41 protein-coding genes, 5 tRNA genes and 2 pseudogenes (1 of these 48 only partly in view) are annotated in these 45,451 nt (G+C 72.7%); 26 read left to right on the top strand and 22 right to left on the bottom strand.

What is annotated here, in order from left to right; genetic code table 11:
- Positions 1–297 precede the first annotated feature (297 nt).
- The 11 genes from ACIQOW_RS35990 to ACIQOW_RS35940 all read left to right on the top strand — a co-directional run bounded on the left by ACIQOW_RS35990 (position 298) and on the right by ACIQOW_RS35940 (position 7,173).
- The gene (locus ACIQOW_RS35990; protein ID WP_401092061.1) at positions 298–1,098 is read left to right on the top strand and encodes a fumarylacetoacetate hydrolase family protein; all 801 of its coding nucleotides are present in this window, start codon (positions 298–300) and stop codon (positions 1,096–1,098) included.
- Complete coding sequence (gene gltX, locus ACIQOW_RS35985; protein ID WP_401092060.1) at positions 1,091–2,590, top strand: glutamate--tRNA ligase; 1,500 nt, start codon at positions 1,091–1,093, stop codon at positions 2,588–2,590. Before ACIQOW_RS35990 ends, gltX begins: the two co-directional genes overlap by 8 nt.
- Positions 2,591–2,828: 238 nt before the next feature.
- Positions 2,829–2,900, top strand: a tRNA-Gln gene (locus ACIQOW_RS35980).
- A 34-nt stretch (positions 2,901–2,934) separates the two neighbouring features.
- A tRNA-Glu gene (locus ACIQOW_RS35975) sits at positions 2,935–3,007 on the top strand.
- 27 nt (positions 3,008–3,034) lie between these two features.
- Positions 3,035–3,107 (top strand) — tRNA-Glu (locus ACIQOW_RS35970).
- Between the two features lie 26 nt (positions 3,108–3,133).
- A tRNA-Glu gene (locus ACIQOW_RS35965) sits at positions 3,134–3,206 on the top strand.
- Between the two features lie 49 nt (positions 3,207–3,255).
- Positions 3,256–3,330, top strand: a tRNA-Gln gene (locus tag ACIQOW_RS35960).
- A 372-nt stretch (positions 3,331–3,702) separates the two neighbouring features.
- On the top strand, positions 3,703–5,127 hold the full coding sequence (gene leuC, locus ACIQOW_RS35955; protein WP_401092059.1) for a 3-isopropylmalate dehydratase large subunit: 1,425 nt from the start codon (positions 3,703–3,705) through the stop codon (positions 5,125–5,127).
- Positions 5,128–5,130: 3 nt separating this feature from the next.
- Positions 5,131–5,727, top strand: a complete 597-nt coding sequence (leuD, locus tag ACIQOW_RS35950; RefSeq protein WP_188298536.1) for a 3-isopropylmalate dehydratase small subunit — start codon at positions 5,131–5,133, stop codon at positions 5,725–5,727.
- A 182-nt stretch (positions 5,728–5,909) separates the two neighbouring features.
- Positions 5,910–6,257, top strand: coding sequence for a hypothetical protein (locus tag ACIQOW_RS35945; protein WP_401092058.1), 348 nt, complete (start codon positions 5,910–5,912; stop codon positions 6,255–6,257).
- Between the two features lie 133 nt (positions 6,258–6,390).
- Positions 6,391–7,173 carry an HU family DNA-binding protein gene (locus ACIQOW_RS35940; protein WP_401092057.1) on the top strand — a complete coding sequence of 261 codons (783 nt, stop codon included), beginning with the start codon at positions 6,391–6,393 and terminating at the stop codon, positions 7,171–7,173.
- A gap of 204 nt (positions 7,174–7,377) precedes the next feature.
- Here ACIQOW_RS35940 and ACIQOW_RS35935 read toward each other — a convergent pair whose 3' ends face one another.
- On the bottom strand, positions 7,378–7,599 hold the full coding sequence (locus tag ACIQOW_RS35935; RefSeq protein ID WP_401092056.1) for a hypothetical protein: 222 nt from the start codon (positions 7,597–7,599) through the stop codon (positions 7,378–7,380).
- Positions 7,600–7,688: 89 nt separating this feature from the next.
- On the bottom strand, positions 7,689–8,372 hold the full coding sequence (gene cofC / locus ACIQOW_RS35930; protein WP_401092055.1) for a 2-phospho-L-lactate guanylyltransferase: 684 nt from the start codon (positions 8,370–8,372) through the stop codon (positions 7,689–7,691).
- Between the two features lie 228 nt (positions 8,373–8,600).
- Here cofC and ACIQOW_RS35925 point away from each other — a divergent pair, with 228 nt between their 5' ends.
- From ACIQOW_RS35925 to ACIQOW_RS35915, 3 genes are all read left to right on the top strand, one after another.
- Positions 8,601–9,431 (top strand): lysophospholipid acyltransferase family protein, encoded by an 831-nt coding sequence (locus ACIQOW_RS35925; RefSeq protein ID WP_401092054.1) that lies wholly within the window; start codon positions 8,601–8,603, stop codon positions 9,429–9,431.
- Positions 9,428–10,429 (top strand): NAD(P)H-dependent glycerol-3-phosphate dehydrogenase, encoded by a 1,002-nt coding sequence (locus ACIQOW_RS35920; protein ID WP_401092053.1) that lies wholly within the window; start codon positions 9,428–9,430, stop codon positions 10,427–10,429. Before ACIQOW_RS35925 ends, ACIQOW_RS35920 begins: the two co-directional genes overlap by 4 nt.
- Before the next feature lie 95 nt (positions 10,430–10,524).
- Positions 10,525–11,670, top strand: a complete 1,146-nt coding sequence (locus ACIQOW_RS35915) for a D-alanine--D-alanine ligase family protein (protein WP_401092052.1) — start codon at positions 10,525–10,527, stop codon at positions 11,668–11,670.
- A 134-nt stretch (positions 11,671–11,804) separates the two neighbouring features.
- Here the strand turns inward: ACIQOW_RS35915 and ACIQOW_RS35910 are convergent, their stop codons facing one another.
- Both ACIQOW_RS35910 and ACIQOW_RS35905 read right to left on the bottom strand, forming a co-directional pair.
- Positions 11,805–12,323 (bottom strand): DUF3515 family protein, encoded by a 519-nt coding sequence (locus tag ACIQOW_RS35910; protein WP_401092051.1) that lies wholly within the window; start codon positions 12,321–12,323, stop codon positions 11,805–11,807.
- A 20-nt stretch (positions 12,324–12,343) separates the two neighbouring features.
- The gene (locus ACIQOW_RS35905) at positions 12,344–12,577 is read right to left on the bottom strand and encodes an Lrp/AsnC family transcriptional regulator (RefSeq protein ID WP_188298010.1); all 234 of its coding nucleotides are present in this window, start codon (positions 12,575–12,577) and stop codon (positions 12,344–12,346) included.
- 225 nt (positions 12,578–12,802) lie between these two features.
- Between ACIQOW_RS35905 and ACIQOW_RS35900 the strand changes: the two genes are divergently transcribed.
- The 3 genes from ACIQOW_RS35900 to thiD all read left to right on the top strand — a co-directional run bounded on the left by ACIQOW_RS35900 (position 12,803) and on the right by thiD (position 15,803).
- A complete protein-coding gene (locus ACIQOW_RS35900) occupies positions 12,803–13,768 on the top strand; it encodes a thiamine-phosphate kinase (RefSeq protein WP_188298009.1) in 966 nt (321 codons plus the stop codon).
- 157 nt (positions 13,769–13,925) lie between these two features.
- Positions 13,926–14,951: an ATP-dependent 6-phosphofructokinase gene (locus ACIQOW_RS35895; RefSeq protein WP_401092050.1), complete on the top strand. Its 1,026-nt coding sequence runs from the start codon at positions 13,926–13,928 to the stop codon at positions 14,949–14,951.
- Between the two features lie 24 nt (positions 14,952–14,975).
- Positions 14,976–15,803, top strand: coding sequence for a bifunctional hydroxymethylpyrimidine kinase/phosphomethylpyrimidine kinase (thiD, locus tag ACIQOW_RS35890; protein ID WP_401092049.1), 828 nt, complete (start codon positions 14,976–14,978; stop codon positions 15,801–15,803).
- A gap of 88 nt (positions 15,804–15,891) precedes the next feature.
- Here the strand turns inward: thiD and ACIQOW_RS35885 are convergent, their stop codons facing one another.
- Together ACIQOW_RS35885 and ACIQOW_RS35880 are read right to left on the bottom strand one after the other, a co-directional pair.
- Complete coding sequence (locus ACIQOW_RS35885; RefSeq protein ID WP_401092048.1) at positions 15,892–17,472, bottom strand: PKD domain-containing protein; 1,581 nt, start codon at positions 17,470–17,472, stop codon at positions 15,892–15,894.
- Positions 17,473–17,713: 241 nt separating this feature from the next.
- Positions 17,714–17,944: a hypothetical protein gene (locus tag ACIQOW_RS35880; RefSeq protein ID WP_401092047.1), complete on the bottom strand. Its 231-nt coding sequence runs from the start codon at positions 17,942–17,944 to the stop codon at positions 17,714–17,716.
- A gap of 308 nt (positions 17,945–18,252) precedes the next feature.
- On the opposite strand from ACIQOW_RS35880, the pseudogene ACIQOW_RS35875 reads away from it, so the two are divergent.
- Positions 18,253–18,684 (top strand): annotated as a pseudogene (locus ACIQOW_RS35875) (cytochrome P450); the annotation flags it as partial.
- Between the two features lie 208 nt (positions 18,685–18,892).
- Here the strand turns inward: ACIQOW_RS35875 and ACIQOW_RS35870 are convergent.
- Together ACIQOW_RS35870 and ACIQOW_RS35865 are read right to left on the bottom strand one after the other, a co-directional pair.
- On the bottom strand, positions 18,893–19,513 hold the full coding sequence (locus ACIQOW_RS35870) for an L-threonylcarbamoyladenylate synthase (protein WP_401092046.1): 621 nt from the start codon (positions 19,511–19,513) through the stop codon (positions 18,893–18,895).
- Positions 19,514–19,601: 88 nt separating this feature from the next.
- Positions 19,602–20,015, bottom strand: a complete 414-nt coding sequence (locus ACIQOW_RS35865) for a Fur family transcriptional regulator (RefSeq protein ID WP_401092045.1) — start codon at positions 20,013–20,015, stop codon at positions 19,602–19,604.
- A 288-nt stretch (positions 20,016–20,303) separates the two neighbouring features.
- Here ACIQOW_RS35865 and katG point away from each other — a divergent pair, with 288 nt between their 5' ends.
- Positions 20,304–22,520 carry a catalase/peroxidase HPI gene (gene katG / locus ACIQOW_RS35860; RefSeq protein ID WP_401092044.1) on the top strand — a complete coding sequence of 739 codons (2,217 nt, stop codon included), beginning with the start codon at positions 20,304–20,306 and terminating at the stop codon, positions 22,518–22,520.
- Positions 22,521–22,631: 111 nt separating this feature from the next.
- On the opposite strand, the gene ACIQOW_RS35855 is transcribed toward katG, so the two are convergent.
- Both ACIQOW_RS35855 and ACIQOW_RS35850 read right to left on the bottom strand, forming a co-directional pair.
- Complete coding sequence (locus ACIQOW_RS35855) at positions 22,632–23,180, bottom strand: histidine kinase (protein ID WP_401092043.1); 549 nt, start codon at positions 23,178–23,180, stop codon at positions 22,632–22,634.
- A gap of 82 nt (positions 23,181–23,262) precedes the next feature.
- Positions 23,263–23,727, bottom strand: a complete 465-nt coding sequence (locus tag ACIQOW_RS35850; RefSeq protein ID WP_401092042.1) for a DUF6193 family natural product biosynthesis protein — start codon at positions 23,725–23,727, stop codon at positions 23,263–23,265.
- Between ACIQOW_RS35850 and ACIQOW_RS35845 the strand changes: the two genes are divergently transcribed.
- Positions 23,726–23,965, top strand: a complete 240-nt coding sequence (locus ACIQOW_RS35845) for a hypothetical protein (RefSeq protein ID WP_401092041.1) — start codon at positions 23,726–23,728, stop codon at positions 23,963–23,965. The two genes, ACIQOW_RS35850 and ACIQOW_RS35845, sit on opposite strands and share 2 nt — an antisense overlap.
- 4 nt (positions 23,966–23,969) lie before the next feature.
- On the opposite strand, the gene ACIQOW_RS35840 is transcribed toward ACIQOW_RS35845, so the two are convergent.
- From ACIQOW_RS35840 to tsaD, 5 genes are all read right to left on the bottom strand, one after another.
- Complete coding sequence (locus tag ACIQOW_RS35840; RefSeq protein WP_401092040.1) at positions 23,970–24,968, bottom strand: JmjC domain-containing protein; 999 nt, start codon at positions 24,966–24,968, stop codon at positions 23,970–23,972.
- A 65-nt stretch (positions 24,969–25,033) separates the two neighbouring features.
- Positions 25,034–26,080, bottom strand: a complete 1,047-nt coding sequence (locus tag ACIQOW_RS35835) for a cytochrome P450 (protein WP_401092039.1) — start codon at positions 26,078–26,080, stop codon at positions 25,034–25,036.
- Between the two features lie 159 nt (positions 26,081–26,239).
- Positions 26,240–26,431, bottom strand: a complete 192-nt coding sequence (locus ACIQOW_RS35830) for a hypothetical protein (protein WP_401092038.1) — start codon at positions 26,429–26,431, stop codon at positions 26,240–26,242.
- Between the two features lie 228 nt (positions 26,432–26,659).
- Positions 26,660–28,933, bottom strand: coding sequence for a M9 family metallopeptidase (locus ACIQOW_RS35825; protein WP_401092037.1), 2,274 nt, complete (start codon positions 28,931–28,933; stop codon positions 26,660–26,662).
- A gap of 149 nt (positions 28,934–29,082) precedes the next feature.
- Entirely contained in the window at positions 29,083–30,120 is a 1,038-nt protein-coding gene (tsaD, locus tag ACIQOW_RS35820; protein WP_401092066.1) for a tRNA (adenosine(37)-N6)-threonylcarbamoyltransferase complex transferase subunit TsaD, read from the bottom strand.
- 178 nt (positions 30,121–30,298) lie between these two features.
- On the opposite strand from tsaD, the gene ACIQOW_RS35815 reads away from it, so the two are divergent.
- Both ACIQOW_RS35815 and ACIQOW_RS35810 read left to right on the top strand, forming a co-directional pair.
- The gene (locus tag ACIQOW_RS35815) at positions 30,299–30,901 is read left to right on the top strand and encodes a superoxide dismutase (protein WP_401092036.1); all 603 of its coding nucleotides are present in this window, start codon (positions 30,299–30,301) and stop codon (positions 30,899–30,901) included.
- A 247-nt stretch (positions 30,902–31,148) separates the two neighbouring features.
- Complete coding sequence (locus tag ACIQOW_RS35810) at positions 31,149–32,177, top strand: glycosyltransferase family 2 protein (RefSeq protein WP_401092035.1); 1,029 nt, start codon at positions 31,149–31,151, stop codon at positions 32,175–32,177.
- 43 nt (positions 32,178–32,220) lie between these two features.
- Here ACIQOW_RS35810 and ACIQOW_RS35805 read toward each other — a convergent pair whose 3' ends face one another.
- Both ACIQOW_RS35805 and ACIQOW_RS35800 read right to left on the bottom strand, forming a co-directional pair.
- Positions 32,221–32,901 carry an aminotransferase class I/II-fold pyridoxal phosphate-dependent enzyme gene (locus ACIQOW_RS35805; protein WP_401092034.1) on the bottom strand — a complete coding sequence of 227 codons (681 nt, stop codon included), beginning with the start codon at positions 32,899–32,901 and terminating at the stop codon, positions 32,221–32,223.
- Between the two features lie 151 nt (positions 32,902–33,052).
- A pseudogene (locus ACIQOW_RS35800) lies at positions 33,053–33,655 on the bottom strand (GntR family transcriptional regulator); the annotation flags it as partial.
- A 214-nt stretch (positions 33,656–33,869) separates the two neighbouring features.
- Here ACIQOW_RS35800 and ACIQOW_RS35795 point away from each other — a divergent pair.
- Positions 33,870–35,123, top strand: coding sequence for a Tm-1-like ATP-binding domain-containing protein (locus ACIQOW_RS35795; protein ID WP_401092033.1), 1,254 nt, complete (start codon positions 33,870–33,872; stop codon positions 35,121–35,123).
- Positions 35,124–35,168: 45 nt separating this feature from the next.
- A complete protein-coding gene (locus ACIQOW_RS35790) occupies positions 35,169–35,993 on the top strand; it encodes a phosphoenolpyruvate hydrolase family protein (protein ID WP_401092032.1) in 825 nt (274 codons plus the stop codon).
- Between the two features lie 88 nt (positions 35,994–36,081).
- On the opposite strand, the gene ACIQOW_RS35785 is transcribed toward ACIQOW_RS35790, so the two are convergent.
- The 4 genes from ACIQOW_RS35785 to ACIQOW_RS35770 form a co-directional block, all read right to left on the bottom strand.
- Positions 36,082–37,422 carry a hypothetical protein gene (locus ACIQOW_RS35785; RefSeq protein ID WP_401092031.1) on the bottom strand — a complete coding sequence of 447 codons (1,341 nt, stop codon included), beginning with the start codon at positions 37,420–37,422 and terminating at the stop codon, positions 36,082–36,084.
- 177 nt (positions 37,423–37,599) lie between these two features.
- Positions 37,600–38,586 carry a methylmalonyl Co-A mutase-associated GTPase MeaB gene (gene meaB, locus ACIQOW_RS35780; protein ID WP_401092030.1) on the bottom strand — a complete coding sequence of 329 codons (987 nt, stop codon included), beginning with the start codon at positions 38,584–38,586 and terminating at the stop codon, positions 37,600–37,602.
- A gap of 12 nt (positions 38,587–38,598) precedes the next feature.
- A complete protein-coding gene (gene scpA, locus ACIQOW_RS35775) occupies positions 38,599–40,803 on the bottom strand; it encodes a methylmalonyl-CoA mutase (protein WP_401092029.1) in 2,205 nt (734 codons plus the stop codon).
- Complete coding sequence (locus ACIQOW_RS35770) at positions 40,800–42,668, bottom strand: methylmalonyl-CoA mutase family protein (RefSeq protein WP_401092028.1); 1,869 nt, start codon at positions 42,666–42,668, stop codon at positions 40,800–40,802. The genes scpA and ACIQOW_RS35770 overlap by 4 nt, the downstream gene beginning before the upstream one ends.
- A 548-nt stretch (positions 42,669–43,216) precedes the next feature.
- Between ACIQOW_RS35770 and ACIQOW_RS35765 the strand changes: the two genes are divergently transcribed.
- A complete protein-coding gene (locus tag ACIQOW_RS35765; protein ID WP_401092027.1) occupies positions 43,217–44,302 on the top strand; it encodes an NlpC/P60 family protein in 1,086 nt (361 codons plus the stop codon).
- An 85-nt stretch (positions 44,303–44,387) separates the two neighbouring features.
- On the opposite strand, the gene ACIQOW_RS35760 is transcribed toward ACIQOW_RS35765, so the two are convergent.
- Positions 44,388–44,936, bottom strand: coding sequence for a MarR family winged helix-turn-helix transcriptional regulator (locus ACIQOW_RS35760; protein ID WP_401092026.1), 549 nt, complete (start codon positions 44,934–44,936; stop codon positions 44,388–44,390).
- A gap of 56 nt (positions 44,937–44,992) precedes the next feature.
- On the opposite strand from ACIQOW_RS35760, the gene ACIQOW_RS35755 reads away from it, so the two are divergent.
- Positions 44,993–45,451, top strand: partial view of an ABC transporter substrate-binding protein gene (locus ACIQOW_RS35755; protein ID WP_401092025.1) — the beginning only. The gene runs 618 nt beyond the window's last position; 459 of the gene's 1,077 nt are visible here — the first part of the coding sequence; its start codon is at positions 44,993–44,995; the stop codon falls past the right edge of the window.

Here is a 45,451-nt window from a genome sequence, read left to right as displayed (position 1 = left end):
ACGCCGCGGGGGGGGGGGGGGGGGGGGGGGGGCGGGGGGGGGGGGGGGGGGCCCCCCCCCCCCCCCGGCGGGGGGGGGCCCCCCCCCCCCCCCCGGGGCGGCCCCCCCCCCCCGGCCGTTGCCGCCCCGAACCGCGCGTTGTCGCCCGGACCGCGCTGAACAGGGGCAAAGCGGTCGGCCAGGGCCCCACGCGATAGCCTGGAGGCCGATTGACGGGGCCCCGCCCACTGCGGGCGGGGGGCCCACCAGCGCCCGGGCGCGCCCCGGGCGGCCGACGAAGCGAGGGGTAGCCCAGCCGTGCGCATTGCCAGGTTTTCCGTCCGGGAGGGGAGCCCTGCCGCCGGCAGCGTCTCCTTCGGCGTGGTGGAGGGCGACCCTTCCCGGCCCGACTCGCTGGTCGTCCACGAGCTGGCCGGTCACCCGTTCGGCCAGCCCCAGCCCACCGGCGAGAGTTATCGCTTCCAGGACGTCCGGCTGCTCAGCCCGATGCTCCCGAACAAGATCGTGGCGGTCGGCCGCAACTACGCGGCGCACGCGACCGAGCTCGGCAACGACGTCCCCGACGTCCCGCTCACCTTCTTCAAGCCGTCCACCTCGGTGATCGGCCCGACCGAGAACATCGCCTACCCGCCGTTCTCGTCGGACGTCCACCACGAGGCCGAACTCGCCGTGGTGATCGGCCGGATGTGCCGCGAGGTGCCGCTGGACCGGGTGCCCGAGGTGATCCTCGGCTACACCTGCGCCAACGACGTCACCGCGCGGGACATCCAACAGCGCGAGGGCCAGTGGGCCCGGGCCAAGGGCTTCGACACGGCCTGCCCGCTGGGCCCGTGGATCGAGACCGACCTCGACCCGAGCGACCTCGCGATCACCTGCACGGTCAACGGCGAGCCCCGCCAGAACGGCCGCACCTCCCTGATGATCCGCTCGGTCGCCGAGCTGATCGTCCACATCTCCGAGGCCATGACGCTGCTGCCCGGCGACGTCATCCTCACCGGCACGCCCGCAGGGGTGGGCCCCCTCAACGTCGGCGACGAGGTCGCCGTCTCCATCGAAGGCATCGGCACTCTCACCAACAAGGTGATCAAGCGTGGCTAACACTGACCCGGCCGTCCGGGTTCGCTTCTGTCCGTCCCCGACCGGCAACCCCCACGTGGGGATGGTCCGCACGGCCCTCTTCAACTGGGCCTACGCCCGCCACAACGGCGGCACGCTGGTCTTCCGGATCGAGGACACCGACTCCGCCCGCGACTCCGAGGAGTCGTACGACCAGCTGCTCGACGCCATGCGCTGGCTCGGCCTGGACTGGGACGAGGGCCCCGAGGTCGGCGGCCCGGACGCGCCGTACCGCCAGTCGCAGCGGATGGACATCTACGCGGACGTCGCCCGCCGCCTGCACGAGGCCGGCCACGCCTACCACTGCTACTGCTCCACCGAGGAGCTGGACGCCCGCCGCGAGGCCGCCCGCGCGGCCGGCAAGGCCTCCGGCTACGACGGCCACTGCCGCGACCTGACCGACGAGCAGGTCGCCGTCTACAAGCTGGAGAAGCGCGAGCCCATCCTGCGCTTCCGGATGCCGGACCGGACGATCTCCTTCGACGACCTGGTGCGCGGCACGCTCACCTTCGAGCCGGAGAACGTGCCGGACTACGGCATCGTCCGGGCCAACGGCGCTCCGCTGTACACCCTGGTCAACCCGGTGGACGACGCCCTGATGGGCATCACCCACGTGCTGCGCGGCGAGGACCTGCTGTCCTCCACCCCGCGGCAGATCGCGCTGTACGCCGCGCTCGCCGAGATCGGCGTCGGCAACGGCACCACCCCGCGCTTCGGCCACCTGCCGTACGTGATGGGCGAGGGCAACAAGAAGCTCTCCAAGCGGGACCCGCAGTCCTCGCTCAACCTGTACCGCGAGCGCGGCTTCATCCGCGAGGGCCTGCTCAACTACCTGTCCCTGCTGGGCTGGTCGCTGTCCGAGGACCGCGACCTGTTCGACATGGACGAGATGGTCGCCGCCTTCGACGTCGCCAGGGTGAACGCCAACCCGGCCCGCTTCGACCTGAAGAAGTGCGAGGCGATCAACGCCGAGCACGTCCGCCGGCTGGCTCCCGAGGACTTCGTCCGCCGCCTGGTGCCCTTCCTCCAGGGCGCCGACCTGCTGCCGGCCGAGCCGACCGCCGAGCAGCTGGACCTGCTCGCCAAGGTGGCGCCGCTCACCCAGGAGCGGATGGTCGTGCTGAGCGAGATCGTGAACATGGCCGGCTTCCTGTTCGTGGCGCCGGAGAAGTTCGCCCTCGACCCGGACGACGCGGCCAAGGTGCTGACCGCGGACGCCCGCCCGGTGCTGGAGACCAGCATCAAGGCGCTGGAGGAGCTCGCGGACTTCACCCCCGAGCCGATCCAGGCCGCGCTGCGCGAGGCGCTGGTGAACGGGCTGGGCATCAAGCCCAAGTTCGCCTTCACGCCGCTGCGGGTGGCCGTCACCGGCCGCCGGGTCTCCCCGCCGCTGTTCGAGTCCATGGAGCTGCTGGGACGCCCCGAGACGCTGCGCCGGCTGCGCGGCGCCCTGGACGCCCTGCCGGCCGCCTGAGCGGGCCGCTGAGCAGGCCGCGGGCCCGGCTTCGTGCCGGGCCCGCGGCGTACCCGGAGGTCATCCGCAGGCCTCCCGTTCGCTGCCCGGGGTTATCGATTTTGGAGCCGGGGCCGACGTCGGGTAATGTTCTTTCTGCGCCGCCCGGGAGGGAACGGACGAGGAAGCGAAAGCCCCTCGGAAGGGACCGACCGAGAGGCGCAACGCCTGAGAAGGGCCCGCAGGGGTTCAACTCTGGTGGGGTATGGTGTAATTGGCAGCACGAGTGATTCTGGTTCATTTAGTCTAGGTTCGAGTCCTGGTACCCCAGCGCAGTACGTCAGTACAGCACAAAAGAAGATCAAGCCCCCGTTGTGTAGCGGCCTAGCACGCTGCCCTCTCACGGCAGTAGCGCCGGTTCGAATCCGGTCGGGGGTACTGATCCCGCAAGGGATCACCTGGAAAGCCCCCGTTGTGTAGCGGCCTAGCACGCTGCCCTCTCACGGCAGTAGCGCCGGTTCGAATCCGGTCGGGGGTACTGATCCCGCAAGGGATCGCCAGGAAGCCCCCGTTGTGTAGCGGCCTAGCACGCTGCCCTCTCACGGCAGTAGCGCCGGTTCGAATCCGGTCGGGGGTACTTCAGAGCAGGAAGCCGGTGGGCTCGCCCATCGGCCCTTGCTTTGTGTTGGGGTATGGTGTAATTGGCAGCACGAGTGATTCTGGTTCATTTAGTCTAGGTTCGAGTCCTGGTACCCCAGCCAGAAATTGGAAAGACCCCGGTTCCGGGGTCTTTTTGCTTTCCCCGGAAATATCCCGAAGGGCCCCGCTCCGTTCCGAGCGGGGCCCTTCGGGCTTTCCGCGGGGGCTCCCGGCGGCCCGGGACGGGTGGGGGCGAGGCGCCGTCCCGAGGCCCCCCGGGGCGGCGCTCGACAGTCACCCGCGCGCCACCCCGGCGCGGCCCGAGCGCTGTCCATGCGCTAAGACTGCGGTCTCACTCTGCGAGACGCCAGTTCAATCTCCGGCGAAAAGCGCCACTCTGGACGGAAGCGGCCCGGGAGTCTCAGGGCGGCGCACACGCTTTGACCTCGAAGAACACGAGAAGGCCGGCAACGCGGCCGGCTGGAGGGAATCCGATGGGACGGACACTCGCAGAGAAGGTCTGGGACGACCACGTCGTGCGGCGCGCGGAGGGCGAGCCCGACCTCCTGTTCATCGACCTGCACCTGCTCCACGAGGTCACCAGCCCGCAGGCCTTCGACGGGCTGCGGCTGGCCGGTCGCAAGGTCCGCCGCACGGATCTGACGATCGCCACCGAGGACCACAACACCCCGACCCTGGACATCGACAAGCCGATCGCCGACCCGGTCTCCAGGGTGCAGCTGGAGACCCTGCGGAGGAACGCCGCCGAGTTCGGCGTCCGGATCCACTCGCTCGGCGACATCGAGCAGGGCGTCGTGCACGTCGTCGGCCCGCAGCTCGGCCTCACCCAGCCCGGCACGACCGTGGTCTGCGGCGACTCCCACACCTCCACCCACGGCGCCTTCGGCGCACTGGCGTTCGGCATCGGCACCAGCCAGGTCGAGCACGTGCTGGCCACCCAGACCCTGCCGCTGGCGCCGTTCAGGACCATGGCGATCACCGTCGAGGGCGAGCTGCCCGAGGGCGTCACCGCCAAGGACCTGATCCTGGCCGTCATCACGAAGATCGGCACCGGCGGCGGCCAGGGCTACGTCCTGGAGTACCGCGGTTCGGCGATCCGGAGCCTCTCCATGGAGGCCCGGATGACCGTCTGCAACATGTCGATCGAGGCGGGCGCCCGGGCCGGCATGATCGCCCCGGACGAGACCACCTTCGCGTACCTGAAGGGCCGGCCGCACGCCCCGCAGGGCGAGGACTGGGACGCCGCCGTCGCGTACTGGAAGACCCTGGTCACCGACGAGGACGCGGTCTTCGACCACGAGATCCTCATCGACGCGAGCGAGCTGACCCCGTTCGTCACCTGGGGCACCAACCCGGGCCAGGGCGCCCCGCTGGGCTCCAACGTGCCGGACCCGGCCTCCTTCGCCGACCCGCAGGAGCGCCTGGCCGCCGAGAACGCCCTGGCGTACATGGGCCTGGAGGCCGGCACCCCGCTGCGCGAGGTGGAGGTGGGCGCCGTCTTCGTCGGCTCCTGCACCAACGGCCGGATCGAGGACCTGCGGGCCGCCGCGGCCGTCGTGGAGGGCCGCCGGATCGCCGACGGGGTGCGGATGCTGGTGGTGCCCGGGTCCGTCCGGGTCGCCCTCCAGGCCGTCGAGGAGGGCCTGGACAAGGTGTTCACCGCCGCCGGTGCCGAGTGGCGCCACGCGGGCTGCTCGATGTGCCTGGGCATGAACCCCGACCAGCTCGCCCCGGGGGAGCGCTGCGCCTCCACCTCGAACCGCAACTTCGAGGGACGGCAGGGCAAGGGCGGCCGCACCCACCTGGTCTCCCCGCAGGTCGCCGCCGCGACCGCCGTGCTGGGCCGCCTCGCGTCCCCCTCCGACCTGACCGCCGACGTCGCTGCCGTGGAGGCCTGAGCCATGGAGAAGTTCACCACCCACACCGGCCGGGCCGTCCCGCTGCGCCGCAGCAACGTGGACACCGACCAGATCATCCCCGCCCACTGGCTCAAGAAGGTCACCCGATCCGGTTTCGAGGACGGGCTGTTCGAGGCCTGGCGCAAGGACGAGTCGTTCATCCTCAACCGGCCCGAGCGGCAGGGCGCCACGGTCCTGGTGGCCGGCCCCGAGTTCGGCACCGGCTCCTCCCGCGAGCACGCCGTCTGGGCGCTCCAGAACCACGGCTTCCACGCGGTGATCTCGTCCCGCTTCGCCGACATCTTCCGCGGCAACTCCCTGAAGAACGGCCTGCTGACGGTCGTCCTCCCGCAGGAGACCGTGGAACAGCTCTGGGCGATCACCGAGAGTGACCCTTCGGCCGAGATCACGGTCGACCTGGAGGCGCGCGAAGTGCGGGCCGAAGGCGTCACGGCGGCCTTCGAACTGGACGACAACGTCCGGTGGCGGCTGCTCAACGGGCTGGACGACATCAGCATCACGCTGCAGAACGAGGCCGACATCGCGGCCTTCGAGACGACCCGCCCGGCGTTCAAGCCCCGTACTCTGCCGGTCGTCTGAGTTCCCCTCAGAACAAGCATTCTGACGATCCGCCGGATGGCCCGTGCCCCCCTCGGGGGGGCCGGGCCATCCGTCGTTCCGGAGCACGAGTTAGCGTCGCGGCCCGCCCCGGATTGCCCATTTGGCTTTGCGGAAGAGGGCCCCGCGCAAGTACAACTGCGGGTAGATGGCACAATCAGTACATGCACCGGCACCATGAACCTCCGTACGCGGGCGGCGAACCCGCAGCGGAGGACTCCGGGGGCCGGCCATCCGAACGCCGAATTGACGACCGGCCGGACGTCGCCTCCGCACCAGCTGAGGGGCCGGACGACCAGGAAGTCGCAGCGCTCTACGCGCTCGTGGCCGAGCGGTTGAAGCAAGCTCACGCCCGCGTGCATGCGCTGAACGTGTCTGCCGATGCAAAGACCGCTCTCACCCGTCAACTCCTCATCGTCACCGAGGCCGCCAAGCGCGATCTTCCGGAGGCGGCAAGGCGGTTGAGTCGCTTTGTACATGACCTGGACGAGGGGCCCCCGCCGCTCGGCTGAGGTCGCCGACGCGCAAATCCATTGCGACACTAGGGTGATTCGCGCGTTTGGTAATTGAAAGTCCGCAGATACATACCTAACGTGCGAAAAGAACGGATGGAATCATCCGGCGCCCGTTTCCGAAGGGGAAGACGTGAACAAGGCTCAGCTTGTCGAAGCGGTGGCCGAGCAGCTGGGCGGTCGCAAGGCTGCCGCAGAGGCCGTCGACGCAGTGCTCGACACCATGGTCCGTGCCGTTGTGGCGGGTGACCGGGTTTCGGTCACCGGGTTCGGCACCTTCGAGAAGGTGGAGCGCTCCGCGCGCTTCGCCCGCAACCCGCAGACCGGCGAGCGGGTCAAGGTCAAGAAGACCTCGGTGCCCCGCTTCCGTCCTGGCCAGGGCTTCAAGGACCTGGTCAGCGGCAGCAAGAAGCTGCCGAAGGAAGGCCCCTCGGTGAAGAAGGCCCCCAAGGGCTCCCTCACCCCGGGCAAGAGTGGCGTGGCCGCCACCCCGGCTGCCAAGCGTGCCGCCACCAAGCGCGCCGCCGCTGCCGCTGCCGCCGCCCCGGCCACCAAGAAGGCCGCCGCCAAGAAGACGGCGACCACGGCCGCCGCCAAGAAGGCCGCGACCACGGCTGCCGCCAAGAAGACCACGGCGACCGCCAAGAAGAGCGCCGCGAAGACCACGGCCGCCAAGACCACGGCGGCGAAGACCACCGCCGCCAAGACCACGGCCGCGAAGACCACCGCCGCCAAGAAGACCACGGCGGCGGCCGCGACCAAGAAGACGGCCGCGGCGAAGAAGGCCACCACCACGGCTGCCGCCAAGAAGACCACGGCGACCGCCAAGAAGGCGACCGCCACGGCCAAGAAGACGGCGCCGGCGAAGAAGACCGCCACCCGCAAGACCACCGCGCGCAAGACCTCTGCCAAGTAAGTCCCGCGCGGCCGTCCCCGGACGGCTTTCGGCCAGGAGCCGCGGCACCCCCTTCCGTGAATTCACGGAGACCGGTCGCCGCGGCTCTTTCGATTTCCGGGCGCTTAGTCAGGAATCGACGGCATGCGGCGGCCCGGAGCTGCCAGGGGTGTGGCGGGGCCGGTCCGCGCTCGGTCAGGGGCCCGGTGGCGCCGGGCCCTGCCGTCAGCCCCCGGCGGGGTCGGGGAAGGTCTGGAGCGTCACGAAGACCACCCGGCGGGCCTCGCCGGCACCCTCGGTGCGGATCCGCACCCGCTGTCCCGGCCGCAGCAGCCGCAGGCCGCCGGCGTCGAAGGCGGCCGCGTCGAACGGCACCGGGGTCCCGTCGTCGAGCAGCACGGAGCCGGCCCGGGTGGCGGGGTCGAAGGTGAACGCGGTGGCCTGCATGCGAGCAGCATAGCGAGCGGGCCGGCCGGGGCCCCGGACCAGGTCAGGACCCGGGCCGGGCAGCTGCCGGGACGGGTTCGGGCCAGGGCTCAGGACAGGCTCAGACGGGCGAACAGCGCGCTGGTGTGCGGGCCGAGGCCGAGCACCGCGGCCTCGCCGAGGTCCGTCCCGGTGTCCACGTCCCGGCGCACCGACTCCACGTCCGCGAGGCGCAGTTCGAGCGCCCCGCCGGCCGCGTGCCGGGCCCGTGAGCCGTCCCCGAAGGCGGGGGAGAGCGCGTGGCCCGGGGCGCAGGCGAGCAGCGTGGTGCCGAGCCCGGGGGAGTCCGGCAGGAAGGCCCGGCCGTCCGGCGGCACCGCGCCCAGCACCCGGGCCAGTTCGGCCGGGCGCAGCGCGGGCAGGTCGGCGGAGAGCGCCGCCAGCGGGGCGAGCGGGGCCAGTGCCAGGGCGGTCGAGGCGCCGTGCGCCAGCGCCCGGTTGAGGCCGCCGCCGGGCTCGTCGGCGACCACCAGCGCGCCGAGCGCGGCCAGCCGGGCGCCGGCCGCGGTGTCGGGGGTGACCACCAGGACCCGGTCGACGCCCGGGGTGTCCAGTGCGGCGGAGACGGTGTCCAGCGCGAAGGACAGTGCCAGGTCCGCCCGGTGCGGACCGGCGTACGGGGCCAGTCTGCTCTTCGCCAGGGCGAGCGGCTTGAGCGGCAGCACCAGCGACCAGCCGGCGGTGGGTGCGGCGGGCGGGACGGGCCTGCTGGGGCGTACGGTGTCCTGGGTCATCGGCGTCATTGTGGCGCCGGTCCAGGAGCCCTCGCCAGGCCGTCCGAGCTGTGCGGACGTGCGTTTGATCACGCCTGCCGGGCGGGTTGGCGCGGTTGCTCGACAGCCGGTGATCGGGCGGGCGACACTGTTCCGCACCCATGGCCCGGGCACCGGAGGAAACGGTGCGCGGCACCGGGACGCCATGACCGCGGCACCGTGTGCCGCATCGGATGAGAAGGAGCTGGGGTGGCCCGCCGCTCGTACGCCAAGTTCGGCAACGCCGACTACGGCATCTGGTACCGCTTCGCGGCCGTGCTGGTGAAACCGGTGACGACCGCCCTGGTGAAGCCCGACTGGCGGGGCTGGGAGCACATTCCGAGGAACGGCGGCTTCATCGCCGCGGTGAACCACAACTCGATCATCGACCCGGTGATCTACGCGCACTGGCAGTACAACAGCGGGCGGCCGCCGCGCATTCTCGGCAAGTCCTCGCTGTTCTCGATCCCCTTCATCGGATTCATGCTGCGCAAGACCGGCCAGATTCCGGTGTTCCGCGAGTCCACCGACGCCGCGCAGGCGTTCCGGGCCGCGATCGACGCGGTCAACGGCGGTCAGTGCGTGCAGTTCTACCCGGAGGGAACGCTCACCCGGGATCCGGACCTGTGGCCGATGACCGGCAAGAGCGGGGTCGCCAGGGTCGCGCTGATGACCGGCGCGCCGGTCATCCCGGTCGCCCACTGGGGCGCCCACGAGATCATCCCGCCGTACGGCCGGGCCGGCGTCGGGAAGGGCAGGTTCAACCTGTTCCCGCGGCACCGGGTCACCGTCACGGCCGGGCCCCCGGTGGACCTGAGCAGGTACCAGGGCCAGGAGCTCACCGCCCAGGTGCTCGCCGACGCGACCGAGGACATCATGACGGCGATCACCGAGGTGCTGGCCGAGGTGCGGGGCGAGGAGCCGCCGGCCGAGCGCTACGACATGCGCAGGGCGGCCAGGGAACGGGCCGCGGCCGCCCTGGCCGAGCGCCGGCGCGCCAAGGGCGAGCGGGGCACCGACGCGGGGGAGGCCGGAAAGTGACTCGTTGCGCCGTGATGGGAACCGGCTCCTGGGGCACCGCGTTCGCGCTGGTGCTCGCCGACGCGGGCTGCGAGGTCGTGCTCTGGGCCCGCCGCCAGGAGCTGGTGGAGGCCGTCAACTCCACCCACGAGAACCCGGACTACCTGCCGGGCGTCCGGCTGCCCGACACCGTGCGGGCCACCACCGACGCCGCCGAGGCGCTGGCCGGCGCCGACTTCGCGGTGCTGGTGGTGCCCTCGCAGACGCTGCGCGACAACCTGGCCGCGTGGACGCCGCTGATCGAGCCGCAGACCGTGCTGGTGAGCCTGATGAAGGGCATCGAACTCGGCACCGCCAAGCGGATGAGCGAGGTGATCGACGAGGTCACCGGCGTCGGCGCCGAGCGCGTCGCGGTGGTCAGCGGCCCGAACCTGGCCAAGGAGATCGCCAACCGGCAGCCCGCGGCCAGCGTGGTCGCCTGCACCGACGAGGCGGTCGCCAAGCGGCTCCAGGCGGCCTGCCACACGCCGTACTTCCGGCCGTACACCAACACCGACGTGGTGGGCTGCGAACTCGGCGGCGCGGTCAAGAACGTGATCGGCCTGGCGGTCGGCATGGCGGCCGGCATGGGGCTCGGCGACAACACCAAGGCGACCCTGATCACCCGTGGGCTGGCCGAGACCACCAGGCTCGGCGAGGTGCTGGGCGCCGACCCGCACACGTTCGCGGGACTCGCCGGGATGGGCGACCTGGTGGCCACCTGCTCCTCCCCGCTGTCGCGCAACAACACCTTCGGCATGAACCTGGGCCGGGGCATGTCGCTCGCGGAGACCATCGCGGCCACCCGGCAGACCGCCGAGGGCGTCAAGTCCTGCGAGTCGGTGCTGGACCTGGCCCGGCGCAACGGGGTCGACATGCCGATCGTCGAGGCCGTGGTGGACGTGGTGCACAACGGGCGGCCGACCCAGGAGGTGCTGCGGGGGCTGATGTCGCGTTCGGCGAAGGCGGAGCGGCGCTGAGTCCCGCGGCACGCCGGGAGTCCGGCGGCGCACGGGGCTTCGGTCGGCGCCGCTGACCTACCGGAAACACCTCGCACGGTAGTCTCAAACCCGATATGAGCATCGAACAGTCCTCCCCGAACCGGCCCGACCGGAAGCCGCGCGTCGCGCTGGTCTTCGGCGGGCGCAGCTCCGAGCACGCGATCTCGGTCTCCACCGCGGGCAGCGTGCTCAGGGCGATCGACCGCGACAAGTACGACGTGCTGCCGATCGGCATCACCCACGAGGGCCGCTGGGCGCTGACCAGTGACGAGCCGGCCCGGATGGCCATCACCGACGGGAAGCTGCCGGACGTGGCGCACGTCGCCGAGGGCGTCGACGGCCAGGTCGCGCTGCCGATCTCGCCGGGCAGCCGCGAGGTGCTGCTGAGCGAGCAGGGCAGCGCGCCCAAGGCCCTCGGCGAGGTCGACGTGGTGTTCCCGCTGCTGCACGGCCCGTGGGGCGAGGACGGCACGATCCAGGGTCTGCTGGAGCTCTCCGGCGTCCCGTACGTCGGCAACGGCGTGCTGGCCAGCGCGGCCGGGATGGACAAGGAGTTCGCCAAGCGGCTCCTGGCCTCGCACGGGCTGGACGTCGGCCGCTACACCGTCGTGCGGCCGCGCGAGTGGGAGTCCGAGGCGGGCCGCGCGGCGGTGCGCGAGCGGGCCGCCGAACTGGGCCTGCCACTGTTCGTGAAGCCCTGCCGGGCCGGCTCCAGCATCGGCATCACCAAGGTGAAGGACCTGGCCGACCTCGACGCCGCGATCGAGGAGGCCCGCCGGCACGACCCCAAGCTGATCATCGAGGCGGGCGTGACCGGCCGCGAGATCGAGTGCGGCGTGCTGGAGTTCGAGGACGGTCCGCGGGCCAGCGTGGCCGGCGAGATCCTGGTCGGCGAGGGCTTCGACTTCTACGACTTCGAGGCCAAGTACATCGACTCCTCGGACGTGCGGATCCCGGCCGACCTCACCGCCGGGGAGCTCGCCGAGATCCGCCGCCAGGCGGTGGCGGCCTTCGAGGCGCTCGGCTGCGAGGGCCTGGCCCGGGTGGACTTCTTCCTGCTGGAGGACGGCACCTGGATGATCAACGAGGTCAACACCATGCCCGGCTTCACCCCGATCTCGGCCTTCCCGAAGATGTGGGAGGCCAGCGGGGTCTCGTACCCGGAGCTGATCGACCGGCTGCTCGGGGCGGCGCTGCGGCGTTCGACCGGACTGCGCTAGGTCCCGGAGCGGTCGGCCCCCGAGCGTGCGAGGGCGGGCCGGGAGGTTCCTCCCGGCCCGCCCTCGGTTCCGTTCCGTCCGGCGCGCTCTTCCGTCCGGCGCGCTCTGCCGTCCGGTGTGTTCCGCCGCCCGGCTCAGCCGGGGACGTGCGCCCTGACCACGCCGCTCAGGGCGGCCGCCGGGTCGAAGGGGTTCTGCGCGGCGCCGGCCGGGACGGTCACCTCGACGTAGGCGGCGCGCATGGTCGACACGAAGCGGTAGCCGCCGTCGGCGAGCTTCTGCGACCACCAGGTGACGTCGTCGACGCTCGGGGACCAGTCCGCGGCGTGGTCGCCGTCCAGCTCCTCCGGCCGGTCGATGCCGCAGCGCAGCACCGTCCGGGGCGAGGAGCCCCAGGCGGCCACGTACGGGGAGGCGGGGGACGGGTCCTTGCGGGCGTGACCGAGCAGTTCGGCGGGCAGCGCGGCGGCGAGCGAACGGCAGTACTCGGCCGCCCTGCCGCCCGGCTGCGGGACCTCGACCCCCGGTTCGGCCGGGCCCCGGCCGCCGACCAGCACCACGACCGCGCAGGTGAGGGCGACCGGCAGGGCCAGCCAGCGAACCGGGGCCGGCAGGGCGGTCAGCGCCTCGGGGACGCGCAGTTCTCTGGCCACCCGCCGATGGTATCCGGGGCTTACAGGTGCACCACGGGACAGGTGAGGGTGCGGGTGATGCCCTCGACCTTCTGGACCCGGGCCACCACCATGCGGCCCAGCTCGTCGACCGTTTCCGCCTCGGCCTTGACGATCACGTCGTAGGGACCGGTGACGTCCTCGGCGGTGAGCACGCCGGGGATCTCGGAGATGGTCTCGGCCACGGAGGTGGCCTTCCCAACCTCGGTCTGGATCAGGATGTATGCCTGTACCACGGGGACCTCCCGGCGGCCGGTTAGGGGGATAGCCGCCGTGAGCGCCAGGTCGGGCGGGAAGGGTGGAGTGGGCTCACCGGCAGTCTGATCACCACGCTACCCCGCGGCGGGCCGGGGAGGGGAGACCCCGAGGCCCCGGAAGGGCGTACGCTGCGCGCGGGGGAGCGCGACGGGGACCGAATCGGATGGCAGCGCCATCCGGAAGGAAAGGCGAGAGGACGGCAGATGCAGGGGACCGTGGGCGAGCTCGGAGAGTTCGGCCTCATCAGGGAGCTGACCGCCAGGGTGCCGCTCACCGATGCGGTCGACCTCGGCCCGGGCGACGACGCCGCGGTGGTGCGGGCTCCGGACGGCCGGGTGGTGGCGACCACGGACGTCCTGATCGAGAACCGGCACTTCCGCCGGGACTGGTCCACCGCCTACGACGTGGGCCGCAAGGCCGCCGCCCAGAACCTCGCCGACGTGGCCGCGATGGGGGCGGTGCCGACCGCCATCCTGCTCGGCCTGGTCGCCCCCGCCGACCTGCCGACCACCTGGGCCACCGAGCTGATGGACGGGCTGCGCGACGAGTGCCAGGTGGCCGGGGCGACGGTGGTCGGCGGCGACGTGGTGCGCGGCGACACCGTCACGCTGGCCATCACGGCGCTCGGAAACCTTCAGGGGCGCGCGCCGGTGACACGCGCCGGTGCCCAGGTCGGCGACGTGGTCGCGGTGACCGGCTGGCTCGGCTGGTCGGCCGCCGGGCTGACCGTGCTCCAGCGCGGCTTCCGCTCCCCGCGCGCCTTCGTCGAGGCGCACCGCCGGCCCGAACCGCCGTACCACGCGGGCCCGGCGGGGGCCGAGTTGGGCGCGACCTCGATGATCGACGTGAGCGACGGGCTGGTCGCCGACCTCGGCCACGTGGCCCGGGCCAGCGAGGTGGACATCGACCTGAAGGCCGCCGACTTCGACGTCCCGGCGCAGATGGCCGACATCGGCCAGGCGGTCGGGGTGGACCCGCTGGTCTGGGTGCTCTCCGGCGGCGAGGACCACGCGATCGTGGCCACGTTCCCGCGCGGGGTCCAACTCCCGGCCCGCTGGCGGGTGGTGGGCGAGGTGACCGGCCGCCCGAGGGGCAGCCGCGGCGGCCGGGTGACGGTCGACGGCGCCCCCTGGGACCGGGTCGGCGGCTGGGACCACTTCGCCGAGTAGGGCGCCGTCCGCGCCGATCCCCGTGCGGGGGGCGGCGCGTGACGCTCCGGTGCGCGGGGGCGGGCATCGCGGGTGCGTTGTGCGTAGGCTTGCGGCAGCCCAGCCCGCCGGTCCGGCGCGGGTGGTCCGAACCACGGCGAGCGGGAGCACACCAGACATGCGCATCGGTGTCCTGACCAGCGGCGGCGACTGCCCCGGCCTCAACGCGGTGATCCGCTCGGTGGTGCACCGGGGAACCGACGTCCACGGTGACGAGATCGTCGGCATCCTGGACGGCTTCCTCGGGCTGATCGAGGGCCGCACCCGGAACGTCTCGCACGACGACGTCACCGGCCTGCTCACCCTCGGCGGCACCATCCTGGGCTCGGCCCGGGTGCGGCGGGACCGGATCGCCTGGGCGGTGGAGAACGCCAAGTCGCTGGCCAGGGAGATCGGCATCGACGCGCTGATCGCGATCGGCGGCGAGGGGACGCTGACCGCCGCCAAGCTGTTCAGCGAGGCCGGGCTGCCGGTGGTCGGGGTGCCGAAGACCATCGACAACGACATCGACGCCACCGACGTGACCTTCGGCTTCGACACCGCGGTGCACGTCGCGACCGAGGCGATCGACCGGCTGAAGACCACCGCCGAGTCCCACCAGCGCGTCATGGTCGTCGAGTTGATGGGCCGGCACACCGGCTGGATCACCCTCACCGCGGGCATGGCGGGCGGTGCGCACGGCATCCTGATCCCGGAGAAGCCCTTCGACATCGAGGCCGTGGCCCGGATAATCGAGGACCGCTTCGCGCGCGGCAAGAAGTTCGCCATCATCGCGGTCGCGGAGGGCGCCTCCCCGCTGCCCGGCACCATGCGCTTCGACCACGGCGAGGTCGACCAGTACGGCCACCGGACCTTCGGCGGGATCGGCAACCGGCTCGCCCACGAGCTGGAGAACCTGCTCGGCAAGGAGGCCCGCCCGGTCATCCTCGGCCACGTCCAGCGCGGCGGCACCCCGACCGCCAGGGACCGGGTGCTCGCCACCCGGTTCGGCTGGCACGCGGTGGAGGCCGTCCACCAGGGGGCGTTCGGGCACTTCACCGCGCTGCGCAGGACCGGCATCGACATGCTGCCGATCGGCGACGCGGTGACCCGGCTGAAGACGGTGCCCGAGGACCGCTGGGCGGAGTCCGAGGCGGTGCTCTGACACCGCGCGGGTAGGTTGGGGCCCATGGTTTCGACTGCACCCCCCCGCGTGGCACCCCCTCGCGAGGCGCCTCCCCGCGTGCTCACCGTGGCCGGCTCCGACTCCGGCGGCGGCGCCGGCATCCAGGCCGACCTCAAGGCGATGCTCGCCCTCGGCGTCCACGGCATGAGCGTGATCACCGCCGTCACCGCGCAGAACTCGCTCGGCGTCCAGGGCTACTGGGAACTGCCCGCCGAAGCCGTCCGGGCGCAGTTCCGCAGTGTGGTGGACGACATCGGGGTGCAGGCCGTGAAGACCGGCATGCTCGCCTCGGTCGAACTGGTCGAGACCGTCGCCGGGCTGCTGGCCGGGGTGGACGCCCCGGTGGTGGTCGACCCGGTCGGGGTCTCCAAGCACGGGGACGCCCTGCTGGTCGCCGAGGCCGTCGCCACCGTCCGCGAGAAGCTGCTTCCGGTCGCCACCCTGGCCACCCCCAACCTGCACGAGGTGACCCAGCTCACCGGACTGGCCGTCGAGGACGAGTCGCAGATGATGGACGCCGCCAAGGCGCTGGTCGACCTCGGGCCGCGCTGGGCGCTGGTCAAGGGCGGCCACCTGGCGGGCGAGGCGGCCGACCTGCTGTACGGCGGGCCGGGCGAGGTGCACTGGTTCCGGGCGCCGCGCTACGACAACCGGCACACCCACGGCACCGGCTGCACCCTGGCCAGCGCGATCGCGGCCGGTCTGGCCAAGGGCGAGCCGCTGCCGCGGGCGGTGGCCTCGGCCAAGGAGTACATCACCGGCGCGATCGCCGGGGGCTTCGCCCTGGGCGCCGGCATCGGGCCGGTCGACCACGCCTGGCGCTGGCGCTGAGCGTCGGCGCCGAACGGCTCGGAGAACAGTGGTGGGGGGGGGGCGCGGGGGGGGCCCCCCCCCCCCCGTGTTCAGGGCCTGGGAAGGATCAGATCGTCTGGTAGTAGCCGAACAGGTCGACCATGAAGTCGATGTCCTGCCAGCCCTGGTTCCAGATGTCGACGATGCCGCCCTTGCCACCGGGGGTCTGCGCGATGTTCGCGACGGTGGCGCCGGCCGTCCAGTTGAGCGTCGAGGAGACCGGGCGCTGCGGTACGGCCGGGGTGCCGTTCTGGTAGTCGGACCAGAAGTTCGGGTCGGGAGTGACCGACAGGAAGCCCGGGCCGGTGGTGTTGGTGACGGTGGTGTTCAGCACCCAGCCGTCGACCCTGGGGGTGGTGGTGTCGCTCTCGTTCCGCATCGCGTAGAAGTCGCGGCCGTGCAGCGGGCCGGCCGGACGGCCCCAGCGGTTCGTGCGGCTGTCGACCAGGCGCAGCGACACCGAGCCGGACACGAAGGCCGAGCGGCTGTCCGGGGTGTAGTAGCCGACGACGTCGATCACGACGTCGGTCGGCCGCCAGCTGCCGTTGCGGATGGAGATCTTGCCGTCCGGGCCGACCGGGACGATCACCGCGTTGGCGACCGTCTGGCCAGCGGTGAAGTTGACGCTGGAGGTGGTCGGCGCCGCCTGACCGCTCGGGTAGGCGATCAGGTGTCCGGCTTCCTGAGGGCCGGTGACCGTCAGGTTGAGCGCGACGGCGGTGGCGTTGCCGGGTACGCCGTTGCGGCCGGCAACCGCCACGTCGAAGCTGCTCTGCCCGGCGACCTGGCCCTTGGCCGTGCCGAGGCTCTCGCGGGTGTCCACGACGCGGGTCTGCGGCACCGAGCCGTAGCCGCTGGCGGTCTGGGGCGAGAAGTAGCCGGTCACGTCCGCGAGCAGGTCCACCGGCTCCCAACCGGCGTTGTACAGGTAGACGTACCCGTCCTTGCCGACGTACGAGGTCACCAGGTTCGGCACGGTCTGGCCGGCGGCGTAGTTCAGGTTCGAGGTCTCGGTGCCCTCGGCGAGGTCCTTCTGGGACGCCACCGAGACGTGGCCGGAGCCGGTGGAGCCGGTGGCGGTGACGTTGAGGACCACGGTGGCCACGTTCGCCGGGATCCGGGCGGTGCCCGCGACCTTCAGCGCCACCGTGCCGCGCCCGGGCACCTTGGCCTGGGCGGCGCCGAGGCCCGAACGGGTGTCCAGCAGCCGGGTCGGCGCGTGCGGGGTGAACTCGGAGCCGCCGGTGACGAAGTCGACCTGGTTCACGGCCTCGCCGCCGCTCGCCGGGTCCTTCACCGTGACCTTGATCTGGTAGGAGCCGACCGCGGCGTAGTTGTGCTTGGTCACGCGGCTGTCGGAGACGGAGGTGGAGGCGGACGAGCCGGCGGAGAACGTGTCCGTGGTGCCGTCGCCCCAGGCGATCGTGACGTCGACCGTGGTCGCCTCGTAGACCGAGACGTAGGTCCTGAGGTCCACCTCGTGCGCGCCCCAGGTCATGGCGTCCAGGCTGGTCCAGAAGTGCTGGGAGCTCTGCGAACCCTGGGCGCCCTGCGCGGGTGCGGCCAGGCCGGCCCGGACACCGGGCTTCGCCGTGGCCACCGTCCGCTCGGCCGGGCTGCTGTACGTCCGGCCCGGGAGCTGGCGCACCGCGTCCGTCCCGTTCGCGGCCGCGCCTTGGGCCGCGGGCGCGGCAGGCTTCGCACCGGGCCCCGAAGCCTGGGCGATCCCAGGCGTGACACCCACACCGGCCGCCACCAGGGCAGCCAGAACCACAAGTCGGCGATTGCGCACCGAGTTCCCCCCACAAGTCATCACAAGAAGCACGCGTTCGAAGGTTTCGAACGCGTGCAGATTACCCACTTCCACGGCGCCCGCGCGCCCGCATTTCCTAGCAGTACGGGCACGCCTCGCGATTCCGGCGGCCGCCGAGCGCCCGCACGACGTCGTCCTCCTCCCCGGAGCAGGGCCGCACCCGCGCAACGCCGTCCTGGCCCGGCAGGGCCCGGCCCGGCACGCCTTCGCCGGCCGACTGCCCGGCCCAGCCCTCCGGCTCGCCGTCGAGGCGGCAATCGACCGGACCGACCATTCCACCGAACTCGAACAACTCTTCACCGTCCATGACATCGCGGCGCCCCTGGCGTACCGTCCATCCACGTGGCCCTCGATCAGGCGTACGTGAACCAGATCTTCCTTCCGGACACCTACGCCCGCGGCGTTCCGTACGAACTCTTTCGAAAACTCCGCGAATCCGCCCCCGTCTGCCGGGTCGAGGAGCCTGCCGTCGGCGGCTGGCCGGCCGGGTCCGGCACCGCGGACCCGGCGGGGCTCACCGAGCCGGGACGGGCGGCGGTGGCCCGACGCCCCCAGGCCCTCACGACCCCCGACGGCCGTCCCGTCAATCCGCGTTCGCGCGCCGCGCTGGCGGACATGTTCGCCTACGCGCACGCCCTCGCCGAGCAGCCGCCGCCCGGCAGCATCGTGGCCCGGATGCGGGAGGCCGGGCTGAGCGCGGCCGAGTTCGAGACGATGTTCTTCCTCTTCGGGGTCGCCGGCAACGAGACCCTGCGCAACGGCGTGCCCGGCGGACTGTATTCCCTCCTCACCCACGCCGACCAGTACCGCCTGCTGAGCCGACGGCCGGACCTGGCCGCCTCGGCGGTGGACGAGCTGCTGCGGTTCTGGCCGCCGGTACTGGAGTTCCGGCGCACGGCCACACGAGACGTCGCCCTGGGCGGGCAGCCGATTCGCCGCGGGGACAAGGTGGTCGTGTACCACGCCTCCGCCAATCGCGACGAGTCGGTCTTCTCCGACCCGGACCGCCTGGACATCACCCGTACGCCGAACGACCACGTCAGCTTCGGCTTCGGCCCGCACTTCTGCATGGGCGCGCAGCTGGCCAGGATCCAGATGTCAGCCCTGAACCGGCGCGTCGTCGCCGAGCTGCCCGGCCCGGCCTCGCGCCGGTGCCGGGCCGGCGCCTCAGCGCCTGGTCCCGGACCTCCGGAACGGGCTCAAGTCGCTTCCAGGCCAGTGGGGTTGAGGCGGCCGCCCGGCAGTACCCGGTCCGTCACTCGAAGCGTGCGGGGTCGCCGGCCCCGCGACGGACGATCTCGGCCTCGCCGCTGGAGAAGTCGACGACCGTCGTCGGGACCGTGCCGCACTCGCCCGAGTCCACCACGGTGTCCAGCACGTGGTCGAGCCGCTCCTTGATCTCCCACCCCTGGGTCAGTGGTTCGTCCTCACCGGGGAGGAGCAGCGTGCTGGAGACCAGGGGCTCGCCGAGCTCGGCGAGCAGGGCCCTGGTGACGGCGTGGTCGGGGATCCGGACCCCCACCGTCTTCTTCTTCGGGTGCAGCAGGCGGCGGGGGACCTCCTTGGTGGCGGGGAGGACGAAGGTGTAGCTGCCCGGCGTCGCCGCCTTGACGGCGCGGAAGACGTTGTTGTCGATGTGGACGAACTGGCCCAGCTGGGCGAAGTCCATGCACATCAGGGTGAAGTGGTGGCGTTCGTCGAGACGCCGGATCGACCGGATCCGGTCGAGGGCGTCGCGGTTGTCCAGCTGACAGCCCAGGGCGAAACAGGAGTCGGTCGGGTACGCGATGAGGTCCCCCGCGCGCAGGCCGGCGACCACGGTGCCGATGGTGCGGGGCTGGGGGGATTCCGGATGCACGTCGAAGTACTTCGCCATTGGCCGACCCTACGGGATGCCCGCCCCCGATCGGTGCAGCCGTCGGGCACGCCGCGCCCGCCGGGCACGCCGCGCGGGGCGCCCGTGATCAGCCCGCGCAGTCCGGGCAGAGCCCCCGGTAGGTGACCTCCGCCTGGGCCACCGCGAACCCGAAGCGCTGCTCGTCCGGCAGGTCGGCCAGCGGATTGCCGAGCGGGTGGACGTCGCGGATCGCGCCGCAACCGGTGCAGATCAGGTGCTGGTGCGGGCGGTGCGCGTTCGGGTCGTACCGCTTGGCGCGCCCGTCGGTGGACACCTCGATGACCTCACCCAGGGTGACCAGTTCACCGAGCGTGTTGTAGACCGTCGCCCGGGAGATCTCCGGCAGGCGCTCGGCCGCCCGGGCGTGCACCTCGTCGGCGGTCAGGTGCACGTGCTCGCCGTCCAGGACCTCGGCCACGACACGCCGCTGGGAGGTGAGGCGCCAGCCACGCCCGCGCAGCCGCTCCAGCAGGTCACTCATATCGGTTCACCTATTCAGGTCAAGTAGTGGACCGGAGTTTACCAATGCACATCCGGTGCCTTCCGAATCCCGATCGGATATGGCTTTGGTGTCTTTCTTGACTTGGATTCCGTCCATCGTAGGATCGGCTCCGGCGCTAGCCTGGGTGGCAGCAGCACGTGACCCCCGTCACCGCCGTACGCGGCGGCAAGCGTGGCAACACGTGGCGCGCCAGGACCAGACAGCAGCAGTAGGTGCCGTAGGTAGCAGTGAAGACACCGTGATCCGCCTTGTGAGGGAAGGATTCCCATGTCTGACATCCACGATGCAACCGGCGTAGAGGCGAGCGCGGAAGGTTGCCCGGTGAACCACGGGCGGGCGCCGCACCCCACCCAGGGCGGCGGGAACCGCCAGTGGTGGCCGGAACGGCTCAATCTGAAGATCCTCGCGAAGAACCCCGCCGTGGCCAATCCGCTCGGTGCGGACTTCGACTACGCCGAGGCCTTCCGGGCCCTGGACCTCCCGGCCGTCAAGCGGGACATCCAGCAGGCCCTGTCCACCTCGAAGGACTGGTGGCCGGCCGACTTCGGCTACTACGGCCCCTTCATCATCCGGATGGCCTGGCACAGCGCCGGCACCTACCGGGTCAGCGACGGCCGCGGCGGCGCCGGCGGCGGCCAGCAGCGCTTCGCCCCGCTGAACAGCTGGCCCGACAACGCCAGCCTGGACAAGGCCCGCCGCCTGCTGTGGCCGGTGAAGAAGAAGTACGGCCGCGCCCTGTCCTGGGCCGACCTGATCGTCCTGTCCGGGAACGTGGCCCTGGAGGGCATGGGCTTCCGGACCTTCGGCTTCGGCGGCGGCCGGGTCGACGAGTGGGAGCCGGACGAGGACGTCTACTGGGGCCCGGAGACCACCTGGCTCGGCGACGAGCGCTACACCGGCGACCGCGAGCTGGAGAGCCCGCTGGCCGCCGTCCAGATGGGCCTGATCTACGTCAACCCCGAGGGCCCGAACGGCAACCCGGACCCGGTCGCCGCCGCCCGCGACATCCGCGAGACCTTCTACCGGATGGCGATGAACGACGAGGAGACCGTCGCGCTGATCGCCGGCGGCCACACCTTCGGCAAGACCCACGGCGCCGGCCCCGCCGACAACGTCGGCCCGGCCCCCGAGGACGCCCCGATCGAGCAGCAGGGCCTCGGCTGGAAGAGCGCCTTCGGCACCGGTGTCGGCGGCGACGCCATCACCAGCGGTCTGGAGGGCACCTGGACACCCACCCCGATCACCTGGGACAACAGCTTCTTCGAGACGCTGTTCGGCTACGAGTGGGAGCTCACCAAGAGCCCGGCCGGCGCGCACCAGTGGAAGCCCAAGGACGGCGGCGGCGAGGGCACCGTCCCGGACGCCCACGACCCGGCCAAGCGGCACGTGCCGATCATGCTCACCACCGACCTGTCGCTGCGCCTCGACCCGGTCTACGAGCCGATCTCCCGGCGCTTCCTGGAGAACCCGGAGGAGTTCGCCGACGCCTTCGCCCGCGCCTGGTACAAGCTGACCCACCGCGACATGGGCCCGGTCGTCCGCTACCTCGGCCCGGAGGTCCCCGGCGAGCACCTGCTCTGGCAGGACCCGCTGCCGGAGGCCACGTACCAGCAGATCGGCGCGGCCGACGTCGCCGACCTCAAGCGGCGGATCACCGCCACCGGCCTCCCGGTGTCCGACCTGGTCTCCACCGCCTGGGCGGCGGCCTCCTCGTTCCGCTCCAGCGACAAGCGCGGCGGCGCCAACGGCGGCCGCATCCGGCTCCAGCCGCAGATCGGCTGGGAGGTCAACGAGCCCGACCGGCTGGCCTCGGTGCTGCGCGCGCTGGAGGGCGTGCAGCAGGAGTTCAACGCGCAGGGCGGCGGCAAGCAGGTCTCGCTCGCCGACCTGGTGGTGCTGGCCGGCGGCGTCGGCGTCGAGCAGGCCGCCAAGGCGGCCGGCCTGGCCGTCGAGGTGCCGTTCGCGCCCGGCCGGGTGGACGCGTCGCAGGAGCTGACCGACACCGAGTCCTTCGCCGCCATGGAGCCCAAGGCGGACGGCTTCCGCAACTGGGTCGGCAAGGGCAACCGGCTGCCGGCCGAGTACCTGCTGCTCGACAAGGCCAACCTGCTGGGTGTCAGCGCGCCCGAACTGACCGTGCTGGTCGGCGGCCTGCGGGTGCTGGGCGCCAACCACGGCCAGTCGAAGCACGGCGTGCTCACCGGGACCCCGGGCGTGCTGACGAACGACTACTTCGTCAACCTGCTGGACCTGGACACCAGTTGGAAGGCCACCTCGGAGGACGCGCACACCTTCGAGGGCCGGGACGGCTCGGGCCGGGTCCGGTGGACCGGCACCCGTGCCGACCTGGTCTTCGGTTCGAACGCCGAACTGCGGGCCGTCGCCGAGGTGTACGCGGGCGACGACGCCAAGGAGAAGTTCGTCGAGGACTTCGTCGCGGCCTGGGTCAAGGTCATGAACGCGGACCGCTTCGACCTCGCCTGATCCCGGGCGGCTGACGGCGGGAGCCCTGGGGCGTCGACCCCCGGGCTCCCGCCGTTCCGCGGTCGCCGCCGGGCTCCCGCCGTGCGCTACCCGCCCGCCCTCCGGGTGGGCTCAGGAACCCTGGACGGACGGGCCCCCGTCCGAGGTCTCCCCCGCGGTCTGCTCCGCCGTCTCCTCCTCCGCCCGCTTCTCGGCCGCCCGGATCCGCTCGGTGAAGTCGTGCGCGTCGATCCGCTCGACCGCGGCCCCGTGCCGGGCGGCCAGCTCGTCGGCCGGGCCCGGCGCGGACTCCCTGATCTCCAGGGCGAGCAGCGCGCCGCCGTCCGGCACCCGGGGCGAGAGCACGATCAGCCCGGCGCCGCCCTCCGCCGCCTGGTGCTCCTCGGCCGCGTTGCCGAGCGCCGCGCCCGCCGCGAAGCCCAGCAGCACGCCGACCGGCCCGCCGAGCAGCCCGATCAGGCCGCCCAGCACGCCCGATCCGACGGTGGCCATGCCCGCGCCCCGGGTGAAGGTGTCCTTGACCTCCAGCAGGCCGTCGGCGCTGCGCTCCATCGCCGCCACCATCCGCAGGCCCGGCAGGCGCTGCGCCTCGTCGAACGCCGGGCGCCAGGCACCGGCGTCGGGGAAGGTCAGCAGGACGACGTTGTGCTGGTCGCTCATGGCGCTCCGATCGGGCCGGGGCCGGCGGTGGCCGGGCTTCCATCGTGACCCTCGGCGCCGGCCGCTGCCACCCCGGTGCCGCTCAGCGCGGCCCGTCCTCGGGGTGGTTGAAGACCGGCCCGAGGTCCGGCGGCAGGTGCTCGACCAGCAGGGCGACCGCCTCCTCCGCGGTGGCGGGCGTGCCGACGACCTCCCCGCCGTTCGGGCGGCGGACGCGGTAGCCGCCGGGGTACAGCGGTTCGGCGTACGGCATGCCCGCGTCCACGTACGGGGGCGAGGTCGCCAGGCTGAACCACAGGTTGTAGTGGCTGGTGAAGGGGAAGAACCGGGCCAGCCGGGGCTCGGCGCGGGCGGCCCGCAGCAGCCGTACCAGACCGGCGTTCTCGCTGTCCGGGCCGTGTCCGACCTCCCGCCGGACCTCCTCCCACCTCTGGGCGAGGATCTCCCAGCGGGCCTCCACCGCCGCCTCGGGACCGACCGCGCGGGCCTCGGCGAGGTTCGGAACCCCGGGTTCGGGCAAGGCGTCCCTCTGATCATCTGATCGCATGTCACGTAGTCTGCCGCCGGCCGCTTCCGGAAGCGAACGCCGCGGGTGGGTGGCCGATGTCGGCTCCGACGGCCGCACGGTCCCCGTGATCGTCCCCTCGTACGTCAACCCGGTGCTGACCGGTCTCGTGCTCTGCGCCGTGACGCTCACCGTTCTCACGGTCGTCCGGAGCAAGGGGAGGAGCACACCCCGGGACCGGGCCGCCACCCCTGGCCGGGGCGTACGGGAGGCCGGCTGAGCGGTCAGCCCCTGGCGGCGGCGGAGCCGCGCAGCTTGCGCCAGGTACGGCTGACGGAGGCCAGTCCGGTGCGCCCGGCGGCGGGCGCACCGGACTCCCAGGTCCGGGCCGCCTCGGCGAGGCTCTCCGCGGGCGCCGGGGCGACCGGTGGGCGGACCCGGGCGGCGTACAGGAGGCCGGCGGGGCCGAGGGCGTCGAGCCGGGCCCTGGCGTGGTCGAGCAGTGCGGCGCCGGCGTCGGCGATCGCGGCCTCGCCGAGCGGGCGTGCCGGGAGGTCGAGGCCGTCGGCCAGCCCGCGTTCCAGGGCGGTGCGCAGGTCCTGGACGGAGAGGTCGCGGACGGTCAGCGACAGGTGGGCGGACAGGCCCCCGGCGCCGACCGCGCGGTGCGCGAAGCCGCGCGGGACGTAGAGCACGCCGCCGGGTTCGAGGACGCCGCGCAGACGCAGCGGGGAGCGCTCGTCGTCCGGGAGCTCGCCGAGCCGCCAGTCCGCCGTCGCCGGCGCGTCGTGGACGTACCAGGTCTTCCGTCCGGCGGCCTGGAGGACGAACACGTCGGCGTCGTCGCGGTGCACCGCCAGGCCCTGGCCGCCGGCGGGGGTGACGAAGAAGAACGCCTCGATCCGCCGGTCGAGCTCCTCGGAGAGCCGGGCCACCAGCTCGCCGGTCGGGCGGTGCCACTGGTCGACGCAGCGCAGCAGCAGCGTCGACCCGCGGCGCAGCAGGGCGAGCACCTTCGCGCGGTCGGCGAAGCCGTGGTGCGCCGTGCCGTTGACCACGCGGGAGGCGGTGAAGGCCCCGGACGGGATGGTGACCTTGTCGGAGCGGACCATCTCCAGGTACGGGGTGCGCAGCAGTCCGCTGTCGAAGGCGGCGTCCAGCTCGTCGAGGTCGAAGGGCGGGGCGAGCGCCTCCGGGGTGTAGAGCGCGGGTTCGCGTTGCCACCGGCGGCCGGTGAAGCTCTCGACGTCGCCGACCCAGGCGGCGAGCGTGGGCGATTCCATGGTGTGTCCCGTGGTGTCAGGGGTGTTCCGGGGTGCTCGGTGCTCGGCGGACGGCGCCCGGCGGGTCAGGCTCCGACCCGCGCCTCGAACCGTACGGAGAGCAGGGAGCGCAGCGGCACGTGGGCCTGCTGCTGCGGGCTGTGGACGGTCAGGCGGTTGTCCAGGGCGACGGCCAGCAGGCGCTCGGCCAGCGGCACGATGAGGTGCTTGGCCCAGCAGCGGGCGCCGTCGAAGCCGAAGGGCATGAACGCGGGCGTCTTCTCCGGGTCCGCGACGCCGTCCCAGCGCTCGGGGCGGAAGTCCAGCGGGTCCGGCCAGTAGTCGGGGTGGCGGTGCATCAGCAGCGGGAAGAGCGCGACGTCGTCCCCGGGCCGGATCTCGGGATGCAGGCCGGTGTACGCCTCGCCGCCGTTGCGGTACAGCATCCAGGCGGGCGGGAGCAGCCGCAGGGTCTCCCAGAGGACGGTGGTGAGGTTCGCGCGGTCCTCCGGCCGGGCCCGCCCGGGGCCCAGCAGCCACAGGGCGTTGCCGGTCAGCGCGGCCACTCCGTCGCAGAGGGTGGCCGTCGCCCGCCGGTACATCGCGACGGCCTGCCGGCGCTCCAGCGGGTCGTCGGCGCCGCGGATCAGTGTGGCCAGTTCGGTGCGGCCCTCGTGGCCGGCGGAGCCGGGCCAGACGGTGACGGTGCGGTCGACGAGACGGGAGAGGGTGTCGGAGCGGGTGATGCCGCGCTTCGACAGCAGGGAGACCGGCAGCGGGTCGGCGGCGAACAGCCAGCGGCGCAGGTAGGAGGTGCCCGCGTAGGGCCAGGGGCCGGACAGCCCGCGTGCCGGGGGCGGGGGCTTCCGGACGCCCGCCATGGCGTCCTGTCCCAGGGCGCGGATGGTCCTGGTCGCGCTGTCGTGGGGGATGTCGGCGCCGGCGGCGGGTTTGTAGACCGAGCGTTCGGTGGAAAGAACGGGGCGTGCCGCGACGACTTCGGCCATCAGCCGGGAGTCCGAGACACCGACCTTGGACGGGTCGATCCGGAACACCTTCTCGTCTCTGTCCAGCAGTTCCCGAATTCTCGGGGCGTACACGACGGAACGGCTTCGGGTGGTCGCCGTCGCCATTTCTTCCACGGTAATCGAGCCTCCATTTCGAAATGGCCGGGACAGGCGTTCCGGAGCGGCCCGGGAGCGAATCCGGAGCGGCCCGCGGAGTGATTCCGAACGTGCCGCGGCGCCGGCGGGGTGCCGGCCGACCCGGGCCCCCGCCGACGGCTGACCACGTCAGATGACGTGCAGCACCCACGCGTGGTTCGCGAGGTCCTCGTCCTTCTTGAACTTCCTGACGAGCGACTTGATCATCTTCATGATTAATCTCCATTCCTGGGATCGCGGATGTGGCGGCACCGCCGCACCCGAGCCGTCAGAGGTATTCGGCATTCCGTCGCCGGAAGCCGAACGGGTTGATCTGTTCATGGACACTAATCGAAACTTCGCCGCCCGGACACCCCTTCGGCAGAAAAGTATGCGATCTCTGCGCGATGTTAACGGTCTATTCGGTGGTCGAATCGTTATAACCCGTGGAATGTCCCGGCGGAGTCCCGCCGGGGCCCTGGCGGGGAACGCGGAAGAGCCCCGCGAAGCCGCGGGGCCCTTCGGTGCGTGCGGTGCGCGCCGTGCGTGCGGCGCGCACCGCACGGTCGGTCAGTTGTAGGTCGTGGTGACGGTCACGCCGCCGAAGCCCTGCTGGGCGTGGAGACTGAAGAAGACGTAACCGGCCGGCGGGTTGGTGATGGTCAGGGTCTCACCGTTGCCGCCGGTGGTGGACTTGGCCGTGTAGGAGCCGGTGGTGGCCCAGGAGCCGGCGTTGTAGTAGAGGTCGGCGTTGCCGGTGCCCCCGCTGGTGGTGATGGTCAGCTGCTTCACACCGGCCGGCAGGTTCAGGTAGCTGTAGCTGTAGTTCCCGGTGGTGGCGGCGACGTTGTCGCGGCGGCAGTCCTTGTCGAACTGCCGGGCGTCGGCGGCGGTGCACAGCGGGGCCTTGGGCTGCTCGGTGGGCAGCGAGCCGCAGTTGTCGGCGCCGCACTCCTTGAGCCAGGCGGCGAAGTCGGCGTCGTACTTGGTGCCGATGGTGGTCTTCAGCAGGGTGCGGGCGCCGTTCCAGTCACCGGCGCGGTACTTGGCGAGCAGCGCGTCGACGTCCTGGGGATGCGACTGGAGCATGTAGCGGACGGCCAGGTAGCCCCAGTTGTAGACGCGGGTGGAGTCCGCGTTGTCGTACGTGGTGTCGAACAGGGTGCTCAGGCTGTAGGTGCCCTTGGCGGCCTGGGCGACCGCGGCGTCGTAGTGCTCCTTGCGGTAGCCGTAGGAGACGTACTCGGCGAGGCCCTCGACCCACCAGATGGTCGGGGTGGTCATGCCGGCCTCGAAGTCGCCGTACATGTCGTAGCGGCCGTCGAGGTAGTGGGTGTACTCGTGGTTGAGGTTCCAGATCTGGAACTCGGGGCGCAGCCAGGAGGCCTCGTGGGCGATGAAGCGGGCCTGGTTGCCGACCGTGGCCGGGTTGCCCTCCTCGTACATGCCGCCGTTGTCGACCTCGATCTTGTACATCTCCCAGGCGTACAGGCTGTAGTTGTAGTAGTCGTCGAAGGCGACGACCTCGAGGTTGGTGTTGTTGTCGTTCGGGACCGGGCCGCCGTCCTTGACGATCTTGTGGAAGTAGGCGTCCTGGTTGACCAGGCTGGTGCAGGTGTCGGCGAGCTGCTGCGCGGTCATCTCCTGCGCGCGGATGCGCAGGTTGGGGTTGCAGGTGTGGTCGACGGTGAGCACCTGCGGGACGAGCTTGGCGGGCACGTCACAGGTGCCGTAGTAGGAGCAGTTGCCGGCGTCCTTCTTCTCCGTGAACCAGAGCAGGTTCATGGTGAGCGGACCGGTGTTGCCGACCAGCGGGTAGCGGTTGATCAGGTCCTTGAGGATCGGCCGGCCCTGGGCGCGCAGCGCGTCGTTCGCGACGAAGTTGCCCAGCTGGATGCCGATCTTGGTGACCACGTCGCCGCCGTCGATCAGGCCGCTGTTGCGGGTGACGAAGGACGACACGGTGGTGGCGAAGGACGGGTCGGCCTGGAGGGCGGAGACGAACTCCGGCAGGTCGAAGCCGCGCTCGATGACGGTCTCGGTGTTGGCGACGGCGCTGGTCATCGCGGCGGGCCAGCTGCCGGTGTAGTCGTTCAGCAGCCGCTTGACGACGCCGGTGTAGCGGGCGTTCTCCGCGGCGCTGTCGATCAGGGTGACGGCCTCGGAGAGGGTGGCGCCGTTGGCGTCGGTGGCGTCCTTGCTGTGCGGGGCGGCGTAGAAGGCGTCCAGCGCGCCGCGGATGGCGGCCTTCAGGCTGTCGCCGTACGGACCCACGGCGTCCGCGTTGTACCACTGCACGTAGTAGCCGGCGCGCAGGAAGAGCACCAGCTGCCCGGCTGAGGTGGAGTTGTCGCCCGGGTAGGTGGCGGAGACGTCGCGCAGGGCGTTGGCGACGGTGACCATCTGGGCCTCGTTGAAGGCGCCCTTGGCGTCGTTGCCGGTGAGCTTGAAGAGCGTGTTGACGCAGTCGAGCCCGGCGGACTTGACCTGCTGGACCAGCGCGGCACCGGACTTGCCGGTGAACGCGGAGACGTCGCAGGCGGCCGCGAGCTGCCGCGCTGCCGGGGCGGCGCCGACGGTGCTGCCCGCCGTCGGGGCGGTGGCCTTGGCCTGCGGGTCCGAGGCGAGCGGGCGGGCGTCCTCGGGGGTGTCGGGGGACTTGGGCACCGGGATGGTGCGCGGCGCGGCCTTTCCGGCCGAGGCGGCCGGCTGCCCGGCCGGTGCGGTGGTGGTGGCGCCGGCGGCCTGTGCCGCCGGTGCGAACAGGCCGAGCGAGAGGAGGAGGGCGGTGCCGAGCGCAGGGAGTCTGCGCGCGCTGTCCTTCGCTATCGAGGAGGGACGCATCTGTGGGGGCCTCCGGGGCCGTTGAGGGTGGGGGTGGCCGCGCTGCGTGGGGCGCACGGGCCTTGCTGTGTGACATGTAAAATGGCACAACGGAGAACGCGGAGGGAAGCCCCGGGAACGGATTGCCGGTCGGCGAGACCGAAACGTTGTCAGGTCCGCACGAGCGGACGGGGAGTGAGCGCCGCGAACTCCAGCGGCGCCGACGGGTCCACCGACAGGTCCGCCGGGGCCGGCCGCGCGCCCGAGCGGACCAGCAGGTCGCCGACCGCCGCCACCATCGCGCCGTTGTCGGTGCACAGCCGCAGCGGCGGCACCCGCAGCGCGATCCCGGCCGCCGCGCAGCGCTGCTCGGCCAGCGCGCGCACCCGGGAGTTGGCCGCGACCCCGCCGACCACCACCAGGGTGCCGATCCCGTGGTCCCGGCAGGCCCGCACCGCCTTGCGGGTCAGCACGTCGGCGATCGCCTCCTGCAACGCGGCCGCCGCGTCCGGCACATGGGGCTCGCGCTGGGCCTCGACCCAGCGGGCGGCGGCGGTCTTCAGGCCGGAGAAGGAGAACGCGTAGGGGTCGTCCCGCGGCCCGGTCAGCGGGCGCGGCAGCCGGACGGCCGTCGGGTCGCCCTCGCGCGCGGCGCGGTCGATCGCCGGGCCGCCCGGGTAGGGGAGCCCCAGGATCCGGGCGACCTTGTCGAAGCACTCGCCGGCCGCGTCGTCCAGGGTGTCGCCGAGGTGGACGACCGGGTCGCGGGCCAGGTCACGGACCAGCAGCAGTGAGGTGTGGCCGCCGGAGACGATCAGCACCACGCACGGGTCCGGCAGCGGCCCGCCGTCCAGGGTGGCGGCGGCGACGTGCCCGGCGAGGTGGTGCACGCCGTACAGCGGGACGCCGAGTGAGAAGGCGTAGCCCTTGGCCGCGGCCACGCCGACCTGGAGCGCCCCGGCCAGCCCCGGGCCCGTGGTCACCGCGACCGCGCCGATGTCGCCGAGGGTCAGCCCGGCCCGGTCCAGGGCCTCCTGGACCACCGGCGCCATCGCGTGCAGGTGCGCCCGGGCGGCGATCTCGGGTACCACCCCGCCGAACCGGGCGTGCTCGTCCATCGAGGAGGCCACCGCCTGCCCGAGCAGCACGCCGTCGCGCACCAGGCCTGCGCCGGTCTCGTCGCAGGAGGACTCGATGCCCAGTACCACCGGCGACCCTGTCACAGTCACTCACCCTTGTCACTCATTACACGGAACGGTGACCATTGTGCACGACGAGACGTGAGGAATAAGCAGGAGCCCATGCTTCGTTCCTGCAACTGATACGCAATAGTGTTGACCCGGCACGATCACCACCGTTCAACCCGCCGAAAGGGGCCGTGTCCTGATGGGCACCTACACGCTTCCCGACCTGCCGTACGACTACTCCGCGCTGGAGCGGGCGATGTCGGCCGAGATCCTGGAGCTGCACCACTCGAAGCACCACGCCGCGTACGTCAAGGGCGCCAACGACACCCTGGACCAGCTCGCCGAGGCGCGCGACAAGGAGCAGTTCGGCGGCCTGGTCGGCCTGCAGAAGACCTACGCGTTCCACCTGTCGGGTCACGTGCTGCACTCGCTGTTCTGGCAGAACCTCTCGCCCGAGGGCGGCGACCGCCCCGAGGGCGAGCTGGCCGACGCCATCACCGAGCACTTCGGCAGCTTCGAGGCCTTCAAGAAGCAGCTCACCACCGCCACCACCGGCGTGCAGGGCTCCGGCTGGGGCATCCTGTCCTGGGAGCCGCTCGGTCAGCGCCTGATCGTCGAGCAGGTCTACGACCACCACGGCAACGTCGGCCAGAACGCCACCCCGCTGCTGGCCTTCGACGCCTGGGAGCACGCCTACTACCTCCAGTACCGCAACGTCCGCCCGGACTACGTCACCCGCCTGTGGGACGTCGTCAACTGGCAGGACGTGTCGGCCCGCTTCGCGGCCGTCAAGGGCGCCTGACCCGCATCGGGTGACGGCGGGCCCCGGACCGGTCGAGCGGTCCGGGGCCCGCCCCTAACGGGTGTTCCTGTAACGGGAGTTGACAGTGGAGGCGGCTGCTACACTCCGCCGCAGGCCGGACGCCATCCGCCGTTCGCCTGCCGGTCGCGTGCGCTCCCTACGCTCGCTCGGACCACTGCCGGTGATCGGCCGGCAACGGCCTCCCGGCCCGATCCGCTGCTGCCGCCGCTGAGCGAAAGGGCGCCCGATGGCCCCGCGTCTCTCCCTCGTCGTCCCGGTCTACAACGTCGAGCGCTACCTCGGGGAGTGTCTGGACTCGATCGCGGCGCAGACCTTCGGGGACTTCGAGTGCGTCATGGTCGACGACGGCTCGACCGACGACGGCCCGGCCGTCGCCGAGGCGTACGCCGGGCGGGACCCGCGCTTCCGGCTGGTCCGCCAGGAGAACCAGGGCCTGGGCGCCGCCCGCAACACCGGCTGGCGCCACCTCACCCCCGGCACCGAGTACCTGGCCTTCGTCGACAGTGACGACACCCTGCCGCCGCACGCCTACCAGCTGATGATCGACACCCTGGACGAGACCGGCTCCGACTTCGCCGCCGGCAACGCCCTGCGCCTGCGCACCACCGGCCTCAGTCCCTCGCACGCCCACCGCCGCCCGTTCCGCGAGACCAGGCTGCGCACCCACGTCAGCGAACTGCCCGCCCTCGTCACCGACCGGACCGCCTGGAACAAGGTCTACCGGCGCTCCTTCTTCGACACGGCCGGCGTGCTGTACCCCGAGGGCATCCTGTACGAGGACGCCCCGGTCAGCGTGCCCCACCACTTCCTCGCCGACCGGGTCGACGTGCTCGCCGAGCCGGTCTACCACTGGCGCGTCCGCGAGGACGGCAACCTGTCCATCACCCAGAAGAAGACCGACCCGCGCGGCCTGGTCGACCGGGTCCGCTCGATGGAACTCGTCCGCGAGTGGCTGCTCGCCCGCCCCGAGCCCGTCTTCGCCGAACACCTGCGCGCCTACGACCGCAACTGCCTGGTCGAGGAGATCCCGATGTTCTTCTGGACCGTCCCCGACGGCGACCACGCCTACCGCGCCGCCTACCAGCAGCACGTCAGCCGCCTCCTCCGGGCCATCGGCCCCGAGCACGTGGCCACCCTGAACCCCCAGCTCCGCCTCAAGTACCGCCTCACCCTGGCCGGTTCGATGAGCGGCTTCGTCGCCGTCCAGCGCGCCCACCGCCTCGCCCGCCGCACCCGCCAGGCCATCCGCCGCTGAGCCGCCGTACCCGCGGGTCGGACCGTTCGGCGGGTACGGCGGCTCAGCGGGCCGGGCCGGCGCGTTCCGCGCTGCGCAGCAGGACGGGCAGGGCGGTGGCCAGGCGGTCGTGCCGGTCGGCGAACGGCAGCCGCAGGTGGCTGCGGAACCCGTCGACGGCGGAGAAGGCGGGCCCCGGGACGACCAGGACGCCGGCCCGGCGGGCCAGTTGGGCGGTCGCCCCGGCATCGGTGCCGGGCAGTTCGACCCAGAGCGCGGAGCCGCCGGCCGGCCGTTCCCAACGCCAGTGCGGAGCCTGCTCGGTGAGCAGCCGCTCGGCCGCGGCGAGGCGCTCGCGCAGCTGCGCGCGGCGCCGGGCCCGGGCCTCGGGCAGCGACCGGAGCAGCCGCACCGCGAGCAGTTGCTCCACCACCGGACAGGACAGGTCGACGGACTTGCGCAGCTCGGCCAGCCGGTGGATCACCGTGCGGGAGGCGCGGATCCAGCCCAGCCGCAGGCCGCCCCAGTACAGCTTGGAGAGGGTGCCGATGGTCGCGGTCCGGCTGTCCGGCAGCTGCGCGGCCAGCGGGGGCGGCGCGACGGCCCCGGGCAGGAGCAGCTCCGCGTACGCGTCGTCCTCGACGGTGTACAGGCCGTGCTCGGCGAGGACGGCGGCCCAGTCCTGCCGGGTGCGCCCGCTCATGGCGCGCCCGGTCGGGTTGTGCACGGTCGGCTGGAGGTACACCAGGCGCGGTCGGAGCCGGCCGGCCAGCCGGGCCAGGGCGGCGGGTCCGTGGCCGTCGCCCGTGCCGGCGCCCGGGCCGTACGGGGGGGAGCGGCAGCAGCCGCGCACCCCGGGCGCGCAGTGCCTCCAGCGCGCCCCGGTAGGTCGGGTCCTCGACGACCACCGTGTCGCCCGGCTCCACCAGGCCCTGGGTGACGAGCCAGAGCGCCTGCTGGGAGCCGGCCGTCACCAGGATCTGGTCCGGCGACGTCGGCAGGCCGGCCGCGCGGTACTGCTCCGCCAGCAACTCGCGCAGCTGCGGCAGCCCGTACGGCAGGTAGCCGTCGCCGTCGAGCGCGGCGGCGAGGTCCCGGCCGGACAGCGAGTCGAGGGCGTCCGCGACGGTGGGCAGGCCCTCCAGAGCGCCGCTGGAGAGGTCGACGACGCCCTCCCGGGTGCCGAAGCTGGCCAGCCGCCCCTCGCCGACGGGTCCGCCGACCGGTCCCGAGGCACGCAGCCGCGAGCCGCTGCCGTGCCGGCTCTCCAGACGCCCCTGCGCCTCCAGGAGCCCGTACGCGGAGGTGACGGTGGAGCGGCTGACACCGAGGGACGCGGCGAGCTCCCGCTGGGAGGGCAGGGTGCTGCCCGGCGCCACGTCCCCGCGCTCGGCCAGCTCGCGCAGCGCGTCCGCGAGCAGCTGCGGCAGCGGGCCCGGACCGTCGGCGGCCCAGCCGGTGAGCAGGCGTGACAGGCGGGTGGCGGGGATCCGGTCCATGCCGTCCATGATGCCCCGGCGGGGGTGCGGGCCCGGCAGGGCGGTGGAGTGCGGCGGTGCGGCCGGCGCGGGCGACCGGTGGTGCGACGGGACGGCGGGGCGGTGCCGTGGGCCCGGTCGGACGCACGGCAGGCCACTTGCCCGCAAGTGGTCTTTGCCGCCGGCCCGGCCCCGCCGGATGATCGGGGAATCGTCCGTTCGAAGGAGCAGGGACATGGCGACCGTCGTGCTGGTCGGGACACTGGACACCAAGGGCGCGGAGTACGCGTGGCTCGCCGAGCGGCTGCGGGCGGACGGCTGCGAGGTGGTCGTGGTCGACGCGGGCGTGCTGCCGGCGCCGGCCGGCACCCCGGCCGCCGACATCGGCCCGGAGGAGGTCGCCCGCGCCGCCGGCCACGACCTGGCGGCGCTGCGCTCCGCGGGCGACCGCGGGGCCGCGGTGACGGCGATGGCCCAGGGCACCGAGCGGCTGGTCGGTGAGCTGTACCGGTCGGGCCGGCTGCACGCCGTCCTGGCGGTGGCGGGCAGCGGCGGGTCGTCCATCGCGGCCCGCGCGATGCGGGCGCTGCCCGTCGGGGTGCCCAAGCTGCTGGTGTCCACCATGGCGGGCGGGGACGTGGCACCGTACGTGGGCAGCAGCGACGTCACCCTGATGTACAGCGTGGTGGACGTCGCGGGCATCAACTCGGTGTCCTCCCTGATCCTCGGCAACGCGGTGGCCGCCGTCGGGGGCATGGCCGTCCGGTACGAGCGGCTGCTCGCCGCCCCGCGCCCGCCGGGCCGCCCGCTGGTCGGCGCCAGCATGTTCGGCGTGACCACGCCCGCGGTCGACGCCGCCCGCGAACGCCTGGACGAACTCGGCTACGAGGTCCTGGTGTTCCACGCCACCGGGGCCGGCGGCCGGGCCCTGGAGAAGCTGGCCGCGGGCGGCTTCCTGGCAGGCGTCCTGGACCTGACCACCACCGAACTCGCCGACGAACTGGTCGGCGGTGTGCTCAGCGCCGGGCCGGACCGGCTGACCGCGGCCGGTCGGGCCGGCCTCCCGCAGGTGGTCGCGCCGGGCGCGCTGGACATGGTCAACTTCGGCCCCCGGGAGACGGTTCCGGAGCGCTTCGCCGAGCGCCGGCTGCTGGTCCACAACCCCACCGTCACCCTGATGCGCACCACCGCCGAGGAACTGGCCGCCGTCGGCGCCGACCTCGGCCGGAAGCTCAACGCGTCGCGCGGCCCGGTGACGGTGCTCTGGCCGCTCGGCGGCGTGTCCGCCGTGGACGCGCCCGGCGGGCCCTTCCACGACCCGGCCGCCGACCGGGCCGGCCTGGCGGCGCTGCGCTCGGCGCTGGCGGGCGGCCGGGTCGAGCTGCGCGAGTTGGACGCCCATCTGAACGACCCGGCCTTCGCCGTCGCGGCCGCCGACCGGCTGCACCAGCTGATCACCGCGCAGGACCGCCCGTCGGCGAACAACTGACGACGCGTCACCACCGCACCGCCCCACCGCAAGAGGAGTCCACCCGTGAACCGCACCGAAGCCCTGGCCCGCCTGACCGCGCAGATCACCGCCGGCCGGCCGGTCATCGGAGCCGGCGCCGGCACCGGCCTGTCCGCCAAGTGCGCGGAGGCCGGCGGCGTCGACCTGCTGATCATCTACAACTCGGGCCGCTACCGGATGGCCGGCCGGGGCTCGCTGGCGGGCCTGATGCCGTACGGCGACGCCAACGCCATCGTGCTGGAGATGGCGGGGGAGGTGCTGCCGGTGGTCCGCGAGGTGCCGGTGCTCGCAGGGGTGTGCGGCACCGACCCGTTCCGGATCATGGGCAACTTCCTGGACCAGCTGAAGGCCGTCGGCTTCACCGGGGTGCAGAACTTCCCCACGGTCGGACTGATCGACGGCACGTTCCGGGCGAACCTGGAGGAGACCGGGATGGGCTTCGGGCTGGAGGTCGACATGATCCGCCAGGCCCACGAGCGCGAACTGCTCACCGCCCCCTACGTGTTCGACCCGGGGCAGGCTGCCGACATGGCCCGGGCCGGCGCGGACGTGCTCGTCCCGCACGTCGGGCTCACCACCAAGGGCTCCATCGGCGCGGCCACCGCGCTCACCCTCGACCAGGCGGCGGCGGCCGTGCAGGAGATGCACGACGCCGCGAAGCGGGTCAACCCGGAGATCATCGTGCTCTGCCACGGCGGTCCGATCGCCGAACCCGAGGATGCCCGCTACGTGCTGGAGCACACCACGGGGATCGCCGGGTTCTTCGGCGCTTCCTCGATGGAGCGGCTGCCCACCGAACGCGCCATCACCGAGCAGGCCCGGGCCTTCAAGTCCCTCCCGCTGGGCTGAACCCGGCCCAGCCGTGCCCGGCCGCGCCCCGTGCCCGGCCGGGCACGGCGCATGGCACGGACCTGCCCCGCCCGCCGTGAGTGGTGCCTCACGCGGCCTTCTGCCGTGCGACCTCGCGGGTGCGCTCCCGGAGTCGGTGCACCGTGCCGTTGGTGGCATGTGCCGGGAGGGTCGCGTTCAGCGCTCGGAAGTGCTCGTCGCCCCGGACGGAGCTGAGCGTGACGTAGTCGTCCAGGAAGGTGTCCCAGGTCGCGCAGGCGGCCTCGATGTGCCCGAGTTCCATCTGGCGGCGGGCGAGCAGGCCGTTGCCGTGGACGCGGCCCTGCTTCTCGTTGGCGGGGCGGGCCCGGTCGGAGAGCCGGAGTTCCTTGATGGAGCCCGGGAGGTCGCCGAGTTCGTACAGCACGTGTGAGACGTGGAAGTGGTACGCGGCCTGGTCGTAGCCGCCGATGGAGTCGTTGCGCCCGTCGGCCCGGGCCAGCGCCGTCTCGGTCTCGGTGAGACGTGCGAAGGCCTGGCGTCGGTCCTTCACCATGGCGGCGCCGTGTGCCTGTTGGCCCGAGAGGAAGGCCCGCAGCCTGGGGCCGGCGACGGGAGCGGCCTCGGCGGCCGAGTCGGCGAGTTCGAGGGCCTTCGGGCCGTAGCCGAGGTTGGACGCCTGGAGCGCCATGCCGCGCAGCGTGCGGCAGTACGTCACGTGGTCCTGGGCCTCCCGGGCGAGCTTGAGGGCCTGGACGTAATAGCTCTGGCCGGGTCCGTGGGCGGTCTCGTACATCGCCATCCAGCCGGTGAGATAGGTGAGATCGGCGGCGGCCGACAGCAGTTCGGCCTTCACCTCGGTCGTGCCGGATGCCTGGAGCCACGGCCCCACCGAGTTCACCAGGAACGCCGCCGCCATCGGACGGGCATGGGCGGCCCCCAGCTCGTCGAGGATTCCGGCGATCCGGTCGGTCATCGTCCGGACGGTCTGGACCTCGCCCCTGCCGACACGCACGGTCCGGCCCGCGGCGGCACGGGCGATCCGCTCCGGGCTCTCGTCGAACTCCGGCAGCGTGAGGGCCAGCGAGTAGAGACCGGCGGCCAGCACACCACGACGTGAGGGATCCATGTCGGACCTGCCGATCGTCATCAGATCGGGCAGGACGCCTCGGCCGGCCGCCTGCCCGGCATGTGGCCCGAACCCGGTCTCCTCAGGTGTCACCGGCCGCCCGAGCCGGCGGGAGAGCACCTCCCGAACGACCTCCCGCACCTCGGCCCGGGGGCGTGTCCCGGTCAGCCAGTGGGAGATCGCCGACGCGTCATAGGCGAGCCGGAGCCCGGCCTCGGCGCCGACCCGGTTCACGGCCCGGGCGAGCTGACTGTTGCCCGTTCCCGCCTGCCGCATGAGCGTGGCGAGCGCGGTGTTCGGTGTACGTGGCCGGTGGGTCATCGTGATCCCGTCCCCTGTTCGACCGGTGCGGCGGCTCGACCAGCTTCCTCGGTTCTCCGCTCTGGTGTACCCGTATCGACTTGGCGTCATCCGTTCGGGCGATTGCCGCCCCGGGGTATGCGAAGCGCCGTGCCCCCTACTCGTGTGGGGCACGGCGCTCGAACCGCAGGCTCTCGGTCAGCCGAAGAAGGCGTCCAGGATCTGCTGGGCGGCCAGCCCGGCCGGGAGGGTGCCGGCCCGGACCTGGGTCTCCAACTCGGGTGCCAGCCGCCGTACTTCCGGGTTCTCGTGCAACCGCGCGTACAGCTGGTCGTGCACCATCGCCCAGGTCCACTCGACCTGCTGGTCCCGCCGCTTGGCGGCCAGGGCGCCCGTCGCGTCCAGCACCTTGCGGTGCTGCTGCAACCGCTCCCACAGCACGTCCAGTCCCGCGCCGTCGAGGCCGCTGCAGGTCAGCACCGGCGGCGTCCACGCGGCATCGGGTGCCTGCAACAGCCGCAGCGCGCCCGCGAGTTCACGTGCCGCCGCCTTGGCGTCCCGCTCGTGCGGGCCGTCCGCCTTGTTGACGGCGATGACGTCCGCGAGCTCCAGGACGCCCTTCTTGATGCCCTGCAACTGGTCGCCGGTCCGTGCCAGGCTGAGCAGCAGGAAGGTGTCCACCATCCCGGCGACGGCCGTCTCCGACTGGCCCACGCCCACCGTCTCGATGAGCACCACGTCGTACCCGGCCGCCTCCATCACCACCATGGACTCCCGGGTGGCCTTGGCGACCCCGCCCAGTGTCCCCGAGGTGGGGGAGGGCCGGACGAAGGCGGCGGGATCCACCGCCAGCCGCTCCATCCGGGTCTTGTCGCCCAGGATGGAGCCGCCCGTCCGGCTCGACGTCGGGTCGACGGCGAGGACGGCGACACGGTGGCCCTGGTCGGTCAGCATGGTGCCGAAGGAGTCGATGAAGGTCGACTTGCCGACACCGGGCACCCCCGTGATGCCCACCCGGACCGCGCCGCCCGCGTGCGGCAGCAGCCGCCGGAGCAACTGCTGGGCCAGCGCGCGGTGGTCGGGCCGGGAGGACTCGACGAGCGTGACGGCGCGCGCGATCCAGGCGCGCGAGCCGTCCAGTACACCCGTCACGTAGCTGTCGAGGTCGATCGTCCGCGGAGGCATCCGATCAGGCGATCACAGCTCGTGGCCGAGGTCGGCCGCCAGTGACTTCAACAGGTCGTACGCCGCGTCCGGGATGACCGTGCCGGGCGGGAAGACCGCCGCCGCGCCCGCCTCGTACAGGGCGTCGAAGTCCTGCGGCGGGATGACCCCGCCGACCACGATGGTGATGTCCTCCCGCCCCGCCTCGGCGAGTTCGGCGCGCAGCGCCGGCACCAGGGTCAGGTGCCCGGCGGCCAGCGAGGAGACGCCGACGATGTGGACGTCCGCCTCGACGGCCTGGCGGGCGACCTCGGCCGGGGTCTGGAACAGCGGGCCGACGTCCACGGTGAAGCCGAGGTCGGCGAAGGCGGTGGCGATCACCTTCTGGCCGCGGTCGTGGCCGTCCTGGCCCATCTTGGCGACCAGGATGCGCGGACGGCGGCCCTCGGCCCGCTCGAACCGCTCGACCAGGTCGCGGGTGCGCTGGAGGGAGGCCGACGGCCCCGCTTCGTCTCGGTACACACCCGAGATGGTACGGATCTGGCCGGAGTGGCGGCCGTACACCTTCTCCAGGGCGTCCGAGATCTCGCCGACGGTGGCCTTGGCCCGGGCCGCGCCGACGGCCAGGTGCAGCAGGTTGCCGTCCAGCGAACCGCCGCGCTGCGGACCGGCCTCGGCGGCCCGGGTCAGCGCGTTCAGGGCGTCCTGGACGACGGTCTCGTCGCGCTCCTCGCGCAGCCGGCGAAGCTTCTCGATCTGGCGGGCGCGCACCGAGGAGTTGTCGACCTTGAGCACCTCGATCTGCTCGTCGCTCTCCACCCGGAACTTGTTGACGCCGATCACCGGCTGGCGGCCGGAGTCGATCCGCGCCTGGGTGCGGGCGGCGGCCTCCTCGACGCGCAGCTTGGGGATGCCGGCGTCGATGGCCTTGGCCATGCCGCCGGCCGCCTCGACCTCCTGGATGTGCTCCCAGGCCCTGGCGGCCAGGTCGTGCGTCAGCTTCTCGACGTACGCGGAGCCGCCCCACGGGTCGATCGACCGGCAGGTGCCCGACTCCTGCTGGAGCAGCAGCTGGGTGTTGCGGGCGATGCGGGCGGAGAAGTCGGTGGGCAGGGCGAGCGCCTCGTCGAGGGCGTTGGTGTGCAGCGACTGGGTGTGGCCCTGGGTCGCCGCCATCGCCTCGACGCAGGTGCGCGTCACGTTGTTGAACACGTCCTGGGCGGTGAGCGACCAGCCCGAGGTCTGCGAATGGGTGCGCAGCGAGAGGGACTTGGGGTTCTTCGGGTCGAACTGCCTGACCAGTCTGGCCCACAGCAGCCGGGCCGCGCGCAGCTTGGCGACCTCCATGAAGAAGTTCATGCCGATCGCCCAGAAGAACGACAGCCGCGGCGCGAAGGCGTCCACGTCCAGCCCCACGTCCAGACCCGCGCGCAGGTACTCCACCCCGTCGGCGAGGGTGTAGGCGAGCTCCAGGTCGGCCGTCGCACCGGCCTCCTGGATGTGGTAGCCGGAGATGGAGATCGAGTTGTACCGGGGCATCTTCTGCGAGGTGTACGCGAAGATGTCCGAGATGATCCGCATCGACGGCTGCGGCGGGTAGATGTAGGTGTTGCGGACCATGAACTCCTTGAGGATGTCGTTCTGGATGGTCCCCGCGAGCTTCTCGGGCGGCACGCCCTGCTCCTCGGCCGCGACGATGTACAGGGCGAGGATCGGCAGCACGGCGCCGTTCATGGTCATCGACACGGACATCTTGTCCAGCGGGATGCCGTCGAACAGCTGGCGCATGTCGTAGATCGAGTCGATGGCGACACCCGCCATGCCGACGTCGCCGGTGACGCGCGGGTGGTCGCTGTCGTAGCCGCGGTGGGTCGGCAGGTCGAAGGCGACCGAGAGGCCCTTCTGGCCGGCCGCCAGGTTGCGGCGGTAGAAGGCGTTGGACTCCTCGGCGGTGGAGAAGCCCGCGTACTGGCGGACCGTCCAGGGCTGGTTGACGTACATGGTCGGGTACGGCCCGCGCAGGTACGGGGCGATGCCCGGGTAGGTCTCCAGGAAGTCGAGCCCGGCCAGGTCGTCGCCGGTGTACAGCGGCTTGACGCCGATGCCCTCGGGGGTGTCCCAGAGCAGCTCGTCGACGTCCTTGCCGGTGGACTGGCGCCAGGCGGCCCGCCACTGGTCGTCCGTGACGTCGGCGCCGCCGCCGCCGTCCAGCCCGATTCCGGTGAAGTCGGGGATCATCGAGCGGCTCCGATCTGGTCCAGCAGGGAGGTGAGGACGGCGACGGCGTCGCCCCCCGCGAAGATGAACTCGTCCACTCCGGACGGGAGTTCGCCGAGGCGTCCGGCCAGCAGCACGGTGCCGGCGCCGGCCGCCTTCAGGGCCTCGGCGACGGACGAGGCGTGCTCGGCGTACAGCGCGTCGCTGGAGCAGAGGCAGGCGACGGTCGCGCCGGAGGCGGTGAACGCCTCGGCGAAGGCCGCCGGGTCGACGGACTCGGCGGAGACCGTCGCGATGCCGCCCGCCTGGAACAGGTTGGCGGCGAAGGTGGTGCGCGCGGTGTGGGCGGACGCGGAGCCGATCGAGGCGAGGAAGAGGGTCGGACGGGCGCCGTGCAGGGCGGCATGGGCGTCCGAGCGGTCCCGCAGCGCCTCGTAGGCCTCGGCGCGGCGCACCTGCGGCAGGCCGCCGCCCGGGGCCGCCGGGGCCGGCTCGCGGACCAGCGGCTGCTCGTCCAGGTGCGGGAACTCGCTGACGCCGGTGACCGGTTCGCGCCGCTTGGCGAGCCGCACGGAGCGCTCGGCCCAGGTCGCGGCGATCCGCTCCTCGACCAGCCCCGCGGAGAGCGCGGCGTGCTGGCCGCCGGCCCGCTCGATCTCCTGGAACCAGGCCCAGGCGGCCCGGGCCAGCTCCTCGCTCAGCTGCTCGACGTACCAGGAGCCGCCGGCCGGGTCGATCACCCGGGCCAGGTGGGACTCCTCCAGCAGGATCGTCTGGGTGTTGCGGGCGACCCGGCGGGCGAAGGCGTCCGGCAGGCCGAGCGCGCTGTCGAAGGGCAGGACGGTGACGGAGTCGGCGCCGCCGACCCCGGCGGCCAGGCAGGCGACCGTGGTGCGCAGCATGTTCACCCACGGGTCGCGGGCGGTCATCATCACCCGGGAGGTGACGGCGTGCTGGCGCTGCGCGGAGGCGTCCGCGCCGGCCCCCGAGACCTCGGCGACGCGGGCCCAGAGGCGGCGCGCGGCACGGAACTTGGCGATGGTGAGGAACTGGTCGGCGTCCGCGGCGTAGCGGAACTCCAGCTGGCCGAGCGCGGCGTCCACCGGGAGCCCGGCGGCGGTCAGCGCGCGCAGGTAGGCGACGCCGGTGGCCAGCGAGCAGCCGAGTTCCTGGGCGGGGGAGGCGCCGGCCTCGTGGTAGGGCAGGGTGTCCACCGTGAGCGCCCGCAGGCCGGGGTAGCCGGCCGCGCAGCGGGCGGCCAGCGCGGTGGCCTCGGCGAGCAGCGCCCCGGTGCGGGCGGCCTCGCCGGTACGGGCCTGGAGGCCGAGCGGGTCGGCGCCGAGGTTGCCGGAGGCGGCGCCGGGGGAGACCTCGCGCTCCTCGTACAGCCTGAACAACTGCTCGGCGGCGTCGGTGAATTCGGGTCCGGCGTCGAGCGCCACGGCGGCCAGGTCCAGGTACACCCCGGCCAGCGCCTCGGGCAGCGCGTCCAGCGGGAGGCCCGCCTCGCCCAGCTCCAGCCAGAGCGAGCTCACACCGTGCTCCAGGTCGGTCAGGACCGCCTCGTTGGTGCGCCGGCGGTCCGGGTCGGCGTGCCGCTGGCGTACGTCCCACCCGGCCACGGCCGAGCCCTGCGGCCGGCCGCCGCGCACGAACGGTGGGAAGCCCGGGTAGCCCGGGGCCGCGGCGGTGTCCTCGGCGGTGTACAGGGGGCGTGCGCTCAGCCCGTCCTGGAGCCGGGTGGTGAGCGCCTGCTCGGCGGCGGGGCCGTCCTCGGGCTGGGCACCGGACTTGCGCAGCACGCCCTGGACGAGCTGCTGCCACTGCTCTCGGTGCGCGGCCGGGAACTCGGCGGCGAGGGGGAGCCTTTCGGGCGGGACCTTCATGTGCGCAGGTTAGCGCTCGTTCGCAGGGCCGCAGGAGGGGAATCCCGTGTGACCTTTCCCTCTGTTCGGCGGATTTCGAGCACTCCTCGGGCCGGGGAGTGCCAGCGGGCGCCGAGGCGTGTGGCACCTGGGGCGGGAGTGGGTGTCGGGGCAGGTGGGACCAGGGACGGGAGGAGGCGGGGAGGGGTGCCGAGGAGCGTGGTACCGGGGGCGGGAGGGGAGGCCGTGACGGGTGGTCGGAAGGGCGGCGCGGGTCTCCTCCGGGCGGCCGCGGCGGTGGACGGCGTCCGATGTCAACCCCGATGGCACGGACCGCGTTCGATGTCCCGTCATGTTCCGGATCCGTCATGATCAGGGGGATTGCGGAACCCTGCCCCTCATCTATTAAGTTACTTCGAAGAAGGTGGGCGGGGCAGCACCCCCCCGTTGCTCGTCCTGCCCGCCTTCGCCGTTCCTCGGCCCCGTCCGAGCTGTCCACCGGCCCCGTCCGTGCCGTCTCCGGCCCCGTTCGAGCCGTCCCCAGACCCCCCGTAAGGAGAGCGACCGCCATGGGAAAGCGTCGCAAGCCCAGCCCCCCGAGCCGGGCCCGCATGGCGGTGCTCACCACGGCCATGGCGGCCGGCGGCGCGGTCCTCGCCTCCGGTACCGCCCACGCCGAGCCCTCCCCGACCCTCGCCTCCGTCAAGGAGCAGGTCGACCAGCTCAACGAGGATGCCGAGCAGGCGATCGAGCGCCACAACGGCTTCCAGGCGAAGCAGCAGAAGCTCCAGGGCGAGGCCAGCCAGATCCAGGAGAAGGTCGCCCGCGGCCAGGAGGCGATGAACGAGCTGCGGACCCGGCTCGGCGCGGTCGCCGCCGACCAGTACCGCACCAACGGCATAGACGCGTCGGTCCAGCTGATGCTCGACTCCGACCCGTCCGCCTACCTGGAGCGCGCCGCGGTGCAGAACCAGGTCTCCGACTCCCAGGCGAACCTGCTCAAGCAGGCCCAGGACGAGCAGCGCAAGCTCGACCAGGACCGCGCCGAGGCCACCGCCACCCTGGCCGCGCTCGACTCGGTGGGCACGCAGCTGGCGGAGCAGAAGAAGGACATCCAGACCAAGCTGGCCCAGGCCCAGGCGATGCTGAACAAGCTGAGCGCCGAGGACCGCGCCAAGATCAACGCCCAGCAGAGCGCCGAGAAGGCCAAGGCCGAGGCCCAGCAGGCCGCCACCGCCGCCGCCAAGGACCGCGCCTCCCGCTCCTCCGAGCGCCCGGACATGAACGCCCCGGTGCCGCCGGCGAGCGGCCGGGCCGCGAGCATCATCGGCTTCGCCCAGGCCCAGCTCGGCAAGCCCTACGGCTGGGGCAAGAACGGCCCGGCCACCTTCGACTGCTCCGGCCTCACCAGCCAGGCCTACCGCGCGGCCGGCGTCACGATCTCCCGGACGTCCGAGGAGCAGTGGAAGGACGGCCCGCACATCGACCGTGCCAACCTCCAGCCCGGTGACCTGGTCTTCTTCTACGACGACCTGCACCACGTCGGTCTGTACATCGGCGACGGCAAGATGATCCACGCCCCGCGCACGGGCAAGAACATCGAGGTCCTGCCGATCTCGGTGATGCCCTACAAGGGTGCCGTCCGTCCGGCCTGAGCGCGCGCCTCGACGGTGGCCCGTTCCCGCTCCGGCGGGGGCGGGCCACCGTCGTCGTGGGGGCGCCGGCCGGGGTGCGGGCCCGTCAGGGTGCGGCCAGCCGCCGCAGCAGGCCGGCCGGGTCGGTGAGGCCGCAGGCCCGGCGGACGGCGGCGTCGTGGGCGGCGGCGAGGGCGTCGAGGCGGGTCAGCCTGATGCGGCCCTGCCGGGAGAGGTGGGCGGTGATCCGGCGGCGGTCCTGGTCGTCCTGGCGCCGGTAGACCCAGCCGGCGTCGGCCAGCGAGTCCACCAGCCGGCTCAGGCTGGCGTGCGGGATCAGCAGGGCCTGGGCCAGCTCGCCCATCGCGTGTCCCCGGCCGTCCGCGAGGGCGCGCAGCAGCCGCCACTGGTCGACGGTGCAGTCCTCCTCGGCCAGCGCGGCGGCGAGACTGCCGGAGAGCCTGCGCTGGGCCAGGGTGACCAGCTCGACCAGCAGCGGCTCCGGGGCGGAGTGACGGTCGGCCGGGTCGGCGGGGCGGCTCGCCGGGTCGTCCGTGGACGGGCCCGTGGACACGCCCGTGGGGCCGTCGGCGGACCGGCCGGCGGGTTCGCCGGGGCGGCCGTCGACCCCCGGTGCGGCACCAGTTGCGATCATCGGACCCGTCCCCTTCCGGCCTTTCCCGATCTCGGCAGTACGACGATACTCGCACTGTGAACGTCGAGGTCAGGCTGATCGATCCGCTCGATGCGCTGCACTCCGTACGGGAGCAGGCGGCGTTTCGGGTGGGCCTCGTCGTGCCGCAGTCCGGCCCGCTCGGGCTCACCGGCCCGTCCGCCCTGGACGGCGCGCTGCTCGCCGCGCACGAGGTCAACGCGGGCGGCGGTGTCCTCGGCCGGCCCCTGGAGCTGGTCCTGGTGGACGGCGGCGGCGCTCCCGACCCGGTCGCCGCCGAGGTGCGGAGGCTGCTGGACGCCGGGGCGCTGGACGCGCTCGCCGGCTGCCACACCAGCGACGTCCACCGGGCGGTCGAGACCGTCGCCGCCGGCCGCGTCGCGTACGTCTACACCCCGCCGCACGAGGGCGGCACCCGGCTGCCCGGCGTGCTCTGCACCGGCATCGACCCGGCTCGCCAACTCGGCTTCTCCATAAGCGATCTGACGATCCGTCAT

Source organism: Kitasatospora sp. NPDC091335 (assembly GCF_044757205.1).
Taxonomy (GTDB): Bacteria; Actinomycetota; Actinomycetes; order Streptomycetales; family Streptomycetaceae; genus Kitasatospora.
The sequence above is the reverse complement of the archived record's forward strand: the minus strand, read 5'-3'. Positions and strand labels throughout refer to the sequence as shown.

Coding starts and splice junctions, on each gene's coding strand:
- leuC (WP_401092059.1), top strand. CDS start 3,703: ATGGGACGGACACTCGCAGAGAAGGTCTGGGACGACCACGTCGTGCGG.
- leuD (WP_188298536.1), top strand. CDS start 5,131: ATGGAGAAGTTCACCACCCACACCGGCCGGGCCGTCCCGCTGCGCCGC.
- ACIQOW_RS35945 (WP_401092058.1), top strand. CDS start 5,910: ATGCACCGGCACCATGAACCTCCGTACGCGGGCGGCGAACCCGCAGCG.
- ACIQOW_RS35935 (WP_401092056.1), bottom strand. CDS start 7,599: ATGCAGGCCACCGCGTTCACCTTCGACCCCGCCACCCGGGCCGGCTCC.
- cofC (WP_401092055.1), bottom strand. CDS start 8,372: ATGACCCAGGACACCGTACGCCCCAGCAGGCCCGTCCCGCCCGCCGCA.
- ACIQOW_RS35915 (WP_401092052.1), top strand. CDS start 10,525: ATGAGCATCGAACAGTCCTCCCCGAACCGGCCCGACCGGAAGCCGCGC.
- ACIQOW_RS35900 (WP_188298009.1), top strand. CDS start 12,803: ATGCAGGGGACCGTGGGCGAGCTCGGAGAGTTCGGCCTCATCAGGGAG.
- ACIQOW_RS35895 (WP_401092050.1), top strand. CDS start 13,926: ATGCGCATCGGTGTCCTGACCAGCGGCGGCGACTGCCCCGGCCTCAAC.
- thiD (WP_401092049.1), top strand. CDS start 14,976: ATGGTTTCGACTGCACCCCCCCGCGTGGCACCCCCTCGCGAGGCGCCT.
- ACIQOW_RS35880 (WP_401092047.1), bottom strand. CDS start 17,944: ATGGACGGTGAAGAGTTGTTCGAGTTCGGTGGAATGGTCGGTCCGGTC.
- ACIQOW_RS35870 (WP_401092046.1), bottom strand. CDS start 19,513: ATGGCGAAGTACTTCGACGTGCATCCGGAATCCCCCCAGCCCCGCACC.
- ACIQOW_RS35865 (WP_401092045.1), bottom strand. CDS start 20,015: ATGAGTGACCTGCTGGAGCGGCTGCGCGGGCGTGGCTGGCGCCTCACC.
- katG (WP_401092044.1), top strand. CDS start 20,304: ATGTCTGACATCCACGATGCAACCGGCGTAGAGGCGAGCGCGGAAGGT.
- ACIQOW_RS35855 (WP_401092043.1), bottom strand. CDS start 23,180: ATGAGCGACCAGCACAACGTCGTCCTGCTGACCTTCCCCGACGCCGGT.
- ACIQOW_RS35845 (WP_401092041.1), top strand. CDS start 23,726: ATGTCACGTAGTCTGCCGCCGGCCGCTTCCGGAAGCGAACGCCGCGGG.
- ACIQOW_RS35850 (WP_401092042.1), bottom strand. CDS start 23,727: ATGCGATCAGATGATCAGAGGGACGCCTTGCCCGAACCCGGGGTTCCG.
- ACIQOW_RS35840 (WP_401092040.1), bottom strand. CDS start 24,968: ATGGAATCGCCCACGCTCGCCGCCTGGGTCGGCGACGTCGAGAGCTTC.
- ACIQOW_RS35835 (WP_401092039.1), bottom strand. CDS start 26,080: ATGGCGACGGCGACCACCCGAAGCCGTTCCGTCGTGTACGCCCCGAGA.
- ACIQOW_RS35830 (WP_401092038.1), bottom strand. CDS start 26,431: ATGAACAGATCAACCCGTTCGGCTTCCGGCGACGGAATGCCGAATACC.
- ACIQOW_RS35825 (WP_401092037.1), bottom strand. CDS start 28,933: ATGCGTCCCTCCTCGATAGCGAAGGACAGCGCGCGCAGACTCCCTGCG.
- ACIQOW_RS35815 (WP_401092036.1), top strand. CDS start 30,299: ATGGGCACCTACACGCTTCCCGACCTGCCGTACGACTACTCCGCGCTG.
- ACIQOW_RS35810 (WP_401092035.1), top strand. CDS start 31,149: ATGGCCCCGCGTCTCTCCCTCGTCGTCCCGGTCTACAACGTCGAGCGC.
- ACIQOW_RS35795 (WP_401092033.1), top strand. CDS start 33,870: ATGGCGACCGTCGTGCTGGTCGGGACACTGGACACCAAGGGCGCGGAG.
- ACIQOW_RS35785 (WP_401092031.1), bottom strand. CDS start 37,422: ATGACCCACCGGCCACGTACACCGAACACCGCGCTCGCCACGCTCATG.
- meaB (WP_401092030.1), bottom strand. CDS start 38,586: ATGCCTCCGCGGACGATCGACCTCGACAGCTACGTGACGGGTGTACTG.
- scpA (WP_401092029.1), bottom strand. CDS start 40,803: ATGATCCCCGACTTCACCGGAATCGGGCTGGACGGCGGCGGCGGCGCC.
- ACIQOW_RS35770 (WP_401092028.1), bottom strand. CDS start 42,668: ATGAAGGTCCCGCCCGAAAGGCTCCCCCTCGCCGCCGAGTTCCCGGCC.
- ACIQOW_RS35765 (WP_401092027.1), top strand. CDS start 43,217: ATGGGAAAGCGTCGCAAGCCCAGCCCCCCGAGCCGGGCCCGCATGGCG.
- ACIQOW_RS35760 (WP_401092026.1), bottom strand. CDS start 44,936: ATGATCGCAACTGGTGCCGCACCGGGGGTCGACGGCCGCCCCGGCGAA.